Here is a 47,582-nt window from a genome sequence, read left to right on the forward strand (position 1 = left end):
CGGTCGGGTGGGCCGGTTTTGGTTTATATCTGCCTGGTTGAGGTGCTTTTTGCCCGCAAACCCCTCACGTCGCCGGCCCTGGACACCGCGCACAACTCGCCGGCGCCGGCCGGCGCGGGGGCCGGCCTTTTCTTATGCAAAGCGTGGCTGAAGACCAATGCCTATCGGCCGGTGCGGACGGTCGACAGGCAGACGGGCGGGAGCGCTTAACCGAGATTTCCGCGATCGCGGAATTGCGAGAACGCCCGTCGACAGACCCAGCATGGCGGCAAGCTGTTCGCGGCGAGCCCGCGCATCTCGCGGCTTTTGGGCGTTTGCTTGCTGAGCTTCTTTTCCATTTCACCGAAAGACACAACCCGTTGAAGCCAGGCCTGCGGAACATCGGCTTTTCAAAACCTCGTTCATCCGTTTCGACGGACCCTGATTGACGGCGGCTGTGGTGCTTTTTGGTTCTCGCCATGACCTTTTGCTACCCCTGGTGCAGCAATTCGCCGCTGTCGATCATGCGCAGGTTCATGTCGGCGGGGGTCTTGATGAGCAGTTGGGCATTGAGAACATGCAGGTCACGCGGCTCGGTGCAGGCCAGCCAGGCGCGAAGCTTGTAAAGACCGGGGTGAAGATCGGCGCCAAAGATGAAGGAGACGCTTTTTTGCTCTCTGGCCGGCATCGGAATTTCACCATGCTGGGAGCCGATCGAGCGATCTTCGAGCCACAGCGAGGCTATGCAGCCGGCATTGACAAAAACGTTGGATCCGGTGGTGGCGCGGTATTCGACGGCGAGTTGCGTGCGGCCGGGTTCTGCGACCTTCAGCCAGCCCTGGAGTTCGACTGAGGTGAGGCCGGTGTAGAGCACACCTTTGCGCGACAGTTCATTGAGGGGAATGGCGCCGCCGATATAGACAAAGCTGCCGACGCTGTCGGCAGGGATCTCTGGAAGATCGTCTTTTTTGGCCGGCGCAACCCGGGCGATGGCGAGCGCGCCCCGCTGGTAACCTTGGCTGGCACCGGCTTCGGAGGAAGCCTGCTTCTTCGCGCCATCGTTTCCGGTGGCGGGCAAGCTGCCGTTGCTCTTTGCCGACGCACCGTCCTGTCCGGGGATGCCGAGATGCTCGATAATTCGATCGAGTTTTTGCTCGATGCGGTCCAATTGCTGCTGGTTTGCCTGCTGGTCTTGCGCCAAGGCAAAGCCGGAGCCCTCAACGAAACTCAACGCTGCGATTGCAATGCCGAGCGCCAGCCTGCCCACGCTTTTTCTTTGCATCATGGGGATGATCCTTCCTACGGTACGGTTCCAAAATCGTCGTGCGGCGCGGGCGCCACCTTTATTCCTTGCAGCGGCCGGCCTGGAGCGACAGCAGGCGTATGGTCTTGAGCCGGCTCCGAGGTTGATCCAGGCGCGGGCGGTTGGGTCCGCGACCCTGCGGCTGTAGATGCATTGCCCTGTTCGAATTTTTCCGAAGTCGACGTCGGCGTGCCGGCGTTCTTTCCAGCGCCGGCAACGGGGCCGTCGCGATTGCCGGCGACATCCCGAACAATACTAATAGCCAGAAAGATCAAAGCCAGAACGGCGGCGATCGTGGCATAGCGGAACAGCGGATCGCGCCGGAACAGGGCGGGAACAAGTTGGAGCCAGCGCACAGCGTGGCTCGCACAGATGAGAGGAGGGTTTGAGCCGTCATGTAGTTGATCCCTGCCGCTCGTGTGATGCTATCGCCGCCGCAATGTCACCTGGCTCGATGGTCATGATGGCGTCGCGGCCAGCACTGCCGATGCCGTGGGTAGCAAGACGCATGGCTTGCGCCTCGCGCGTGCTTTCCCAAAGCGTGCGGATTGCGCGGGCATTGCCGAAATCGTCTCCACGCTCTGGTTGGATGCGGACGCAGGCAAGGTTAGCCGAGTTCTCGGCCGGGGCGTCGAGCACAAAGCCTTCACGGTTGGCGAGGTTGCGAAAAATCCCCGCCAGCTCTTCAGCCGAATAGTCCTCGAACATTATTGTCCTGGTGAAGCGGGAGCGCAGGCCGGGATTTGCTTCGAGGAAGCGGCGCATTTCACCGGTATAGCCGGCGGCGATGACACACAATCGATCCCGATGATCCTCCATCAGCTTCAGCAGCGTGTCGATCGCCTCGCGGCCAAAATCGTTATTTTGGCCCTCGGGGGCCAATGCATATGCTTCGTCAACGAACAGCACGCCGTCGAGCGACGCCTCGACCGCCTCCCGTGTCTTGATTGCGGTCTGTCCGATATAGCCGGCGACAAGCTGGCTGCGGTCGACCTCGACGACATGGCCGGATCTGAGCAGGCCGAGTGCGAAAAGAATCTCGCCCATAAGACGCGCCGCCGTTGTTTTTCCGGTCCCTGGATTGCCGAGGAAGATCAGGTGCAGGCTTGGGGGTGCGGCGTTGATGCCGTGGCGCCGACGTTCCTGCTCGGCCTGCAGCACCGCGACCAGCTTCTTGACCTCATCCTTGACGGAGCGCCACCCGGTCATGGCGTCGAGTTCGGCCAGCACGTCATCGAGCGGCCGATGTCTTGCTGCACGGATCGGCAGAGCCGGTTTCCGTTCAACGCCTGCTTGCGCGTCCCATTCACCCTTCGAGAATTTCGGCGATACCGGCACGCCATGCTTTGCAGCATGCGCCAGCCGCCAGCCCATGACGATAACCGCGACGATAAGAATGACGCCGGAATAGGTTTCCAGCAGGGCGAGCACGACGATCAGGACGGCAAGGCCAGGGATAATCGGGGCCAGAATGCGCTGCATCTCTTGCCGCCTCAACCCGACGCGGCTTGGGGCGCGAAACGGTTCCGCTCGACCTTGGCGACCATTTCCGGCCTGCGGAAATAAATCGCTCTGCCGCAGCGCAACGGCTTTCGGCCCTGGACGAAGACGAACTGCTCGTCGGCTCTGGCATCGGCAAGAATTTCGGAGACGGTCGCCAACCGTCTGCCACGCTCGGAGCGCTGTTCCGAGGCGCCGGTCGAGGCGGTGCCGATCTCGAGCGGCTTTGCGCTTTTTCCCCGGTTTTTTGTCTCGGAGTTCAGCACGACGCCATGTTCGCCCAGCGCTTCGGAGACAGCGCGGGCCTGTTCGAGCGAGCCGATCGCGGCGTAGGATCGCCAGGAAGCGCTTTCGAACCAGGCGCTCTTGCCGCCATCGCCCCATTGTTCGCGCAGCTGGCCTTCGGACTGATAGAGCATGACCAGCGTAATGCCGTATTTGCGGCCGGCATCGCGGGCGCGGGCCAGTGAGGTCATGTAACCGAGGCGGGCGACCTCATCGAGTAGGAAGACGATACGCCCGCCCGGCAAGACGCCGTCGGCCTCATAGACGGCATTGAGCAGGGATCCGACAACGACACGGGCGAGCGCCGGCGTCGATTCCAGCACCTTCATCGGGATGTTGATAAAGAGGTCGAGCTTGCCGGCGACCAGATCAGCAGTGCGAAAACTGTTACCCGACACCAGTTTTGCGTAGGCGGGATTGGCGAGCCATTCGGTTTGCTCGCTCATGTTGCCGTAGACGCCGGAGAACGTCTCGGCGACCAGCCCCATCAACTGGCCTGCGAGATGGCGGGCGCGATGCGAGGAGGAGTGTTCAAAAATGCGTGCTAGCTCGTTCCGCATTTTTGCCTCCGGCAAGGCGAGCCGTTGCGCCAGAGTGACGAGATTGCGTTTGTCGTCGGACAGATTTTTGTCGAAGACGATGTCGGAAAGCAGGGTCTCGACGATGGCCTTGCCACGGCCCTCGAAGAAGGCCTTGCCCGAGGCGCCGTGCGGCGCATCACGGGTGGCGGTGTGTTTCTCGCCGCAGATCCAGTCGACGACCGAGCGGATGTCGCCATCGATGAGCGGCGAACTTTTTGTCAGCCAGTCGAGCGCGTTGAAGGCTCCGCTGCCCGTCATCGGATCAATTGAGATGACACGCCGGCCCATCGCCGTGCGTGCGCCCGTCAGCATCGGCGCCAGCTCGGAGGAGGGATCGAGGGTGACAATTGAGGCGCGCCAGGTGAGCAGCGTCGGCACGCAGACGGAGACGGTTTTGTAGGCGCCCGAACCGGCGAAGACGAGGCCGTGGGTGCCGCCCCAGGAGAGATCAAAGGTGAGTAAAGGCGACTTGCCACCCTTGCCCCATGTTTTTGGATCGCGCGGATCAAACTTTTGTCCGCGCCGGGCCGGCGCATCCTGATCGACGCGGTAGGCTTCGCCGATGACGACGCCGCAGCGCGGATTGGCTGTCGACTTGGCCGAACCACCGAACAGGTTTTGTGACTCGCGAATGTCCATCCAGTCCGCGTGGCCAAAGATGTCAGAGGAGGCACGCTCAACCGGCTTGACGCTTTGGGCGTGCAGCGATTTTCCCATCAGCATCCTGACGCCGGCCGTGGTCGCGAGAAAGCCGACAACCCCGGCATAAAAGATGGCCATGTCGGCTGCGTTCAAAATGGCGGACCAGGCAAAGTCTGATCGGTAGCCGAGCAGTCGTGTCGCTTCCGGCCAGACGGTGAAAACCGTTGCCGCGGCCATGCCCAACACGCCGGCGATGGCAGTGAGGGGCAGCACCATGCCGGATCGACGCAGCAGCAGAGCCGCCGCCATTGTAATGGCCGGCCCGAGTAGCGCGATCGATGGCCATGCCGCGTAACCAAGTCTGTAAATCACCGATGCCGGCGACAGACCCGTGCGATGCCAGTCGAGCAAGGCGCCGCCCCACAGAGCATGCGCGTAGCGCCAGGCCGGGTACCAGATGACGAGCGGCAGGATGGCGAAGGTTGCCTTGAACAGTGTCTTGACGAGATCATAGGACAGCCGCCCGAACATTTTTTTGGCTCCTCGGCGTCGGCGCTATGAGCGTTCAGACTTCCTGCCGCGATCCGGCTCCCGATTGGACGGCGCGGTGGAATGAACGCGGTGTAGGGTGCCGTTCTGCTCCGCGGCCAATGCTGCGACGGCGTCGTGTTCCGCCAGTCCTTCCCAGTGCTGCATGACTTTGTTCCAGCGCAGGCCGGCGCCGCGCAGGCGGGTCGCGAATGGGGTCGGCAGCGGAGCGGGGAAGGTGAGGGTCAACGGTTCGTTTGTTGCGCCATTGCCGATTGTTTCTCCAGCGAGCGCGGTTTTGCCAGCCTTGATCCACTCGGTAATTTTTGCGCTGTTGCCCGCGTCATTGGCAAGCGACAACAAGCCACCATAAAGGGCCGCTTCCTCTAGGTCCAATAATCCGGCCCGTTCGACGAGGGTTCCGGCTTCAACGAGGCGGCGGGTGCGCTGCTTGCGTTCGTCCGCCTTGAGTTTTGCTTCCTGCTCGGCGAGTTTCGCCCGCTGCTGTTCCAAGCGGCTCATGCGTTCGGCAAGCGAGGTGCGGGCCATGACGAGAATCTCCGTCTTTTCTCCGTCCGCCAAGCCCGAGGGGACTTTGCCAGCCGTGGCGCGTCTCTTCAACCCCCTTTTGTATATGCCGGCGGATGCAACCAGGACCTTCGGCGTGTTCCGCCGCTATGGGGTCTGCCACATCGCCAATTGATTGTCGATTCACGGTCGGTGGATTATTGCAGACGCCAATTGATTGTCGATTCACGGTCGGTGGATTATTGCAGACGCAATATGCATTCTTCGAATGCTTGCTTGCGGCGGCGCGCTGGTGATGGCATTCTGCGGCAATGGCCATCGCTTTCGCACGTGCCCGATACATCTCACGCTCCGACGGCGGCAGCGCGGTGCGCTCGGCCGCCTATAACGGCCGCGAGGCAATCAAGGCGCAGCGCACCGGCGAGGTGTTTTACTTCAAGCACCGCGAGGCGCCTGAGCATCATGAGGTGCTGTTGCCGGAAGGCGCGCCGTCAGAGCTGGCGTCGAGCGATGCGCTATGGAACGCGGCCGAGGCCATGGAAAAGCGCAAGGACGCGCAACTGGCGCGGGAACTCGTCTTGGCGTTGCCGGCCAATCAAGAGCTTGATCACGACGACCGGGTGGAGCTGGCGCGGTCGTTTGCGCAGGAACATTTTGTCTCGAAGGGGCTGGCGGTGCAGCTTGACGTCCATGCGCCGCATGGGGCGGAGAGCGAGGGCGAGCGGGCCAATTATCATGCGCATTTGTTGATCACGACGCGGCGGCTGGGCGAGGGCGGGTTTGCGGCGAAGAAGGCGCGCGATCTCGATCCGGTGATCAAGCGGGGCGGGGGACGGGCGATCGTGGCGGAGGGCGAAGCGTGGGGCGCGCTGTGGCGCGATCATCAGAACCGCTATTTTGCCGAACAGGGGCTTTCGATCCGGGTGGATGCGACCAGCGCGGTGCCACAGGAACACATCGGACCGATCCGCATGCGCACGCCGGGCGCGGAGGTCAATGTGCGGGCCGAGCATATCAGGCGGGCGAACGAAGAAGCGGCGCGCGATCCTGAACATGTGCTCACAGTGCTCACGCGCAACCAGGCGAGTTTTTCCGAGTACGATCTCGACCGGCATCTGAAAAAGCACATTCGCGATGAGGGCGAACGGGCGGAGGTTAAGGGCAAAGTGCTCGGGCGTGACGATGTGCTCGCGCTGCATGACCGGGATACAGGCGAGAGTGCAGGACGCTGGACAACGCGGGCGGTGCGCGACCAGGAGGTTTTGGCGCTTGCCGATGCACGGCGCGTGGCCGGAGGGTCCCATCGCGATGTCGGGGCAAGGGCGCGCGAGCGGCTCGTGTCCGTGCAGGAATTGCGGCCGGATCAGTTGTCTGCGTTCGATCATGCGACGGGGTCCGGGGGGCTAAAAATAATTGAGGGGCGTGCCGGGACGGGAAAGAGTTTTGCGCTTGGTTCGATCCGCGATGCGCATGAAGCGGCCGGCTATCGCGTGGTCGGCCTCGCGCCGACCAACGCGGTGGCGCAGACGATGAAGGAGGACGGGTTTGCTCGATCATCGACCGTTCATGCCGAACTGTTCCGATTGAAGAACGGCCGCGCGCAGTGGGACCATCGTACGCTGGTTGTTGTCGACGAGGCAGCGATGATGGACGCCAAGGTGACCGGCGAGTTGTTGCGGGAAGCGCGGCTTTCGGGCGCCAAGGTTGTGCTGGCCGGCGACGACCGGCAGCTCGGCTCGATCGAGCGCGGCGGGCTGTTCACAGAGCTGAAGAAGGAGCACGGATCGTCCGAGATCACCCAGGTCACGCGTCAGAAGGTCGACTGGCAGAGAGAGGCGGCGCGCGATCTTTCGGACGGTCGCTTCGAAGACGCGCTGCGAGCCTTCGCGCGAAACAAGGCGGTGGTGTGGACGTCGAAGCAGGATGAATTGCGAGAAAAACTGGTCGAGCGGTGGGCCAGGGATGCTGCTTCGAATCCGTCGGCATCGCGGTTCGTGTTCGCCTACACCAACAAGGATGTCGATGCGCTGAACAAGGATCTGCGCGCGGTGCGTCGCGAGCGTGGTGAGTTCGGTGAGGATTCTGTGTTTACGACCAAGCACGGCGAGGCTGCATTCGCTGTCGGCGACCGGGTGCAGTTCACGGATACGCTGAAGGGCGCCGGCATCTACAACGGCAATGCCGGCGTGATCACCAGCATTGACCGGAACTTTGGCCGCATCAGTGTCTCGCTCGATGCAGCTGCGGGCCGGGAGGGCAGGAAGGTCGAATGGTATGCTTCGGAGTTCAATGGCTTCCGGCACGGTTATGCCGGCACGATCTACAAGGGCCAGGGCAAGACGCTTGACCACACCTATCTCATGCACACGCATCACTGGCGCGCCGCCTCGAGCTATGTCGCGCTGACTAGGCAGCGTGAGAGCGCGACGATCTTCGTAGCGACGCAGACCGCCCGGGATTTGCGGCAGCTCGCCCGGCAGATCGGTCGCAACGAGATCAAGTCGGCGTCAGTGGCTTATGCAACACGCGACGAGTTCAGCGCGGAACAACGGGCGAAGCTGGACGAGGAACGGGCGGCGGAGAACGCCCGGCCAGTGTCGCAAGTTGGGAAAGCTCACCAAAGCAGGGAACAAGAGGAGCAGCCGATGGCTTCAGTTGTTGAAGAAGCACGGGTGGACATGCGTCAGGCTGATCCGCGCACACCGGAGATGCAGTCCGGCGCCATTGCCAAGGACGCGGAGGGCCAGCGTCGGCCTGAGCATCGAGGCGGGACGCCTGAGCCCGTCGTGGCGCAGAAGTCAAAAGAGGCAGGAGGCAGCGATCGTCCCGGGTCAGCCGATGATCGGGTCGTAGCAAGCGGAACCGAAGATCGGCAGGCTGTTCCAAATGGCAGAAATGAAGAGCGGTCGCGCAGCACCGCAGCCGGCCGGCCAGCGGACGTCAGGGTACTGATAGCTGCGTTCCAGGATGTGGCTGCTGGTGGCGTGCGCCGCGACAGCCTTGGGCGATCGATCGACGAAAAAAGCATCGCCGCTGCTGTCAGTCGCGATGCGGATGTACAGCGCGAGCGCGAGGCTCGCTCAATCTATCTGGAGACCGCCTACCGTGATCCGAAATCGGCGGCGCAGCGTCTCGACGAGATCATTGCTCGAGACGGTCCGACAAGTGCTGCACAACGGATATCGGCGGACACCAGCTTGGTCGGCGAGCTGCGAGGCAGGGAAGGGTTCTTCGCCGGTGCCAGGGCGCGGGAAGAGCGGACCGCCGCTGAACAGGCTGCCGCCGCGATTGGCCCGAACATTGTCCGGACCGCCGAGTTCGAGAACCGAGCCGAACGATCCTATCGCACCCAGGTCGAAAAGCAGCTCAAGGCTGACGCGGTTGAGGTGAGAGATGTTTCTGATCGGGCGAAAGCTGCCCTGGAAAAAATTGCAATGGCCAAGGATGATCGCGAGCGGGCCGAAGCCTTCAAGGCGGTGTCAGCCGATCAGGAGGTCAGACGGGAGATCGCCACCTTCAAGAAATCGATTGAAGTCCGTTTCGGTGAAGACGGCGCACGCGAAATCGCTCGTGCGACAGCCTCGGGCAAATCGTTTGAACATCCATCCGTGCGGAAATCCGATCAGGTCAGGTTGGGTGAGGCCGCGGCTCTCTATTCCGCAGCCCGATCGGGTGAAGTCGCGTCCAGACAAGAGGCCGAAACTGAACGTCTTGCAGCGCGCGAATCTCAGTCGACACGGCTGAAGCAGTAGGGAAGCGCCGTGGGGCCGGCTGCGTTATCCCGTCGGCGTCGCAGGCCGCGGCGAATGACTACTCTTTAAGCAAGGTGGTCGTTCATTGTCACAAATGGGCCCGGTACAGTTCAGAGCTGCAGATCAGCATTCGGGGAGTTGCCAAAGATGCTCTTGTACTCTCGGCCGAACTGAGAGGGCTGAGGTCGCGCCATGCACCTTCAGGAGCCGGGCGACCTCGGCCGGCTTGAAATCGTCGTTGACGAGCTGTCGCGCATGCGCGACCTGGTTGGGGGAGGGACCGAACCACATCCCGCGCGCCCTGGCCGCGATCCGGCGCGGAGCCATCAAATAGCTCAAACTTCGCTAAAGTCGTAGCGAAACCCGCGAACCTCCCAAAGCTCTGACAGGGTCGGGGTTTCTTTCAAAAAACGAAGAACCTTCCGAGCCGCGATCAAATTGAAGGGGAACATTCCAATAGATGAGTGCCCACAATTCAGCCGCACGACCTCAGGTGGAAGATTGCACTTCGCCAGCAACTCAATGAGACGCTCAGAGCCTCCTGGGCGCGCAACCGTATCGTCCTTACCGAGCAAGAACATCAAATCCAGACGAGGACGTGTAAGGCCGAAAAGATGCTTCTCTAAATCGATGAGACCCCAAGCGGTTCTTAGCCCTTCCAGTGACATGGACGATTCAATACGACCACGTAAGGCCGTCATGGTCTCCGCAGTCCAGACGAGATCAGCAGGGCTTCCCGGCGATACCATGAGAACCGCCTTATCAACCTTCTGCTCTTGGGCAGCAACGAGACCCGCAACAGTGCCACCCAAACACATCCCTACAACCGAGATTTTCTGATACCCCTGACTATAAAGCCAACGAACAATCTTACGACCATCTAGGACAGCCTGTCTCATCGACTGGACGGTGCGCCCTAAATTCGCGTTGAAAAGTTTTTCCTCCGAATAGTCATTCGAAGCTCGCCCAAAATGATACGGAAGTGTAGCTTCAATAACCGTTATGCCCTTTCTAGCGAAGTATTTGGAAAATCGCGGATACCGGTTCCGAGCATACCAATGATGAAACACAACAAGCGCATGTTGTTTAAATCCACTGTCGGTAACAACGCATTCGAACGTATTGTTCGCCTGATCTTCAGTTGAAATATCAGATTGGAAGATAACACTATCCGATTCTTCCCTTAACGGAACAGCTGGAAATATCGTCGCGAAAAACATCTCGCCCTTGGAAATTTCATTGAAGACCAATGCGTCAGAGCCATCGCGAGAAAATGGAATCGCCTTATCATGAATACGCCTCTGGCGTTCTAATGATCTCAGAACGTGCTTACGATCATAACGGCGCGCTAGATAACGGAACATTTTCTCTCCTTTCTTGCAGGTCGGAAACCTATCATCATAAAACCAATGCTGAAGTCCCGCCGTACTTCATTCACTCGACAAAGGCGGCTGGCCATCCCTCCACACTATTTAGCGCCCGATAAAGGGTTGCTCGATGCACCTTCAGGAGCCGTGCAACCTCAGTCACTGGCTTGTCTTGGGCGATGAGCTGACGGGCGTGCGTGACCTGGTCGGCCGATAGGGCAGGGGAAGGACCGAACCGCACTCCACGTGCCCTGGCCGCGATCCTGCCCGCTGGTGCGCTCCACGATCAAGGATCGCTCGAAATCCGCAACGCCGGCGAACACGGTCAACACCATGCGGCCGGCCGGCGTCGTCGTGTCGGCCCATGGCTCGGCCAAAGATCGCAAGCCGGCCTCGGCCTCGCTGATCCGCTCGGCAATATCGAGAAGGTCGCGCGTCGATCGGGCGAGGCGGTCTAGCCTGGTGACCGTCACCACGTCGCCGGGGCGCAAATGGTCGAGGAGCTTCACAAGCTCGGGCCTGTCTCGCTTTCCCCCGGAAACCTTTTCCTCAAAGAGGCGAATGCAGCCGGCCGCGCCAAGCGCCGCGTGCTGCTGGTCGAGGTCCTGGCCCTGGGTGTAGACCCGGGCATAGCCAATCATCATCGTGGCGGGTTTCCTCGCAAGTTATGTCGCAAGGACAATTACCACTTGCGACAAAGACATGCGACACAAAAACCCCCTGATTTTCAGGGGACGGCCGATCTGTCGCAGGTTTTAGGAATTATGCGAGGTAGCAACGATCTGCCTAAGAAGTTGCGCGAAATGGTTGGAACCAAGACGTCCACCCCCCCCTTGTGCACATCTATAATTTGGGCAACGACCAAATTATAGATGGGCATCACTGCTAGCCCTTGTCCCCGATCCCAACGCGAATAAGCATCCGCCCCGAACGGACCACCAGACGGTGCAATCCACCATAGATAGCCATATCTTGATCCATGAGACTGGAACAACCTGCTTTTCGAGCCACTGGCCACCATTGAGGAACAACAAGCCGAAGCGCGCGAGATCGCAAGCAGACAGGCGAAATGTATGTGCCCGATGGTCTGACGATGAAACTTGGCGTGGATCCTCGGCCATTTTTTCGGCCTCGATGCTCGGCCGCTGCGCCTGGCGTCGGCCCGAGTTTGCTCGTGCGTCGACTCCCTGTCCGGACGTAGCTCGATCTCGCTCCGGACGCCCATTTGCTCCGCAATCCCGCGCCGCTCAGAAGCGTTCAGAGTCTTCCGTCCAGTTTTATCGGGCGGTGAGGTGATGGTTGGTAATATCGATCCGTCGTATCGAGACTTAGAGTAAGAGTGACCGCCAGAACACTTGATCTAGTTCCTCTAGGTGATTGCTCGAAGACTCGAAACGCGAGCTATTCATACTTTGAATAGTGGAGAAATATTAACTTACACTGGTGAAAGTCGCATAATCTATCTTATGGAACTCGATTTTATATCGACATATCAATAACTTGGCCCCTGGTTATAGCGTGTGACAAGCCCGTCTTTAGGGGTGCTTTACGGCGAGATTCGGCGAAATGGTCCATCTGGGTTCTCCTAGTTGCAGGGTTTCAGTCAAACCGTCCGGAGGCGAGTGGATCGCTTGCCGGAAAGGTCTCCAGGAGACCCTCGCCCAGGCGTTCATTCTCGCGCGGGCACGGCTCGTATAACCCGGCGCGCTTCTTGACGTCGCCGGGCAGCAGACCTTTGTAGCCCGCAACAGCGTCCTCAGTCGATTTTTGATCGACCATCTTGGCACGATTGTCTCTCCTCTTCCGGTTGACGGCGTTTGATCCGCATCTGAGCGCGGTCACGAGAAATCGGCCGCGCATGCCCTCTCCGTATTGCACGATCCGGCCACTCCGGCGAACGGCACTCAATTCATTAAGCGTTCGTCCCAGGCCCGAAATCTACAATAACCTCAGCGTCGGCAGGTGCTCAGATCTGCTTCCCCCGGTTGGTGGGCGGCCGTCCTGAAGGATGACCCGCATAGAATAGGAGGCAGACAGATGACGAACTCCAAAAATGCGATAGAGCGCGAGGTGATCGAGTCCAAAGTGGATTTTGACACCGTCGTGGAACGAATTTTTGAGAGAATTGGACGAACGGATCGGTTGTCGTTGGAAGAGATTCTCGCCGAAAAAGACTTTCTTCGGTTTTCAGAGCGGATCAAGTCGACGATCGGATCGTCTGGCTTAATGGAGTTCGCGACTTATGACCTGGGCGACGCGCTCGGCAAGGATGGGAACCCCGCAGCCTATAGAATAATCAGGATCGTCGCTGGCAACCCGCTTATCATGCGTCAGATGGTTGCTGCGGTTCCACATGCGGGCTCATATGCCCCCGTGACGATCTTGATTTACGAGGAGGGCGGCTTAGTGAAGCTGGCCTATGATCGAATGGAAAGCTGCCTGCAGAGTTATTCATCCGAGCCGGCCCTCGAAGTCGCGCGAGCGCTCGATCAGAAGGTTTTGAATATCCTCGTCGAGGCGGCTTCGTGACGTCTTGGGGAAAGCTGGCCGGGCGGAAAGTACCGATAGATACAATTTTTCCCCTCGGGTATTTGACATGGTTCGCCCAGTTTCGATCGCGAACTGGAGAACGCAATGGAGCAACCTACAACATATCTCGCATGCCAGGCCGTCTCGCCTGGAAAACTGGAGTTCGTGCGCAAGGAACTCCGCAATCCGCCGGCCGGCTTTGTCCGTGTCAAGGTTGAGGCCTGCGGCGTGTGTCACTCGGACGGCGCAACCGTCGAAGGTGCCTTCCCCATCCAGTGGCCGCGCGTGCCGGGCCACGAAGTTGTCGGAAAAATCGATGTGGTCGGCGACGGCGTCGAAGGCTGGCAGTCCGGACAGCGCGTTGGCGTGGGCTTCCTGGGTGGGAGCTGCGGCCACTGCTCACAGTGCCGTTCGGGCCATCTCGTTAATTGCGAGAACCAAGAGTTCACCGGCATTCAACTGGATGGCGGCTACGCGGAATATATGATTGCAAAGGAGACAGGCCTCGTCCTCATTCCCGACGACCTCTCCAATGTAGAGGCCGCACCGCTCCTTTGCGCGGGCCTCACCACATTCAGCGCTCTGCGCAATTCGAATGCACGGCCTGGTGATCGGGTCGCGATCTTTGGTATCGGTGGCCTCGGTCATCTTGCGGTCCAATATGCACGTCGCATGGGGTATGAGGTGGTTGCGATCGGAAGAAGTGAAGCCGTCGGCGCCTTGGCCATGAGGCTTGGCGCACACCACTACATCGACTCGTCGAAGCGCAATGTCGCAGAGGCGCTCCTTGAGCTCGGCGGGGCTGATCTTGTGCTCGCCACGGCATCAGGCGGCGCGGCTGCAAAGGATACAATCAAGGCAATTCGTCCCCGCGGTCAGATTATCGTGCTCGGGGCCACGCCGGAGCCGGTCGAGGTTCCCACCAACGTGCTTCTGTTCGGAAGCAGATCGATCCAAGGCGCCCTGACGGGCGATCCGGGCACGAGCGAAACGACGTTGAAGTTCAGCGCGCTCCAGGGCGTCAATGCAATCATCGAAGAGATGCCGCTCGCAAGCGCGATCGACGCCTACGCGAAGATGATGGCCGGTCAGGCGAAGTTCCGCATCGTCCTGACGATGTGATTCTTTGCATCTGCCGGCGGATATTCCCTCGGCAAACGTATGTAGGCGACGCCGCCGATTCATCCCGCCGGCGTCGCCTCTTTCTATCGTCCGATGCCCTCTCACGTGCGAGTGAGTACCGCTGTCGAGCCGCAGGTAGCGGATCGTACAATCGCGTCCCGATCACGCACCGTATTTTCGAAATCGAGCGCTCATGGTCGTGGGCAATTAGCCATCTTCAACAGTTGGGGCACTTTGATGAGTGAGAAGGATCCAGAGGGCATCGTTCGATATGACGCGCCGGCGGGCGGGTGGGGTGCCTTGAAGGCCCTTGCTCGCACGTTGAAAGAGCAGCAGGTGGTATTTAGCGGCGTTCACGCTCTCTTGCGGGCCAATCAGCCAGATGGCTTCGATTGCCCCGGCTGCGCTTGGCCCGATCCCAACCACACCTCGGCATTCGAGTTTTGCGAAAATGGGGCGAAGGCGATAACGTGGGAATCCACGAAAAAGCGAGCCGATCCCGGGTTTTTCGCAAGTCACACGGTTTCCGAGCTGTGGACCTGGACAGATCACAAGCTTGAAGATGCGGGCCGTCTCACGAGCCCGATGCTATACGATGCCACAACCGACCATTTTGTCCCGATCGCCTGGGACGATGCGTTGAGCCGTATCGGAGCGTCCCTGCGAGGCCTCTCCGATCCCAATCAGGCAGAATTCTACACCTCCGGACGTGCGTCAAACGAGGCGGCTTTCCTCTACCAGACCTTCGTGCGAGCCTATGGGACGAACAACTTTCCCGACTGTTCGAACATGTGCCATGAGGCGACGTCGGTTGGGCTCCCCAAGTCCATCGGCGTCGGTAAAGGGACGGTGGAACTGAGTGACTTCGACGAATGCGACCTGATCATCAGCATCGGTCACAATCCGGGTACCAATCACCCGAGGATAATGACAACGCTGCATGATTGCTCCCGCAGGGGGGTTCCCATCCTGGTGTTCAATCCGTTGAAGGAGCGCGCGCTTGAGCGGTTTGCCGCGCCCCAGAACCCCGTTGAGATGGTGACCCTAACGTCGACCCCGATTGCTTCGGCTTACCACCAAGTGAAGGCCGGCGGCGATCTAGCTTTGCTGAAGGGTATCATCAAGCTCGTTGTCGAGCGGGACGAGGCAGATCTCGCCGCCGGTGGAGACGGACATCTCGACCGAGATTTCATCTTGATCCATACCTCAGGCATCGATGAGCTTCGCAGCGACGCCGCGTCCACAGAATGGAATCAGATTTGCCGCAAGTCTGGCATCGCCAAGGAAGCGTTTGAATCGATCGCCGATGCTTATATACAAAGCAAACGGGTTATTATTTGTTATGGCATGGGCATTACCCAGCATGCAACCGGGACCGAAGTTGTCCAGCAGCTGGCAAATCTCCTTATGCTGCGCGGCAATATCGGCAAACCAGGCGCTGGGATATGTCCGCTACGAGGTCACTCGAACGTGCAGGGTGATCGGACGGTGGGCATCACCGAGATCCCGAACAAAGACCTCATCGACGGGATGGAGCGCGCCTTCGGATTCCGGCCGCCGTCCGCCAGGGGCCATAATGCGGTTGAGAGCATCGAAGCAATCATAGCCGGCGCCTCGAAGGCGCTCGTCTGTCTAGGCGGAAACCTTGCCGTCGCCATGTCCGATCCCGAAAGGACGTTCGCGGCCATGCGCAAGCTTGATCTCGCTGTCCACTTGGCAACAAAGCCGAACAGGTCACATCTCCTCACCGCTAAAACCACAATCATCCTCCCTGTGCTTGGGCGGACCGATCAGGATATGCAAATTTCCGGACCGCAGTCGGTCACCGTTGAAGACTCCATGTCGATGGTTCATGCCTCCCGAGGCTTCTTGAAACCGCCGACGGACACGCTGATGTCGGAGCCGGCGATCATTGCGGCAATAGCAAAAGCGACATTGGGAGACAGGTACGGAATTCCGTGGGACGAGCTGGTCGGAAATTACGACCGGATTCGGGACAAGATCGAAATCGTCTTTCCGGACTTTCGGGACTTCAACCGTCGCGTCAGGAAGCCTGGCGGCTTTCGGCTCAGCATTCCGGCAGCCAAGAGAGTTTGGAAGACGTCGAACGGGAAAGCAAACTTCCTCGTCGCAAAAGGACTGGAAGAGGATCGCCGTATGACCGGTCCCGATAGTCTCGTGATGACGACGATCCGCAGCCACGGACAGTACAACACCACGGTCTACAATCTGGACGATCGCTATCGCGGTGTCTTCGGGCGCAGAGATGTCGTATTCATGAGCCGGGACGACATGACGGCCCGTGGACTTGCACAGGGTGACCAGGTCGACGTAATTGGCATAGACCACGATCCGGCTGCACCGAGAAGGGTTGTGAGCGGCTTCATTGCCATCGAGTACGACATCCCGACCGGATCAGTTGCCGGCTATTATCCCGAAATGAACCGGATCATCGCTCTTTCGGACTTTGACGCCCAGTCTGGTACGCCTGCCTATAAGGGCGCTCCGGTGACGGTCGAAAAAGCTGCTCTTTTTGTCGACGTCGCCTGTCGGGGTTAAAGCCGTGACTTTATCAAACGCAGCCGGGGCACATTCCTGATTTCCCTTTCACGGAGCAGACGAACATGTACGACGATACAGTCATTAGCTTTGCGCAGGCTGGCGCCCATAAGGTTGACTTGGTCAGAAGTAGGCTCCTAGCGTTCCTCGTGGGCTCGATGATGGCCGGGGTTTACATCGGATTCGGCGATCTTCTCATGTTCACGGCCGGCGCACATGTCGATCCGGCTTGGGCGCATCTCGTCATGGGGATCGTGTTTTCGTCTGGCCTGACCATCGTCGTTTTCGCCGGTTCGGAACTTTTCACAGGGACTGCGATGTACATGCCGCTGGCGGTGTTGACCGGCAAAGCAAGGATATCCGATGTGTTGCTTGTCTGGGTGGCATCGTGGTGCGGCAACCTGGTCGGTGCTATTTTGCTCGCCTCGCTCCTCTACGCGGCAGGCGGTGGTGTGATACTGGGTGATGGACGATCTCTGTTCTTTTCGGTCGTCGAGGGCAAGCTCTCGGCAGGTTCTGCAGAACTGGTTGCGAAGGGCGTCTTGTGCAACTGGTTGGTCTGCCTGGCGATATGGATGGCAGGTCGCACCGAGAACGCTGCCGCCAAGATTATGCTGATCTTCTGGCCCATCACGATCTTCGTCGCTGCTGGCTTCGAGCACTCCGTTGCGAACATGTTTGCGTTCTCGATGGCGCTTCTTGGCCCTCGCCCTGATTCCCTGTCGCTGATGGCGGCTGCGCATAACTTGCTCTGCGTAACCGTGGGCAATCTGCTCGGGGGCTCGATCTTCATGGCTTTCGGCTACTGGATCCAGTTCAACGGCAGCCGACACGTCTCGTTCGAGCCGGCACCCGCAACGCTTATACCGCGCGAAGAAGGCAGTCCGCGATGATCGGATCGAGATAACCTCCACTCCCGCGTTGCTAACCGCGCGTATGGCGGCCAAGGATGCGCCCCGCCCCCGTCGGCGATCATGCCGCAAGTGGCTCTCCGAGCAGCCGACAATCCATCCCCCATGCAAGCGCCTCGTCGCCAAGGTTGCCTTTGGCAGCAAGTCCCTATTCGGCATAGCGCGTTGTCGCCGACGATTCGCCATTGCTAAATATGTATGCGAACGCCGCATCGCGGAATGCGGAAGTGGGACAGAACCTGTTCTCCACGGCCGACGAACGCTCGGCGCATCCCTCCCGGAGCGAGTCCAAAGGCCCATCGACGCTCCGGCGTCACCGTTTCTTAGACCGGCTGTGGCTGCTCTCAAGTTCAGGCGGGCTCCATCCTCGTGCCACCGCTTCCTCGAAGGCATCTCTGTCGCCCAACATTGCGTTGGAGATGATCTTTCCGATATCGTTGAAGCCGGCGATAAAGTCCGGATTGTCGGCGACCGGCGTCACGCCATCGAAAAGCGGCGCCATCTTACCCAAGCCGGCAAGATCTTCCCTGACGAACAGCTGTTTTCTTTTCTCGACTTCGTAGGGGTGCATGCCCAAAAACTGGAGCGCATTCCCGGCTGTGTCGACCGAGCTCGCGAAGACCTCCCTCACGATCTGATCGGCGCCCGCGTGCTCCAGCCGGTAATGATGAAGACGATCATAGGCACGAACAATGATCTTGAGCCGCGTGTTTGCCCGGCGTGCATGTTCGACTATCTCTACCGCGCGATCGGTGTCGTCGATGGCGACAACCAGCAACTTCGCGTTTCCGACACCGGCAGATTCCAGCAGATCCGGTCGACCGGCATCTCCGAAAAAAGACTGAATTCCGAACTTGCGCAGGTTGTCCACGACGTCTGCTCGAAAATCGAGAACCACTGGCTTGTAGCCGTTAGCAAGCAGCATTCTGGTAATGATCTGCCCAAAGCGTCCCAGGCCCGCGACAATGATGGTCCCCTCGTCGGGATGATCTGTGGGTCGCTTGGCGATGTCCCTTCGATCCAGCAAAACCACCAGGCGATCGAAGACGATGAACAGACCTGGCGTGAGGATCATGCCAAGTGCGATGATGAGGACCGCGACCGATGAAAGCGATGACGTGAGCAGACCAGCCTGCTCGCCGATAGACAGGAGCACAAAGCCGAACTCGCCGGCCTGGGCCAGGCCGAGGGCAAGCAACCATCCGGCCGAAGACCTTAATCGAAACAACCAGGCCAGGGGCAAAAGCACTGCGATCTTAACGACAATCAACAGGCCCGCAGCCCCTAGGATGAATGGCCAGCTTTCGAACAGCACCCGGAGCTCGATCTTGGCACCGATCGTCATGAAAAACAGGCCGAGCAGGAGACCTTTGAACGGTTCAATGTCGTTTTCCAACTCGTGCTTGAACTCGCTGTTTGCGAGCACGACGCCGGCCAAGAAAGCCCCGAGAGCCGGGGAAAGTCCGACTGACATCATCAATACGGCAATCCCAACAACCAGCAAGAGGGCTGCGGCGGTGAAGACCTCCCTCAGGCCCAGCATTGCGATCATTCTGAACACCGGGCGCGATAGAAAATGACCGCCCGCAACAACGAAAGCGACAGTGGCCAGGGTCAGGATCGCGGAGGCCCAGGCTGGCAAGTTCGAGAGGAGACCCTGGGTGACATGTTGTGGACCGACCGCCGATCCCACGGACAGCAGAGGGATAAGCGCAAGCATCGGGATGACTGCGAGATCCTGAAAGAGCAGGACCGCGAAACTGGAGCGCCCGCCGTCTGACTCCAACAGCCCGCGTTCCTTCAGCGTCTGCAGAACGATCGCCGTCGAAGATAGCGCAGCGACGAAGCCGAAAAGAACGCCCTGTTGCCAGGTAAAGCCAAATGCAGCCGATACAGCGCAAACGGCGATGACCGTCGCAAGCACCTGCAGTCCTCCAAGCCCGACCAGTTTGGTGCGCAAGCGCCAGACCATCTGCGGGTCGATCTCGAGGCCGATCAGGAACAGCATCATGACGATGCCGAACTCGGAAAAGTGCTCCAGGTATCCTGACGCCGAATCGGAAAAATGCAGCACCGGTCCGACGATGACGCCTGCTGCGATATATCCGACAACAGAACCGAGCCCGATGCGATGAGAAATGATCACGGCCACGACGGCCGCGGCCAGGTAACCAAAGGCATATACTGCAAGGCTTTCCACAGAAGTTAGGCTCCCATGTCGCCGGAACGTGTCACCTGGGCAAGCATTTCACGCGCGGTTCCCGACTTCAGGTCAAAGCGATCTTGAACCAGGTCCCCAAGGAGGGTGCGATAGGCCGCGATGTGAGCCTGCGCCGAGGGGCTGTCGATGTGGTTGGCCGAGTGGAGCACGAAGGGGGGAAGATAGTTCATGCCGCATAGCGACGCGGTCTGTTCAAGCGGCAGAAGAAATTGGCCGAACGGATGCCGGTTTCCCCCTGACCGCGAATAGTCCCCATCGCTTCCCCCGGTGGTCGTAGCGATAAGCAAGAACTTCCCCTCGAGCTTTCGGCCTGTCGGTCCATAGGCGAAGCCGTACTCGAGAACCAGATCCTGCCACTCCTTCAAAATGGCAGGGGTCGAATACCAAAATGTTGGAAACTGAAGCACAATCAGATCGTGTTCGAGCAAGCGAACTTGCTCTCGATCGGGATTGATGTCGAAGCGTGGATACTCTGCATAGAGGTCCACGAAGGAGATGCCTTCGACACCTCTGGCTTCCCGGGCCATCGACAAATTAATGCTGGATTTCCGCTGGGCGGGATGCGCAAACAGAACTAGGACACGCATCTGGCTTCCTTGTGTCGGTCAAAGTAAAGAATTAGCGCATCGAAATCACAGCTTGTGCTCGCGCGACACCGTACAGTCGACAAACACGCTTTCTTGGACGATCCGGTCGAAAAACAGCGGCCTTCCTCTGCATGTGCGCGTCTCAATGCGACCGTTTCAGACAAGAACTATTCCTGGGTTGCATTCTAAACCGGAGCGAACGACGGAGACCGATGAATCCCATGACCTTGAACGAGGTACTTTCCGATCCGCTTGTCGCAATGCTCAACGCAGCAGATGGCATCGATGAAGACGAATTTGCTTTTATGCTGATGGAGGCAGCAGAGCGATGGGATTTGGCGGAAAGCGATCGGCCAGCTATTCGGTCGAGCGGGAGGACGCGTATGGAAGCTTTCAGCCGGGAGACCTGCCGGTGACGGCGGGCGCATATCCGAGAGCAATTCACTTTTGCGCTGGCGGCAATAGGGGGAGACATGTGGAGACGCGTTCGACGCTGGCGACCGTAAGCCATTCAACGCGAGCTTGAGTTCCGCGACCGTGCGCGGTTCGATAACTGCCTTATCGTGTGCGGCGGGCTCGCGGACAGTGAAACGATAGCCCGCGCCGTGAAACCCCGGCTGGTGCAAGGCCGAGCTCATGCATTTGGACGCGGGACTGCGGCTCGCAAGCAACCCTGAGGCGTCCCGTCAGATGATGCTGGATGCGTATGAGTTCGCTCGCGGCAAAGGCGCCAGATTCTGTGAACCCAGAGCTGCGGCAAGTCTTCTCGTTCACCCAAAGGCCGTTGTCAAAAGCAAGGCCAAGCACCGCCTTCGAGACACGCTTTCCGCTTTTGAGGGCGAGCTTGAAGTGGCAGACCTCACCGCGGCGCGTGCGTTAATCTGTTCGCCGCACCTCGTTCCCCGACTTGTGGCGCTGTGTAGTTATGGGCCCTTAAATAGCTGAGCATTGTCGCTGCGTCCGATACCGTCACGCTCAATCCGTCGGAATTGTCAGTAAGGCCTGGCTCTGTGAAAATGGAGCGGATCTCTCCGTCGACGACATGCATCGAATATCGCCAGCTCCGCAATCCCATGCCGTTGCTGGTTTGTTGAACCAGCATTCCCATTTGCCGCGTAAAATCCCCATTACCGTCCGGGAGCATTCGAACCTTCTGAACGCCTCGTGCTTTCGCCCATTGGTACATGACAAAGGCATCGTTCACCGCAACGCAAACGACTTCATCGACACCGACTTCACGAAAGTCATCATAATTTTGCTCAAAACCGGGCAAATGGCTTTCGGAGCAGGCGGGCGTGAAGGCACCTGGGAGCCCAAACAGGACGATGTTGCGTCCCGAAAAAATCTCATCCGACGTAATCGTCTTCCACTCAAAAGGATTAGGACCTTCAAGGGCGTCATTTCTCACGCGCGTGTGAAAACTGATATTCGGGACGATTGCTGGGGGCATTGGTCTTCTCTCTAGTAGGAATCATGGCGCTGCAAGGGCGAGCTCAGGCACTAGCCCTTCAGGGAAAGTCAATGACGAGCGATGAACGACGCGACGGCATCGGCGACGAATTCAGGTTCCTGATGATGCGGCGCGTGGCCCGCTTGGGGGATCGTGAGGAGGTGCATTGTCTTCCAGGCACGGGATAGACCGTACCAATTATCGACCGGGCACGCGATATCGTGGTCACCGCCGATCACCAGCATCGGCTTTTCACAATCCGACAGGTAGGACATGTATCTTCCATCTGCATCCGGGAAAATCGTCGTCCTGTCCGTCGCTTCGCTCAGCAGCTTCAAAAACGTCCCTTCCGCGATGGCGGGCGATCGGTCCGTTTGACGCTCTGCGATGCGTGCGTGCGACCTGGTGGCTGCCGCTCTGCTCGATTCCGATTCCGGTTCGAAGAACAGGACGTGTTCATCCTCAAGATCGTTGACGGGCTTCATCGCGGTCCTCATGAACACTGCCTCCCCCGGGACCTGCGGCTTTCCGGGCGGGGCAGTTCCAATCAGGACGACGTGAGAAACCCTTTCTGGATAGATCGCCGTAACGACTTGAGCGACGACGCCCCCTAAAGACCATCCTCCCATGATCACCCTGTCAAACCCCAGATGATCCATCAGGTCCTTCGCATCCTTCGCCAAAGACTCACGAATATAGGTCGGCTCGCCCGTCGACGCCCCAAGACCCGTGTAGTCGAATGTCACGACTGTGAAATGCTTTGCAAGTTCATCGAGGAAAAGCGGGTCCCATACATCGAGGGTCCCTCGAAACCGCACCGCAAGGAAGAGCGGCGTGCCCTTACCGATTTTTCGGTAGGCAAGTGTCCTGCCCTCAACTTCAGCAAATTCGGTAGGCGCGCTGACCGAGCTGGAAGTTATCATTATTCGACCCCTTTCGTGTTAGTTTTCCGGTTCACCGACTGCAGCGAAGAGCATGTTCAATGCCTCCGAGACAGTCGGGTGCGCGAAAATGCCGTCCCGCAAAGCGGTAAAGGGCAGTTCGCCAAGCATTGCCATCTGGACCACCGTCATCACTTCGCCGGCGCTGACGCCCAGCATGCTGAGGCCCAGTACTGCCGCGACAACATTATGCGAGTTCCGCAGTCGAGCAGCTCAGCCTTCGCCACCTGTGAGCGTCGGCAGGGGCTGGTCTAGCGCCCGACTCTGCGCGCCGCCATCGCAAAGGAGTCATTCCGACGAAGCGCTTGAATATCTTTGAAAGATGGGCTTGATCGCTTAGCCCGCACGCCTGTGCGATCTGGCTGAGCGGCTCTTCGGTCGTCGCGATCAGGTATTTTGCGGCTTCCACGCGGCGAAGGAGGACATAGTCGTAGGGCGAGCGGCCGAACGATTCCTTGAAGCCTTTTGAGAACCGACTGGCGCTCAGTCGAACCTGCTGACCGAGGCTTTCGACGCGGATAGTTCCGTCAATATTGTCGTCAACATACCGGACGATCTTGTTTTTCTGCCAATCGGAAAGGCCAGCGAGTTTCCGGCGCGGCCCCGCCGCTTCTTGGGCAGCTTTCGCGTCGCGTGGAGCCACGACAGCCCCGGCGAACTCCGGCAACGTGATATTCGGATCGTACCGAAAGCTGATCTGGATCAGGTTTGAAGAAAATGAAACCGGTTCACCCATCGCTGCATACCTCGCTTCTGTAACGAGGGAACGCTAACGTGGCGCCGCTACGCTAAGCGAGTTAAGCGATGTTAAGAGTGGTTATGGGTGCTCCTTCGCGCCGCAACGTCGTCCAAAATCAGCGCCTTAGGCCTTGGAACCACCGTCCGCAGACGTTGACGCGTTAAGACTTGATTTTACAAGAATTAGGACGAAATGCGGTTTAGCGGTCAACGAACATTATAAAGCCGAGGCGCTAACAACTGACGGAATTTAAACGGAGATAATTTTGAACGAGCGAACAGGGATCCATCCCCGTCCCTTCGCCGGGCGAGTGGCACTTTTGACCAATGCGGACCAGGGCGTGGGCATTGCGACTGCCTGCGCGTTGGCTCAGAGCGGCGCCGACTTGGTGCTAACACTGAACACGCAGGAGGCGGGCGAGCGGATACTCCAGGCCATTCAACCTTTCGGCGTCCGTGTTGCCATATATCCTTCGTCCGCCAGCCCCTCGCCGGCTGATTTCCTCCGAATTACCCGAACAGCCATAGCGGACTTCGGCCGGATTGATATCGTGATCGCCAACTGCGAAAACCGTGTCCACGGACAGATTGACGATGAAGACCTGGACGAAGATGCAGTCGAGCACCAGCTTGCAATCCATATACGCTCGACCACGGCGCTGATCCGCGCCGCGGTGAGGGTGATGAGCTCGGGTGGCCGGATTGTCGCGCTCGGAGCGAGTTTGGCAGATCGCGTCGGAACGCCCGGCCTTGCGGACTTTGCTGCGACCCAAGCTGCACTATCGGCATTTTGTCGGGGAGCCGCTCACGATATTGGCCCTCGCGGCATAACAGTTAATGTTGTGCAGATCGGTGCGATCGAAACGACGCAAGGCTTTGCGCTCCCCGAAATAATGGAAGCTGAGCGAGAATCGAATGCATTAAAGCGCCTTGGTCGACCTGAAGAAGTGGCAAATGCGATCCTTTTCCTCGCGAGCCCAGGGGCGTCCTTCATCACCGGCGCAGTGCTCAACGTTGACGGTGGCTACAACGCCTAAAGCATTGGATCAGAAAACAACATTAGTTGAAGGCGTTGCCCAAGACCATTCAGAACCCTATAGGTATTTGGGGGGCCTGGGAATGGCTGCGGGGTGGCGTGCTCTGCAGGGCGCGCCCGTTTGAGCTGCCCCGCCTATCGCCCAGGCCCGTCAAACATCTGATTGAACGAATGGGCCAACTGAGGTTTGGTAGCTTCGAACTCGACATACCGGGGCGGCGTCTGTCTGCGGCCGGGAACGCCTTACATCTCGGCGGCAAGGCTTTCGACATTCTGGCTGTTCTGGCTTCGCGCGCCGGAGAGATCATCCGCAAGCAAGAGCTGATTTCCCTGGTGTGGCCGGATACGACCGTGGAAGACGGGGCGCTTCGCGTCCATATTGTCAGCCTGAGAAAGCTCTTGAGCGACATTGATGGTGGGCGATATATCGAGAACGTTCCAGGCCGGGGCTACGTTTTTGTCGTTGCCGTCACGGAGGCGAAAGCATTTGACAGCGATGGACCAGCATCGGCCTCCACCAATCAGACCGGTGTGTTGTCGATCGCATCAAACCTCCCTCGGCTTGCAAGCCGACTGATCGGGCGGGAGGAGTTCATCGACGCCACAGCCGAAGCACTGAGAGTGAACAGGCTCGTGACGATCTCAGGCACGGGCGGGATTGGGAAAACCTCCGTTGCGTTGGCAGTTGGCGACAGCCGAGACAAGCGAACGCTGTTTGTTGATCTGGCGGCGTTGAATGACGGCCAACAGATTATGCCGACGCTGGCGTCCCTATTAGGCATCACCGCATTTGCCAATGATATCGAGGCGGGCGTTCTCAATGTCTTGGCTGAGGAGGATCTTTTGCTCATCTTCGACAATTGTGAGCATTTGATTGACGCAGTTGCCACAGCTGTCGAACGCATCCTCGGATCAGCGACAAGTATTTCGATCCTTGCAACCAGCCGGGAGCCGCTCAGGGTAGCAGGCGAGCGCATCCGGCAGCTACCTTCGCTGCAGGTTCCGCCCGAAGGCTTGTCGGCGAGTGAAGCCCTTTCGTACTCAGCCGTGCAACTTTTTATTGAACGCGTTGCACAGTCGTCGGATCTTGAGGACCTGGATCAGCCCGACAGCGTCTTGATGGTCGCCTCTGTCGTCCGGCAGCTCGACGGGATCCCCTTGGCGATCGAGCTTGCTGCTTCTCGCGCCGCGAGCTTGGGTTTGGCGCACCTCGCTGCCTCGCTGGATAATCCTTTCGCGATCCTTCGAAAGGGACGAAGGACCGCTCCGCCACGGCAGCAGACATTAAGAGCTACGCTCGACTGGAGTTATGACAGCCTCACGACGGAAGAGCGGACGCTTCTCCAGGACGTCGCAGTTTTCGCAGGCCCATTCACAGCCTCGGCTGCCCAAGCCTTGAGCTCATCTCATATTGGCCAGGAAAAGTTTCACGAGACTTTCGACGGACTGTTTCTAAAGTCCTTTCTCTCGGTCGTTGGAGGCGATGGAACATACCGTCTGCTTGAGACGACGCGCCGTTACGCATTGGAAAAACTGACGGAGGCAGGCAGAGCCATCTCGCAGCGCACCGCACATGCACTTTATTGCGAGCAGAAACTCGCTGCCGCCGAAATCGATTGGAAGAGTTTGACGACGAAGGACTGGGTGCAACGATACCTGTCTCTCGTCAACGACGTGCGTTTGGCCGTGCGATGGTCAATGCCGGAGACCGGCTATGAGCAGTATGCCGTTGCGCTCATCGCCAAATCCCATGTACTTTGGGTTCAACTGGGATTGATGAGCGAACAGGCGAAACTCGTCGAATGGGCACTCGGATTTCTACCCAGATCCGGCCACGCAGGCACCGAAGTTGAAATTCAACTTCGCATCGCCCGTGGCGGGCTTTTGTATCATACTCGCGCGTTCATCGATGACGAGGCCGCCGCCGAAGAGTTCGTCAAGGCCGGGGAAATTGCGCGTGCGGCTGGCGACATCCCCAAATACATCCAGGCGATGACCGGCGCGAACTCGATCTGGACTTCAAACGGACACTACACTCGATCGATTGAGAAAGCGCTCGCCATCCGATCGGAGCTTTCGCAGATACCCGCGAATGTCTTCAGCCGGATGCTGGACAGTCCCCACTTCTTCCGTGGAGATCTTTCGGATGCGATCCGGGAAGCCGAAGGATCTATCGAGAATGCGAAGGGTCTACTGCGGTCAACGCAGAATACCGGTGTCGGATACGAGCAACGGATGATCGCCTCGACGATTGTCGCATTTTCCGGTTTCTTGCGGGGCGAAACCTCGAAGGCCCTCAAGCATCTTCAGGCATTGGAGAAAGAAGCAAAGGAGCTGGATTACGCAATCTCGACCCTGCTTCTCCTCATGACCGCTGCATGTCCCGTGGCCTATCTTGTCGGCGACAGGACGACGGCGATCCGGCAGTTGGACCACGTCGCGGGCCTGGTCCAAGCTCATAACCTCCAGCGCTGGGCGTTATGGCTTCGAGGTTATCGAAGGATCATTGTCGATTGCGCGCCGGTTGAAGGCCTCGCCGATGAGTTCGCCGATGCGCGTGGCGCCCTGCTTGATTATCTTGTGACCCTGGCTGGAGATCGAGCCCCCCTCGACGCACTGGACCGTGCACTCTCTGGTGAAGTCGGATGGAGCAGACCCGAACTGCTGCGGCTCAAGTCTGAGCGACTGCTGGCGGTTGATGAAGCGCAATCTCGAGCGCTGGTTCTTCAGTCGCTACAGCTTTCCCAGGAAATGGGAGCCTCGTTCTGGGAACTGCGATGCGCATTGTCTGCGTTTCAGTTCGATGCTGGAACCTTCCGCCCTGCCCTAGTCGGTGCGCTATCAAAAGTGGACGATAACCTTACGACAACGGATATGCTAAAGGCGCGCGCTCTTCTGGAGTCCGGAACGGGTCTCGTCTGAAGCCGAGAATTGCGACGGGCGATACCCGCAATGGCGTCGCTTTGAGCGGCATTCGCTAGGACTCGGTAGCCGAGGCATTGTCTGAAAACGACATCCCGTTCCATGGAGCGGGATCGCACAAGACTCGCCCAGCACGCATCGTCTAGCCAGTCGAGATGCGCGAAATCGCCCTTGACCCCCTTGCGGAAGCAACGGCCCTGATACTTTTCCGTCTTCTGGTTCGAGTCGTTCTCGGGCGGAGGCCCGCGGCTGTTCGACTTGTCGTGAACTTTTGCTTTTTCTTGCTGCTGACCACGATTCTGCTTGTCGCTGGACATGTCCCTTTTGCTGCCGAAGCGAGGGACCCCGACATCACTCAGACCGTTCTCCTTGATCTGATGAAGGCGATCTGGTGGGCCGCGGGCGCGAGTGTTGTCGTAAGCGCCGTGCGTCTCTTCCTGATTTTCGAGGGGAATTCGAAGGAAGGACGCCTGCTCCAGGACCTGGTGGTGGCAATTGTCTATATTGGATCATTCCTGTCGATCAGCGCTATGTCTTCGGGATACCCGTTGGCACGCTCATTGCGACCTCGGGCGCATTTGCAATCATTCTTGGACTTGCGCTTCAAAGTACGCTGAATGACCTGTTCTCCGGAATTGCCCTGAAACTCGGTCATCCCTACACCGTGGGAGACTGGATCTTTCTGGACGCCGGTACACAGGGCAAGCTGATCGAGACCAATTGGCGTTCGACGCACTTGGTCAATTCGGCCAACGATCTCGTCGTTATTCCAAACAGCGCCCTCGCCAAAGCGATATTCATAAACCTCAGCAGCCCTTCCCACAGTCACGGCAAAAAGCTCAAGGTTCGCGTCACGCTTGACAAGTCGCCGGTAACGATCGAGGCGGTGCTCCGCACCGCATTGGCCAGCAGCAATCTCATTGCCAGAGAGCCGCCCACATCGACACGCGTAACGGGTCTGAGCCGGGAGGTCGTCGAAGTCGAACTGAGTTTCAGTGTGAGTTCGTTGAGCCTCTCCGATGCGGCGCAATCTGAGATATTCGACCTCATCTACCGCCATCTGAAGGCGGCCGGCCTCTCGCTTGCACCGGAGCCTGGCGAAGGCTCTACGGGGAAAGGAAGCAGGACTACGCCAGAACACCACCCGAGTTCGGCGTGGCGACTTCTGAATGCCATCAACCTTTTCGCCGCGCTCACCGAAGATGAAAAGGGAGCGCTTGCGGCCTCGATGACCCGTCTAACTTTCCAGCAGGGCTCCACCATTGTGGAGCGCGGCACGAAGATGGCCTCGCTTTATATCATCAGAAGCGGCGTTGCGATTGTTGAGGGGAAGGACGGCTCGAAGCACGAAGACGCGCGAAAGCTATCCCCGGGCGACTTCATTGGAGAAGTTGGTGTGTTGATGGCAGCAGCCGAGAGAGCCTCCATCCGGGCTGCAACCTTCGTCGTCGTCTATGAGATTTCCAAGGAGCGTATCGCGGCGCTCTTAAGTGACAGACCCGCCATTGCTGATGAGCTCGGGACGATCGTCGCCAAACACACGGACCTTGCAGCGAACCCCACCGCGGGTCTTCGCAACGCGGAGCACACTGCAACGCTCTCTCAGAAGATCAGAAATCTCCTGCATGCTGAACCTCCGCACGGTTCGTGAGCAGTATGTGCCAATACCGACGCCGCCTGCCCACGTAACAAGACTTAACAGCACTTAACTCGCCTAACGGATTGCCAATTTGCATTTTCCCGTCGGGCAGCCGCCGGAAATTCACTCGCTCAAACCAAAAAGGAAACGCAGATGCGAAAGACACTCGAAACCTCCAAAACAGAAACTGTTGAAGCGAACGGCATCCATTTCGCCTATCGTCGGCTCGGTCCGGAAACCGGCGTTCCGCTCGTCCTCCTTCAGCATTTCACGGGCACGATGGATGCCTGGGATCCCAAGGTCGTCAACGCGCTTGCGACCGAACGTCCGGTAATCGTCTTTAATAACACCGGCGTCGGGACATCCACGGGCGAAGTCCCTGATAATGTGGAGCAGATGGCGTATGACGCCGAGGCCTTCATTGTCGCCGTCGGCCTGAAGGAAGTGGATCTACTCGGCTTCTCGCTCGGTGGGTTCCTTGCTCAAATCATGGCACCGCGGTCGACCATCAACGTTCGCAAGCTGATCGTTGCCGGATCAGCGCCCAAGGGCGGCGAGGAGCATCTGTTACAGGTCGTCGAAGAGGCTTTCTCGAAAAATGCACGCGATGTCCGCCTTCCGCTGTTCTTCACGCCCACAAAGGCAAGCCAGGCCGCAGGCGCTGCCTTCGTCGATCGTGCGGCCGCCCGCAAGGAGGATCGTGATCCGGACAGTGGCGAGAATGTCAGCAATCCGCAGGCGAAGGCGATCATCGGCTGGTGTGCAGAGAAGGATGAAGCTCACGCCTCGCTGAGGGCGATCAAGCAGCCCACGCTTATTGTTCACGGCAGCGACGACACGATGTTTCCATCGATCAACGCCTACCAGATGTTCAAAAACATGAGCGATGGCACGCTGATTATTTATCCCGACTCGGGTCACGGGGCACTGTTCCAGTACTCCGAAACGTTCGTCGCCCACGTAAGCACTTTCCTCGACGCCTGATCAGTCAATTTCAAAGGACATTTCAATGAATTCGCTCGCACAGAAGATTGTCGACGCCCATGGCGGGCTCGAAACCTGGAACAGGTTTACTAGCCTGACCGCGCATCTGACACAGGGAGGCGCCCTGTGGGTGCTCAAGGGTCATGCCGGCAAGCTTGACGAAACGAATGTGACCGTCGGCTTGCGCGATGAGTGGGCCTCCCATCATCCGTTCGGTCCCGACGGCAAGGTCTCGCAATTCCGGCCGGGCAAGGTCGAGATCCAGGACAGCTCGGGCAACGTCGTTGAAGAGCTCAGCGATCCGCGCGCATCGTTCGCAGGACACACCCTCGAGACGCCATGGTCCGAGCCGCAGCTTGCTTATTTCGCGGGCATTGCGATGTGGACATACCTGAACATGCCGTTTGTGCTCGCCCAGCCTGGCGTCGTCAGCGAACAGTTCGAAGACTGGACGGAAAAGGGTGAGACCTGGAACCGGCTGAAAGTCACCTTCCCGAAGGAAATCGCCACGCACAGCACCGTGCAGACACTTTACGTCGATGCTGACGGCCTTCTGAAGCGGCATGACTATGATGTCGAGATTGCCGGAAACACGCCGGGCGCCCATTACATTTCGGGCTACACGACAGTTTCAGGCCTGAAGTTCCCGACTGAGCGTCGCATTTTCCCGCGTCAGACCGACGGAAATTCTCTGTCGGAACCTCTCGTAGTGTCGATCGACCTTTCGGATATCGAGCTGCGCTGAACAGCTTGGGCGACGTATCGCGCCGCCCTCAAATCAATGATTGAGGAAACAGAGATGTTCGTCCCACAAATTGGCTTGGGAGCGGCGAAGCTGGCTCTCGCTGCTGCCGAGGAAAAAGCCGCTGCGATCGGGGTACGATCCACAATCGTTGTTCTCGATCACGGCGGAGAACTTGTCGGAATGGCGCGCATGGACGGCGCCTGGCCTGGCGCCTTCGACGTCGCGGTCGGAAAGGCTCAGACCTCACGCTCGTTCCACGCGCCTTCTGCGGCGTTCGTTCCCATGATCCAGCCCGGGGCTGCGTTGTTTTCGATCGGTAATGCGGCAGGAGGCAAATACGTGATTCTAGGTGGTGGTCTACCCATCGAGATCGACGGACATGTGGCCGGCGCGATCGGTGTGAGCGGAGGCACGGTCGAGCAGGACACGGCTGTTGCCGAAGCGGCGCTCGCAACCATCAAATCATCAAAAGAAAGGAAGTAACAGTGACCAATCTAGTCGAAACCGCAATCGAGGCGCATGGCGGAATGGAGCGATTTTCTCGTTTCTCGTTCCTGACGGCAAAGCTTCATCAGGGTGGCGTTCTCTGGGGTCTCAAGGGCAAAGCGACCGTTCTCGAAGATTGCCATCTCAAAGTCGATCTGAAGCGGGAATGGGTTTCGCATTGGCCGTTCTCCCCGACCAATAACAAGTCGGCATTTACCCCTGACCGCGTTACCATCGAAACGCCGGCGGGCGAAGTCGTTGAGGAGCTTCTCAACCCGCGCGCGTCGTTCGACGGCTATGAAATGGAAACCCACTGGAGCAATCCGCAGGTCGCCTATTTTTCCGGTTACACAATGTGGACCTATCTCACCTCACCGTTCATTCTGAAACAGCCAGGGGTCGTTTCGGAGGAGGTCGAGAGCTGGAACGAAAACGGCGAGACCTGGCGCCGGCTCCGCGTGACTTTCCCCGCCTCCATCGCAACCCACAGCACGGTGCAGAGCTTCTACTTCAATGCCGATGGAATTCTCGTTCGCCACGACTACGAGGTAGATATCCAGGGCAAAAACGCCGCGGCCCGCTATTTGACGGACCCGGTGAAGGTCGAAGGCATAACGTTGCCGTCAAAGATGAGAATTTTCCCGCGTCAGCCCGACAACACGCCTTTGTCTGAGCCGCTAATCGTGTCGGTCGATTTGTCCGGTTTCCACTTTGAATGACGTCTACGGAGGGGCTTTGGAAACAAAGCCCCTGTGGCGCGCACAGGCCATTTGCGGCCTCGGGCCGCTACCCGAACGCCGGACAGGCATATCCCGAATGCTCCAATAACCTGTGCTTCCCGGGCCTTCCACTTCGGATTGCAGATAATTCCATTCACTTCCAGGGAGGCCCCGGTGACATCGATCGGCTACTTCAAAAATCTTCCCGCAGACGATCCCGAAGCGATCGTGGTCATCGAGATCGAAAAGCCTTCGAGCTATCACTTTCAGGTACCTGACAGCAGCAGCAATTCTGAAATATGACAGTCTCGGTTCAAATGAGGAGCGTGTTTTGAAAATTGGGCGATCGGAAGTATACCGCGTTCAGGAATATGAGGGCCTCGGCTTTCCCCCCAAGTATCACCTGCCCGCTTGGACAGCAGAGGCCGTCGCCAAACACGCGGACTGGATGATACCCCGTTATTACGCGCCGGAACACGAGCGCCTCATCGGATCCGTCCACAGTTGGATTGTCCGGACATCCGGGATCACCGTGCTCGTCGACACCTGCTCGGGGAACGGAAAGGAACGGCCGCACACGCCGTTCTTCTCGATGCTGGAGACGTCCTATCTCGAACACTTCGCAGCTACGGGAATCGCACCGGAAGACGTGGACTATGTTCTCTGCACGCATCTGCATGTCGATCATGTCGGATGGAACACCTACGAGCATCTGGGGCGCTGGATTCCGACATTCCCGAATGCGAAATACCTGGTTTCCCGCATTGAGTTTGAATTTCTCGCCGAGCATGAGGCCGAGCTCGAAGACAACGCCCGGATTTTTGCAGACTCTATCAAGCCTTTAATTGAAACCGGACAGCTTCTCCTTCTTGACCCTCCTTTCGAGCTTGCGGAAGGCGTATTCATCGAACCGGCTCCCGGCCATACGCCCGGTCACGTTTTGCTTCGAGTACAGGAGTCAGACGGCGATTTGATCTTCGTCGGGGACATACTTCATCACCCTATCCAGGTTTGGTATCCGGACTGGAACAGTCACGCTTGCCGAGATGGTGAACAAGCTACTCAGACCAGACGTAGCCTCTTGGAACACTGCAGCGGAACGTCGACGACACTGCTCCCTGGCCATTTTGCGGCACCCTATTGCTGCCAAGTCGGTGGAAAATCAGGCCTCGGCTACGAATGTATCTTCGTGGCAGACGACGAATAAACCGGCTTGAGGCTGCCTCGAAGTTGGCAAAAGGAAGTGCCACTTGCACCGGTTGACAGTGACCGGTGTAACAAGGCGCTGTGCCTCGGTCGGCTTCGGGCCGGCGGCGGTTGTTCCTGTTGCAGCGTATGCCCTGACCGAATTTTTAGGTCCGCTGGTCTGGCGTGGATTCTTACGCTTCGCACAACCAAGCGGATGTGACCCTGTACACGAGTGTAGCTTTCCTGAAAGGGGTAATACTGATAGCCGTGAGGCTTCACCCGGTCCTGTTTCCTCGTTCGTTTGAGCAGAGCAGGCATCATCTCGAAACGCACCACGCGATGGCGCCGAAGACATACGAAGGTAGCAGTGGAGTTGATAATTCTTCGATTTGCTGAATTCGAGCTCGACATTCAACAACGCCGACTTCTCAAAGACGGAGCGTTGATCCGGCTAGGATCTCGGGCCTTTGACCTGCTCACGGCGCTTGTCTTGCGAGCAAACCAGGTGATTGCGAAAGAAGATCTCATTCGAGAAGTCTGGCCAAACACTACCGTATCCGAAGGCGCGTTGCGGGTGCATATGGCTTCGCTTCGCAAGGCACTAGGCCTCGGCTCACCATGTCCCTTCCTCAGGCACGTTGCCAATCAGGGCTATATCTTCGAGGTTAACGTCGAAGAGCGCGGGGTCGACCCGAAAAACCCCCGGCGCGCAGACTTGGCCGGCTTGCCAGCGTTCGCCATGAACGTGATTGGCCGACGCGGGTTCGTCGAGAGTTGTCTGGCCGTCCTCGACAAAGGTGTGCTAACAATCGTTGGCCCAGGTGGCATCGGCAAGACGACCGTCGCTTCCTTGATTGTCCAAGAGGCGGCGGGCGACTTTGAGAAGATAGTATTTGTCGATCTGGGCGCTCTCGCCGGAGAGGGTCGCATCGCGCTATCTCTGGCCTCGCAGTTCGGGCTCACGTCCTACGGCGACAGCCCTCTTCCGGGCATCATCAAGGCGATCGGCGGACAAAGGGTCCTACTTTTCTTTGACAATTGCGAACACCTTGTCGATGAGGCAGCAAACGTCATCGAAGAGCTAACCCGCAGGGTGCCGAAGGCCCAAATCATTGCAACAAGCCGCGAGCCGCTTCGCATACAATCAGAGACCGTCAGGCGGCTTGGGCCGCTAGAAATGCCAAGTGAGATCGAAGCGGAAGCGTTTCTCACCAAGTTCCCGGCCGTCGAGCTGTTTCTTGAACGCGCGTCTCTGTCCATGGGCGACTCGTGGACAAACAGTCCAGGAGATCTTTCGAACATCGCAACGATCGTTCGCAAACTGGACGGGATCCCCCTAGCCATCGAACTGGCCGCAGCGAGAATCGTCGACCTCGGAATCTCCGCTTTGTTGCAGTCACTAGACAGTCCACTGACGGTTTTGCGTCGGGGACGCCGCACAGCTCCTCCGCGACAGCAGACGCTAAGAGCAACTCTTGATTGGAGTTACAGCTACCTGTCCGAGGACGAAAAGCAGCTTTTGATGCTGCTTTCGAGTTTTGCCCGCGCTTTCAGCTACAACGCCGCCACCGCAATCTCCAGAGACTTTCTTGGGCCGGAGGCTTTCGACGACGCGCTGACCGGTTTGCTTGCTAAGTCGCTGATATCGCAGCGTGAGGCTGGCGGTCAGCTCAAGCTGCTTGAGACGACCAAAGAGTATGCTGGTGTCAAACTGAACGAGACGACCTATGCCGAAGACGTCCGGGGGACACATGCACGGTTTGTCCTTGGTCAATTGCCTGCAACCGAGCAGGATTGGGACAAACAGACGACACATGAGTGGCTGGCAACGCACGGAAGTCTCATTGACGACCTGCGAGCGGGTTTGAAGTGGGCTGATTCAGCAGCCGAGCATCAACTCTTCGTCGATCTGGCGTCCAACTCTGACCTCCTCTGGACCCAGCTCGGGCTTATGGGTGAGCAGTTCCTGGTGGTCCAGCAGGCAATCGAGAAACTTGCGAAAATTGGACAGGATCCGGTTGCCGAAGCGAAGTTGCGCACCGCGTACGGGGCAATCTCCTATAATCTTCACAGCGTCCAAGGCGACGATGACTCCATCCAACAGTTTGAGCTCGCGGCAAAAGCGGCAGAACTCGTCGGCGAGCCCGCTCAAGCTGTGCGGGCCTATAGTGGCATCTGTGCCATTCTGATCGTACAGGGTCGGTATGAGGCCGCCGATAAGCTCACATGGAAAGTCGACAAGGAGTTGGGACTGCCGGCTCGCTCGACGATCGTTCGCATCGCAGCTCATAACTCCCATTATATGGGCCGGAATGACGACGCTGTGCGGTTTGCCCTCGAGGCCATAGACGCAAACGGTGCTCTCAGGAAAGGTACCCGCACAAGCGGCGTACACTTTAGCCAAAGGCATCTTGCGCTTATGGTCATGGCGAAGACGGCATGGATTATGGGTTCCACTGATAGAGCCCTCGCGATTCTCGACGAGCTCCTCGGAGAGGCTGCCGAAATAAATCATGGCGTTTCATCGTGCCTAGTGCTCTCGGTAGGAGCCGTGCCGATGTACCATTGCATGGGCCACACGAACCTTTCTCGTAAATATCTCGATCGCCTGCAGCACGTGTCTGAGACCAACTCGCTATTTCGGTGGAAGGAGTGGGCTGAAAGTTATGAACTCTTAGGCTTTGGAAGGTCCCCCACAAAGGACGCTGATGACGTAATCCGTGATCTCCTGAAGGGTGCTCATGGACCGCGACTGGAGAACACCGTCGTCGTCGCCGGCGGTCGCGCCCCGCAACAGCTTCTCGACCTTGCCATTTCTGGCGAGGCAGGATGGTGCAAGGCGGAACTCTTTCGGCTAAAGGGCGAGCTTTCGGCGCGCAGCGGAGGCGACGGCCGAAACTGGATCAAACGGGGTCTCGAACTCGCCTACCAACAGAAGGCACTACTGTGGCAGCTGCGTTGTGCTACATCACTCGTCGAACTCGAGACGGGACCAGAGCGCGGCGAAGCGCGACGGACACTCGAACAGATCCTCGCCGCCTTTCCGCAGGCCCCGCCTGCTTTGGAGTACACCGCGGCCGCGCAGGTTCTTGCCGCATAGCCAACCCGTTGTTGCCCCATCGCGGCGACCGCAGTACCACGGAGCCCGGCATGCAAACATGCCGAGCCCATTCTCTATCCGGCTGCTGACGCTTAGCTCTTCACGAACGCAAGGAGATCCGGATTGATGACATCTGCTTGCGTCGTTAACATGCCGTGCGGGTAGCCAGAATAAACCTTCAGCGTTCCGTTCTTGACCAATTTGACGGACAGGCGTCCCGCGTCGTCGATTGGAACGACCTGGTCGTCGTCACCGTGCAGAACGAGTGTCGGAATGGTAATCTTCTTTAGGTCTTCCGTTTGATCGGTCTCGGAGAACGCCTTGACACCGTCGTAATGTGCCTTGGCGCTTCCGATCATCCCCTGGCGCCACCAATTCTGCACAACGCCCGGATAAACCTTAGCGTCCGGCCGGTTGAAGCCATAGAACGGTCCAGACGCAACATCGAGGAAGAACTGTGCTCGATTGGCGGCGAGCGCCGAACGGAAGCCGTCAAAGACCTCAATCGGAGTGCCGCCGGGATTGGAGGCAGTCTTAACCATCAGCGGCGGGACCGCACTCACGAGGACAGCCTTGGCGACGCGTCCATTCGGCTGACCGTACTTTGCAACGTAACGCGCGACTTCGCCGCCGCCGGTCGAGTGCCCGATATGAACGGCATTTCGCAAATTGAGATGTTCGACGACAGCCCAGGCGTCTGCAGCGTAGTGGTCCATATCGTGACCATCGCTGACCTGCTGAGATCTGCCGTGGCCGCGACGGTCATGTGCGACGACGCGGTAGCCATTCTTGACGAAGAACAGCATCTGTGCGTCCCAATCGTCGGATGAAAGCGGCCAGCCATGATGGAAGACGATTGGCTGAGCGTCCTTCGGACCCCAATCCTTGTAGAAGATATCGACGCCGTCCTTGGTCTTAACGAATGAATCGGTCATTGGGAATGATCCTTGCTTGTGGTCTGAGGAGGAGGTTTTGGTCGCGGCAAAGACCGGGCTGGCCATTGCAAGCGACAGGGTTGCTCCCGCAAGCAGGGTCTGCCTGCGCGAAAGTTCGAAAGAATGGTTGCGGTTCATCTCCGACTCCTTTGTCGTCGCTCGGTTGGCGGAAACCCGCGACCGTCACGATGGGAGGCAGACTAAAAGGCTGACGTCCGCGCTTATTGTATCTTTCGGCGCAAGTTGATGGGCCCCTCCCCTCGACAGGCCAAGGCACGGCGAAGGCAGCCGGAGGGTATGCTTGGTATTTGGCAGGCGATAGTGGAAGATAACGTCATGTGATGCGAGACATCATCCTATGGTTTAATTCTGGGCGAACCTGAGTTCAATCGTCAAATCGGCAGGCATTCGGCACCTTCGGCGCATTCACGACAAGCCAAAGAGGTTCCAAAATGAATGCCCAAGCAAACATCGCGTCACGCCGAATTCTAGACAACGCTACTTCGGTCGGCACTCCCGACAGCCTCGAAATCGCGGCAATCGTGCCCGCGCAGCAGGATGCACCGGCCTATTTCCCCAACACGGTGGGGAATGTCGTCAATCGGGGCGGCCTGGCTCCTTGGCAACGCAAGAAGGTCGTTGCCTTTATCGAGGAGAACCTGTCTTTGACCATCCGCATTGAGCAGCTGGCCGAGCTTGTCCGATTGAGCATCAGTCACTTTTCCCGCGCCTTCAGACTGACATTCGGTCAGCCACCATATGGATATATCTTGTTGCGCCGGATGAGCTATGCCAAGGAACTGATGATCGGCACCAGTACGTCACTCAGCCAGATCGCTCTCGATTGTGGAATGACCGACCAGGCCCACTTCTGCAAAGTTTTCAAGAAAACCTTCGGTACCTCGCCAAACCGCTGGCGCGGGCCCAATCGCGAGACGGCAATCGCACCGTCGGTCCGCACGGTTCACTGAGTCAGCCCGGGCTCGCCCCACCTCAAGGCCCATCGCCGACCGAACGGCGATGGGCCGTGCTTCGTTCATGACCGAGCCGACGCCGCTGCACATGCCCGTCCAAGTAAGACAAAAGAATCCAAGGACAGCCAGCCGCCCTACGCGAAACGCCCGGCGGCTCCTGCAATCAGACTATCAAGTTTCTGGGCCGCCGTAGGCGTCTTCAAGGCAGCGGATCAATGCATCCGCAAGGACCGGTTTGTGCAGGAGTTCTCGCGCTCCACCCGCCATAGCTTTGCGCCGAATGTTCTCGTCCTGCAAAGCCGTCATCATGACAATCGTAATCGCAGGGCGAAGCGTGCGCACAATCTTCTGGAGCTCGAGACCTGTGATCCCCGGCATATTGACGTCGGTAAGAAGGACAGAAACCTCTTCGACCAGCCCTGAGTCAAGGAACTCGCGGCCGGAGCTGAATGGTATGGCGCGATAACCCATGGATTCAAGGAAACCCGACGTCGCCTCGAGCAACCCTTCATCGTCATCGACGATCGCTACTGATCTCTTGCCGCCAGACACCGTTACGTCCTTCCTCGTCCGGCGGGCTTGGTAAGAATAGCCGCCAGGACGCATCCTCTCAAATACGCGGGCCGGCTTCTTCACGTAATTAAACCAGAGGATGCTTCCATGACGTTTCGATCCAATCCGAGTAGGCGATCAGACCGACGTTCGCTTGTTGAAGCGCTGACGGAAGGGAGAGCCGACCGACCGCGTTACTCGATGGTCAGACCGCAGCCTTGAGGTGCTCTGCCTTGCGCACCAGATCTGCCACGGAGATGGACTTCATTTTCCGCATGACCCTGCTGCGGTGAATTTTCACGGTGATTTCGGTGATACCCAGCTGGTGCGCGATCTGCTTGTTGAACAGTCCGGCAACGACCGCGTCCATCACCTCATGCTCCCGGGGGGTGAGTCCGGCCGCCAGTTCCGCGATTTCAGCTGATGCGGAGGATTCCGCCCGCCTGGTGCGGTCCTGATCTATTGCCAGCGAGACCGCATCGAGGATTTCCTGATCGCGAAATGGTTTCATGAGGAAATCGAGGGCGCCTGCCTTCATCGCCCTCACCGTCATCGGCACATCGCCGTAGCCGGTCATGAAGATGATGGGCATCCTGTTACCCATAGCAGCGAGCTTTGCCTGCAGCTCCAGCCCGCTAGACCCCGGTAACCGAACGTCTAGAACCATGCAGCCCGGGCGATCTGGCAACGACGAGGCCAAAAGATCTGCGGTCGACCCGAAGCCTATGGTTTCAGTGCCTACCGAGCGCAGGATCTCCGCCACGCTTTCGCGCATCCCATCGTCGTCATCGACGATGACCACCAGTGGCGTATCTTTTGCGGCAGCTGCCATGCGTTCCGCCATTACCTTCTGCATCAAATCCCCACGCGGTAGTGCACCGGCGAGCTCGATCAGCGCGAGCGCTAACCCTTTCCTACATTGATGCCAATAATGCCCCGGCACGCCAGTGCCGGATCGTACAAATTCCCAAATGAAAACGGGGCTATCAACACCCGGGCCAAGCTGGCGGCCCTCCTCGGCTACAGGAAAGTCCGCGGAAAATTCCCGCAAAGCAGTAAAGATAACGATCCGTCGCAATGCCTTCAGACATCATCAGAGCAAAGAGTGACACCCGCCCCGGCGCTTTGAACGGGCCCATGACGTTCCGCGTCCTTCTATCCAGTCTGATCGGCACATCGGTCGAGTTCTATGACTTCTACATCTATGCGACGGCAGCGAGCCTTGTATTCGGCCCGCTGTTCTTCCCCGCCACCGTTCCTGCGGCCGAACTCCTAGGTGCATATGCAAGTTTCGGGATAGCCTTCCTAGCCCGGCCAATGGGAGGGGCGGTTTTTGGTCACTTCGGCGATCGAATTGGACGCAAGGCAACGTTGGTTGCGGCCTTGTCGCTGATGGGCGCGTCGACAGCAGCGATCGGCCTTTTGCCAACCTATGCGGTAGCTGGCTGGCTGGCCCCCGCGCTTCTGTGCGTCCTCCGCTTCGGGCAGGGATTGGCACTGGGTGGGGAATGGACAGGAGCGGTTCTGCTGGCTTTGGAGAACGCCCCTCCTGGCTGGAAAGCGCGTTTTGCCATGTTTGCTCCGCTGGGCGCCCCGATCGGCTTCGTCCTTGCAAATGGGTTATTCCTCGCTCTAACGCTGCTGCTCACGCCCGAGCAGTTTCTCGACTGGGGTTGGCGTGTACCCTTTCTCGCAAGCGCGCCATTGGTCGGGATCGGGCTTTGGGTTCGTTTCAATCTCGTCGAAACGCCCGAATTCGCAGCCGCGATCGCCGAAGCGAAGCCCGCCCGCGTTCCAATCATTGAAGTGCTCAAGGACCATTTCACGCAGGTTGTCATCGGCTCGCTCGGCGTCGTGGCCTGCTTCTCCCTGTATTACGTGATCACTGCGTTCGCACTGGGTTATGGGACAGCAAATCTCGGGATCGACCGCTCTGACCTTCTGATCATTGAACTGGGGGCAATCTTTTTCATGGCCGCGTCCATTGTCGGGGCGTGCTGGCTATCGGATCGTTTTGATCCGGAACGAATCCTTATCGTTGGCTGCATCGGCACCATTACATCGAGCATGCTTCTCGCTCCCATGCTCGGTGGTGGTTCATTGTGGGTTATTTTTTTCTATCTCGCGTTTTCGCTCACCGTAATGGGCTTCGTCAACGGACCACTGGGGGCCTGGCTGCCGAGCTTATTTCCCGCGCGCATCCGATATTCAGGGACGTCCCTCGCATTCAACATCGGGGGCATTATTGGTGGAGCGTTCTCTCCGATCGTGGCGCAAGCACTTGCCGATAGCAGCGGCCTCGTCTCTGTCGGCTTTTATCTTGCAATCACGGGGGGACTTAGCCTTATCGGCTTCGACGCGAGCGCCCGCAGGCGAGCAGTCAGCGCGCTGGAACGCAGCGAACGCCGCTATCGGTCGATCTTCGAACAGACCCATGTATCGCTGTGCGAACTGGATTTTGCCGACCTGCGAGCGTACCTTGAAAGCATCAGAAACAAAGGCGTCATGGATCTCCCGGCTTTTGCAGAAAGGTATTCGGGATTTTTCACCGATTGCGCGAAATTGATCCGATTCACCGACGTCAATGATGCGACTGTGGAGCTGCTCGGATGTGGATCGCGCCAAGCCATACTCGAGCCTATCAGCCGCTTCCTTCCACCGGGAAGTGATCTGTTGCCCCACCTGATATTCGCCGCCGATGCGGGCGCGGAAAGATTAGAACGGGAGGTCCGCCTCATCAGAGCCGACGGACGAGAGGTCATCGTACTCTTCATCCTTGCCTTCCCGGATGACCAGCAGGCGTTCGACCGCGTGGCATGCGCCATGATCGATGTAACCTTGCGGGAGCAAGCCAAGGAGGCCTTGAACGCCGCGCAAGGAGAGCTCGCCAGAGCCGGGCGGGCCGCAGCAGTTGGGGCGATATCTGCCTCGATCGCTCATGAGGTTAACCAGCCGATCGGAGCGGTCGTCATGTTTGCCCAGGCATGCATTCGCTGGCTTCAGGCGACGCCGCCAGACATCGCCGCAGCTTCGACGGCGGCCGAGCGGGTGGTACAACATTCCTTGCGCGCCAGCCAGATTATCCAGCGGACCCGGGAGCAGCTGAAAGGCCAGAAGCGACAGCCGGAGATTTGCGACATCAAGGAAGTCCTAGGTGATGTCGCTGGCCTGCTGGAACGGGAACTTGGTTCCATGTCCGCAAGGCTTTCGGTTGATTTAGCTTCGGACGACATGTTCATAACGGCGGATCGTGTCGAGATCCAGCAGCTGCTCGCCAACCTGATTACCAACGGGCTGCATGCGATGCACGCAACAGATCCGATCCGGCGAGAAATCAAAATTTCAGTTGCGACCGCAGCAGGTGACACCATCAAGATCTCGGTCCAAGACAATGGAACCGGTATTAGCGAGGACAACCTTTCAAAGCTCTTCAACCCATTCTTCACCACCAAAGCCGAAGGAATGGGTATGGGCCTTGCGATCTGCAAGACCATTGCCGAAGCGCATGGAGGTTCCCTGACTGTTCGTAATCATGAAGGCGGCGGGGCATTATTCGAGGTCGATTTTCCAACGGCCGCTTCGCTGAAAGGTTTCGATCTGGGCACGGTTTGAAAAAGGGGCGACCCTCGTCGAGGCTGGGAGGAGAGACGAGGGTCGCGCTTGAAGGCCGACGTGACGCGGCCTTGGACCGAAGGCGGGGCGGAGACGCCTTCGTCTGGTCGGGGGTTCAGTAAGGGGGACCTGAAGCGGCCCGACGGTTATATCCTGAAGAGGCCTCACGCTTTCGGATTGTACGATTGAGCTTCTTCCAGGCGTGGCTCAATCATTCACCACTTGCGCACCCGTGCCGCCGCTTGAGAGCTCGTCGCGCACTTTCCGTCTGCCGATTGGTAGGAGATCCGGGTGTCACGACAACCCAACTGCCGGCGCCTGGCCGCGTCGGGTGCAGCGAGAGAGCGGCATCATCGTCGGGAGAAAGGCTCGGACCGCATGCCCCCCAGGCGATAGGCATAGCCGCCATCGTGTGCTCCGACATGATAGATAATGTGCGTGTACTGACCTCGAAGATAGATTCAAGTGCAATCGCGTTTTCAGATCGCGCGAGACCTGATCAAAACCGATCGAGGAGCTACTTGTTTTGTCGAAAGAGCTCATGATCCTGAAAGTCGTTATCCGAACATCTGGATCTTACAATATCGACCTTGTCATTTGGCTACCAGTTCACATCGAACAATGGAGGCTGTGATGATCGCCCTTTCTTCTGAAAATATCGAACCGACGAATTCGACGAAATCGCACCTAGGGCCCGCAATTCCCGCTTCGATGTTTGGGATCGTGCTGGGAACCGCCGGTCTTGCCAACGCTTGGCGAGCAGCCAGCGAACTCTGGCATTTCCAATCGACGATCGGAGACGTCATTGGCCTCGTCGCGACGGCCATCTGGGTAGCGCTTATCGCGCTTTTTGCTACCAAATGGGTTCTGTTTCCCGCCGAGGCCAAACAGGAGCTTGGGCATCCCGTGCAATGTTGCTTCGTCGGTCTGATCGGTGTTTCGACCATGCTGGTGGGGTTGGTGCTCGCCCGCTATTCCGACATAACTGCAAATGTTCTCTATTGGGCCGGCGCAATCTGGACGGCAGGATTTTCAGTTTGGAGGACTGGCGCCCTGTGGCACGGCGGCCGCGACGCGACGACGACAACCGCCGTCCTATATCTGCCCTCCGTCGCGGGTTTCTACGTGGTCGCGATAGTGGGCGCACCTTTGGGATACCTCGATCTCGCAAAGCTCGCGTTCGGCGCCGCATTCTTCTCATGGCTTGCAATCGAATCGGTCCTGTTGAACCGTCTGTTGACAACGACGGAGTTGGCCGAGCCGCTTCGACCGACGATAGGGGTCCAACTCGCTCCTCCCGCTGTCGGTGCGGCCGCTTATCTCGGTGTGACGGACGGGACACCCGACATGCTGGCTCACGCAATGGTGGGTTACGCGCTCCTGCAGCTCATTTTGATGATCAGGATTTTCCCCTGGGTCCTTAAGCAACCGCTCAATGCTTCTTACTGGGCGTTCTCGTTCGGGCTCACGGCCCTTGCGACGGACATCATCCGGATGGTCTGTCGGGGCGATCGTGGCTTGTTGGAGTATTTGGCCATGCCGGCGCTCGCGGCGGTTACGTTCGCATTGCTTGCATTGGCGCTCTTCTCTCTTCGGCTCCTGTTCACCGGGAAACTTTTGCCCCTTCGGCCGATCGGGCGATAGGTCCAGACCGCCGCGTCGCGGCGTCAACGGGAGCCATCGTGTGCGGCTCCAGCGCGCGGGGGGATCCTGCAAGCAGGATACCTCCCGATCCCTGGCCTCATGTAATAGCGAAGGAGAAGGCAGTGAAACTTACGGACAACACGATCTTGATTACTGCTGGCGCGTCGGGCATCGGACGCGGTTTGGCGGAAGCATTCCACGAACTTGGCAACGAAGTCGTTATCGCCGGGCGTCGACGGGCGCTGCTCGAAGAGGTCGCCGCGGCAAACCCAGGAATCCAGACGATGCAGCTTGATGTGGGAAACTCGCACGGCATCCGGGCTGTCACGGAACAGCTGATCCTTCAGTTTCCCTCACAGAATGTATTGATCAACAACGCTGAAATCATGCCATTCGACGACGCCGGCAGCGAGATCGACGAGAAGATGACTGAGAAGGTCATCATGACGAACCTGCTCGGTCCGATCCGCTTGACCTCTGCCCTCATCGAACACCTGAAGAAGCAGGCGCGAGCGACGATCATCAACAACACGTCCATCCTTGGCTTCGTTCCGCTCGCAAACGCCGCCGACCCTGCATTCCTATACGCTTTCACAACGCTTCATGCCGCGGAACACGTCGGTCGCCGTGCAGGAAATCGCTCCCCCTTTGGCTTTTTCAAAACGACAGGGCCGCCGTCGATGTTGATGCGAAAAAGCTTGTAGGGTTTTTCCCGCAGGTCATTGCCGTCGTGGAAGCTAGGCTGCCGGTTTATCTGTCCGCACGCACCGTATTTCAACCATCTAAACACGCCTTATCTCTCGCGCCTCACGAAATTCGGCGTTGCCCCCGATGAGGTTGACTACGTCCTCCACGCGCATCTGCACGTGGATCACGTCGGGTGGAACACGAGGCTCGTCGATTGCCGCTGGCAGCCGACCTTTCCCAATGCGCGGCACCTATTTTAGAGGAATCGGCTGGCAAGAGAAGTTGGTTCACCTCTCAAGGAAGCAACTCAGATACCGCCGAAGGACCGAGGTCTCGCCCCGGCCCTTTAATTTTGTGTCGGTCAGGATCAGTGACCCCAGATGCCTTGGCCATATTCGTCGTTGGAAACAGGCTTGCGTACGGTTTTCGGCATGCCGGTATCGTTGTTCATTCTTTTGGTCGAGGAGGTATACGTGTTGTCAGACGCAGTTGCAGGCTGCTGGGCCTCGTTGGACCCATAGTGGTCGCTTCCGGCAATTGCGCTTCCTGCTGTAACAACAAGAGCGGCGGCAGCAAGAGCTGTCATTTTCATTTTAGTAACTCCATCGTTATCTTGGTGGTCTTCACCCATCCAGCTATAAAGCCTCGCTCCCCCGAGACGATTGGACGATCCGGCTGTGTGACCCATACGTTGGCATTGGGCGATGCAAGCCGAAGGGCAGGGACAATGTTGTTGACGGGAGGCAGCCTTGCCGCTGCGCTGAACATTCGTCGGGCGAATTGGTATTTGGAAGCAGCCGCTTGCGTGGATCTTTATTGGCCGCGGCCCCGGCACCATTCCAGCGCTTCCGGCCATCCGCCGCAGCATGCCACCGGTCACCCGATCTCAGCGATGACCTACCCTGGACCTTGGCATCGTCTGACTGACCATTCCGCATAATAGGTCGACGCGCCGGGTCGGCGCATTCTTCTGCGCATCGGTCATGAAAGGCCGCAAAAGGAGAAAGCAAATGCCGAACATTACTAGGATGCTGGCGCTCGCAGCGGCACTTGCCGTATCGAGCACCGCGATGGCGCAGCCGGTCGGCCCAGAGGCCAAGCCGACGGTCGTGCTGGTGCACGGCGCCTTCGCCGAGTCGTCGAGCTGGGATGAAGTCATCATCAAACTCAACAGGGACGGCTATGTAGCCAAGGCCGCAGCCAAGCCGCTCCGCGGCGTCGCCAGCGATGCCTCGGCGGTCGCGGCCATTCTCCGGTCGATCCCCGGGCCGGTCGTTCTGGTGGGCATTCCTGTGGCGGGCCTGTCATCACCGAGGCCGCCAACGGCAATGCCAACGTAAAGGCGCTGGTCTATGTGATCTGCATCGCGTCAGGCCGACCACCTTGATCGTAATGGCCAATATGGCGGAAACCCTGGATGAGTTCCGGCTTCTTCAAGAATCTAGACGTCACTGCTTCACCCGACCGAATAAGAGGCCACCGCGTATTCCGCTACGAGATGATCCTCGTTCGGGGATGCACCGCCTGCGCCAACAGCTCCAATCACCACCCGTTTGGGATCGCGGATCGGTACGCCGCCAGCCACAAAAGCGAGCTTTCTCGGAATGGAGGTTTCGATCGTCGCCAAGGGGTGCCCGCTCGAGACTGCGAGGCAAAGGTCTTTCGTGGATACGCCAAAAAATACTGCCGTCAGCGCCTTGGACGCTGAGGTATCGATAGATGCCAGCGCAGCGCCGTCCATCCGGGTTGCGAGCACGAGGTTGCCGGCGCCATCCAACACGGTGATTGTGTAGGGGACCCCGACGTCAGCAATCTTTTCGATCGCACGCTCGGTGATGGAGCGAGCGACGTCGAGCGAGAGGATGACGGGGGAGATCTGTTTAAATTTCGGCATAGGAAGATCCTGTTGTAACGGTCGCCCATTCGCGACCAAAAGTTGGAAAGGCTGGAATCACTCGAATTGCGAGGTGGCTAGACCGTGAGCCGGAGAGTTTGGTCCCCAAAACTGGAGCAGGCTCCGATCGGTCAGGAGCCCGGCCCTGATTGACCGGGTCCTTTCAACAAATGCTTAGAAATGTTCGAGAACGATCTTTCCCTTTGCCTTGCCGCTTTCGATCGTAGCGTGTGCCTTCTTGAGATTGGCCGCGTTGATGGGGGCAAGCGTCTCCGTAATCGTCGTTCGAATCTTGCCTGCGTCGATCAGTGCGGCAACCTCGTTCAACAGCTTCCCCTGCTCGTCCATGTCTGCCGTCTGGTAGATCGAGCGCGTAAACATCAACTCCCAATGCGTCGAGACAGCTTTCCGCTTGAAAGGAACGATGTCCAGACTGTTGGGATCGTCGATCAGTCCGAACCGGCCTTGCGGGGCGATGAGCTCGATGATCTCCTTCAGGTGATAATCCGTCTCAGTGGTCGAGAAGACGAAGGCAGGTGACCCAATACCCAGCTCGGCAACCTGAGCGGCGATTGGTTTGCTGTGATCCACGACATGATGGGCGCCCAGTTCCTTGACCCATGCTTGCGTCTCAGGACGCGAGGCGGTTGCGATCACGGTCACATTGGTGAGCGCCCTCGCCAACTGGATGGCGATCGAACCGACGCCGCCGGCGCCGCCAATGATCACGATCGCGTTCGCAGCGCCCGGTACGGGCTTGCGGATATCAAGACGATCAAACAGCATTTCCCAGGCTGTGATCGCCGTAAGCGGAAGCGCGGCCGCTTCGGCATTCGAGGCCGATGCAGGTTTTCCCCCTACGATCCGTTCATCGACGAGATGGTACTGGCTATTTGCGCCAGGACGAATGAGCGAGCCCGCATAGAAGACCTCGTCGCCAAT

42 protein-coding genes and 1 pseudogene are annotated in these 47,582 nt (G+C 58.5%); 23 read left to right on the top strand and 20 right to left on the bottom strand.

Annotation, left to right across the window (positions count from 1 at the left end; translation table 11 throughout):
• Positions 1-210 (top strand): hypothetical protein (locus NKH03_RS25610; RefSeq protein WP_352971391.1); only part of this gene is annotated, 210 nt, incomplete at its 5' end.
• 259 nt (positions 211-469) lie between these two features.
• Here NKH03_RS25610 and NKH03_RS25615 read toward each other — a convergent pair.
• From NKH03_RS25615 to NKH03_RS25630, 4 genes are all read right to left on the bottom strand, one after another.
• Complete coding sequence (locus tag NKH03_RS25615; RefSeq protein WP_352731729.1) at positions 470-1,246, bottom strand: hypothetical protein; 777 nt, start codon at positions 1,244-1,246, stop codon at positions 470-472.
• Between the two features lie 429 nt (positions 1,247-1,675).
• Positions 1,676-2,764, bottom strand: a complete 1,089-nt coding sequence (locus tag NKH03_RS25620; RefSeq protein WP_352869868.1) for an AAA family ATPase — start codon at positions 2,762-2,764, stop codon at positions 1,676-1,678.
• 11 nt (positions 2,765-2,775) lie between these two features.
• Positions 2,776-4,821: a type IV secretory system conjugative DNA transfer family protein gene (locus NKH03_RS25625; RefSeq protein WP_352876572.1), complete on the bottom strand. Its 2,046-nt coding sequence runs from the start codon at positions 4,819-4,821 to the stop codon at positions 2,776-2,778.
• 24 nt (positions 4,822-4,845) lie between these two features.
• Positions 4,846-5,367 carry a conjugal transfer protein TraD gene (locus tag NKH03_RS25630; protein ID WP_352876574.1) on the bottom strand — a complete coding sequence of 174 codons (522 nt, stop codon included), beginning with the start codon at positions 5,365-5,367 and terminating at the stop codon, positions 4,846-4,848.
• A 290-nt stretch (positions 5,368-5,657) separates the two neighbouring features.
• Between NKH03_RS25630 and NKH03_RS25635 the strand changes: the two genes are divergently transcribed.
• Positions 5,658-9,098: an AAA family ATPase gene (locus NKH03_RS25635; RefSeq protein WP_352971393.1), complete on the top strand. Its 3,441-nt coding sequence runs from the start codon at positions 5,658-5,660 to the stop codon at positions 9,096-9,098.
• Between the two features lie 335 nt (positions 9,099-9,433).
• On the opposite strand, the gene NKH03_RS25640 is transcribed toward NKH03_RS25635, so the two are convergent.
• The 4 genes from NKH03_RS25640 to NKH03_RS25650 all read right to left on the bottom strand — a co-directional run bounded on the left by NKH03_RS25640 (position 9,434) and on the right by NKH03_RS25650 (position 12,325).
• Complete coding sequence (locus NKH03_RS25640) at positions 9,434-10,462, bottom strand: alpha/beta hydrolase family protein (protein ID WP_352869864.1); 1,029 nt, start codon at positions 10,460-10,462, stop codon at positions 9,434-9,436.
• Positions 10,463-10,532: 70 nt separating this feature from the next.
• The gene (locus tag NKH03_RS35070) at positions 10,533-10,628 is read right to left on the bottom strand and encodes a hypothetical protein (protein ID WP_502911002.1); all 96 of its coding nucleotides are present in this window, start codon (positions 10,626-10,628) and stop codon (positions 10,533-10,535) included.
• A complete protein-coding gene (locus NKH03_RS25645; RefSeq protein ID WP_502911003.1) occupies positions 10,621-11,109 on the bottom strand; it encodes a recombinase family protein in 489 nt (162 codons plus the stop codon). The genes NKH03_RS35070 and NKH03_RS25645 overlap by 8 nt, the downstream gene beginning before the upstream one ends.
• A gap of 955 nt (positions 11,110-12,064) precedes the next feature.
• Positions 12,065-12,325, bottom strand: coding sequence for a hypothetical protein (locus NKH03_RS25650; RefSeq protein ID WP_352869862.1), 261 nt, complete (start codon positions 12,323-12,325; stop codon positions 12,065-12,067).
• Positions 12,326-12,502: 177 nt separating this feature from the next.
• Here NKH03_RS25650 and NKH03_RS25655 point away from each other — a divergent pair, with 177 nt between their 5' ends.
• The 4 genes from NKH03_RS25655 (at position 12,503) to NKH03_RS25670 (ending at position 17,568) form a co-directional block, all read left to right on the top strand.
• The gene (locus tag NKH03_RS25655) at positions 12,503-12,994 is read left to right on the top strand and encodes a DUF302 domain-containing protein (protein ID WP_352876580.1); all 492 of its coding nucleotides are present in this window, start codon (positions 12,503-12,505) and stop codon (positions 12,992-12,994) included.
• Positions 12,995-13,099: 105 nt separating this feature from the next.
• A complete protein-coding gene (locus NKH03_RS25660) occupies positions 13,100-14,116 on the top strand; it encodes an alcohol dehydrogenase (protein WP_352869858.1) in 1,017 nt (338 codons plus the stop codon).
• A gap of 237 nt (positions 14,117-14,353) precedes the next feature.
• Positions 14,354-16,675, top strand: a complete 2,322-nt coding sequence (locus NKH03_RS25665) for an FdhF/YdeP family oxidoreductase (RefSeq protein ID WP_352971395.1) — start codon at positions 14,354-14,356, stop codon at positions 16,673-16,675.
• Positions 16,676-16,740: 65 nt separating this feature from the next.
• The gene (locus tag NKH03_RS25670; protein WP_352869855.1) at positions 16,741-17,568 is read left to right on the top strand and encodes a formate/nitrite transporter family protein; all 828 of its coding nucleotides are present in this window, start codon (positions 16,741-16,743) and stop codon (positions 17,566-17,568) included.
• A 331-nt stretch (positions 17,569-17,899) separates the two neighbouring features.
• On the opposite strand, the gene NKH03_RS25675 is transcribed toward NKH03_RS25670, so the two are convergent.
• Both NKH03_RS25675 and NKH03_RS25680 read right to left on the bottom strand, forming a co-directional pair.
• A complete protein-coding gene (locus tag NKH03_RS25675; RefSeq protein ID WP_352869854.1) occupies positions 17,900-19,786 on the bottom strand; it encodes a monovalent cation:proton antiporter-2 (CPA2) family protein in 1,887 nt (628 codons plus the stop codon).
• Between the two features lie 5 nt (positions 19,787-19,791).
• Entirely contained in the window at positions 19,792-20,394 is a 603-nt protein-coding gene (locus tag NKH03_RS25680; RefSeq protein WP_352869853.1) for an NAD(P)H-dependent oxidoreductase, read from the bottom strand.
• Between the two features lie 221 nt (positions 20,395-20,615).
• On the opposite strand from NKH03_RS25680, the gene NKH03_RS25685 reads away from it, so the two are divergent.
• Positions 20,616-20,810 (top strand): hypothetical protein, encoded by a 195-nt coding sequence (locus tag NKH03_RS25685; RefSeq protein WP_352869852.1) that lies wholly within the window; start codon positions 20,616-20,618, stop codon positions 20,808-20,810.
• Between the two features lie 443 nt (positions 20,811-21,253).
• Here NKH03_RS25685 and NKH03_RS25690 read toward each other — a convergent pair whose 3' ends face one another.
• The 4 genes from NKH03_RS25690 to NKH03_RS25705 all read right to left on the bottom strand — a co-directional run bounded on the left by NKH03_RS25690 (position 21,254) and on the right by NKH03_RS25705 (position 23,521).
• Positions 21,254-21,844, bottom strand: coding sequence for a peroxiredoxin (locus NKH03_RS25690; protein ID WP_352869851.1), 591 nt, complete (start codon positions 21,842-21,844; stop codon positions 21,254-21,256).
• A gap of 68 nt (positions 21,845-21,912) precedes the next feature.
• A complete protein-coding gene (locus tag NKH03_RS25695) occupies positions 21,913-22,767 on the bottom strand; it encodes an alpha/beta fold hydrolase (RefSeq protein ID WP_352869850.1) in 855 nt (284 codons plus the stop codon).
• A gap of 18 nt (positions 22,768-22,785) precedes the next feature.
• Positions 22,786-22,989 (bottom strand): oxidoreductase dimerization domain-containing protein, encoded by a 204-nt coding sequence (locus NKH03_RS25700; RefSeq protein ID WP_352876626.1) that lies wholly within the window; start codon positions 22,987-22,989, stop codon positions 22,786-22,788.
• Positions 22,973-23,521, bottom strand: a complete 549-nt coding sequence (locus NKH03_RS25705) for a helix-turn-helix domain-containing protein (RefSeq protein WP_352869849.1) — start codon at positions 23,519-23,521, stop codon at positions 22,973-22,975. The genes NKH03_RS25700 and NKH03_RS25705 overlap by 17 nt, the downstream gene beginning before the upstream one ends.
• 268 nt (positions 23,522-23,789) lie before the next feature.
• Between NKH03_RS25705 and NKH03_RS25710 the strand changes: the two genes are divergently transcribed.
• The 10 genes from NKH03_RS25710 to NKH03_RS25755 all read left to right on the top strand — a co-directional run bounded on the left by NKH03_RS25710 (position 23,790) and on the right by NKH03_RS25755 (position 36,342).
• Entirely contained in the window at positions 23,790-24,560 is a 771-nt protein-coding gene (locus tag NKH03_RS25710) for an SDR family NAD(P)-dependent oxidoreductase (RefSeq protein WP_352869847.1), read from the top strand.
• 170 nt (positions 24,561-24,730) lie between these two features.
• Positions 24,731-27,481, top strand: a complete 2,751-nt coding sequence (locus NKH03_RS25715) for an ATP-binding protein (protein ID WP_352971398.1) — start codon at positions 24,731-24,733, stop codon at positions 27,479-27,481.
• Between the two features lie 391 nt (positions 27,482-27,872).
• Positions 27,873-29,132, top strand: a complete 1,260-nt coding sequence (locus tag NKH03_RS25720) for a mechanosensitive ion channel family protein (RefSeq protein ID WP_352869845.1) — start codon at positions 27,873-27,875, stop codon at positions 29,130-29,132.
• A 141-nt stretch (positions 29,133-29,273) separates the two neighbouring features.
• Positions 29,274-30,104 carry an alpha/beta fold hydrolase gene (locus NKH03_RS25725; protein WP_352869844.1) on the top strand — a complete coding sequence of 277 codons (831 nt, stop codon included), beginning with the start codon at positions 29,274-29,276 and terminating at the stop codon, positions 30,102-30,104.
• Positions 30,105-30,129: 25 nt separating this feature from the next.
• A complete protein-coding gene (locus tag NKH03_RS25730) occupies positions 30,130-30,849 on the top strand; it encodes a hypothetical protein (RefSeq protein WP_352869842.1) in 720 nt (239 codons plus the stop codon).
• Between the two features lie 54 nt (positions 30,850-30,903).
• On the top strand, positions 30,904-31,332 hold the full coding sequence (locus NKH03_RS25735) for a GlcG/HbpS family heme-binding protein (protein ID WP_352869840.1): 429 nt from the start codon (positions 30,904-30,906) through the stop codon (positions 31,330-31,332).
• A gap of 2 nt (positions 31,333-31,334) precedes the next feature.
• Positions 31,335-32,054, top strand: coding sequence for a hypothetical protein (locus NKH03_RS25740; RefSeq protein WP_352971400.1), 720 nt, complete (start codon positions 31,335-31,337; stop codon positions 32,052-32,054).
• Positions 32,055-32,228: 174 nt separating this feature from the next.
• Positions 32,229-32,357, top strand: a complete 129-nt coding sequence (locus tag NKH03_RS25745; RefSeq protein ID WP_352869837.1) for a hypothetical protein — start codon at positions 32,229-32,231, stop codon at positions 32,355-32,357.
• Positions 32,358-32,385: 28 nt separating this feature from the next.
• Positions 32,386-33,261 carry an MBL fold metallo-hydrolase gene (locus NKH03_RS25750; protein WP_352869835.1) on the top strand — a complete coding sequence of 292 codons (876 nt, stop codon included), beginning with the start codon at positions 32,386-32,388 and terminating at the stop codon, positions 33,259-33,261.
• A 354-nt stretch (positions 33,262-33,615) separates the two neighbouring features.
• Positions 33,616-36,342, top strand: a complete 2,727-nt coding sequence (locus NKH03_RS25755; protein ID WP_352971403.1) for an ATP-binding protein — start codon at positions 33,616-33,618, stop codon at positions 36,340-36,342.
• Positions 36,343-36,434: 92 nt separating this feature from the next.
• On the opposite strand, the gene NKH03_RS25760 is transcribed toward NKH03_RS25755, so the two are convergent.
• Positions 36,435-37,415, bottom strand: coding sequence for an alpha/beta fold hydrolase (locus tag NKH03_RS25760; protein ID WP_352971405.1), 981 nt, complete (start codon positions 37,413-37,415; stop codon positions 36,435-36,437).
• Between the two features lie 314 nt (positions 37,416-37,729).
• On the opposite strand from NKH03_RS25760, the gene NKH03_RS25765 reads away from it, so the two are divergent.
• Positions 37,730-38,248, top strand: a complete 519-nt coding sequence (locus NKH03_RS25765) for a helix-turn-helix domain-containing protein (protein ID WP_352869830.1) — start codon at positions 37,730-37,732, stop codon at positions 38,246-38,248.
• Between the two features lie 174 nt (positions 38,249-38,422).
• On the opposite strand, the gene NKH03_RS25770 is transcribed toward NKH03_RS25765, so the two are convergent.
• Together NKH03_RS25770 and NKH03_RS25775 are read right to left on the bottom strand one after the other, a co-directional pair.
• Positions 38,423-38,803 (bottom strand): response regulator transcription factor, encoded by a 381-nt coding sequence (locus NKH03_RS25770; RefSeq protein ID WP_352869828.1) that lies wholly within the window; start codon positions 38,801-38,803, stop codon positions 38,423-38,425.
• Positions 38,804-39,008: 205 nt separating this feature from the next.
• A complete protein-coding gene (locus NKH03_RS25775; protein ID WP_352876592.1) occupies positions 39,009-39,659 on the bottom strand; it encodes a response regulator transcription factor in 651 nt (216 codons plus the stop codon).
• 281 nt (positions 39,660-39,940) lie between these two features.
• Between NKH03_RS25775 and NKH03_RS25780 the strand changes: the two genes are divergently transcribed.
• From NKH03_RS25780 to NKH03_RS25795, 4 genes are all read left to right on the top strand, one after another.
• Positions 39,941-42,415 (top strand): MFS transporter, encoded by a 2,475-nt coding sequence (locus NKH03_RS25780; protein ID WP_352869826.1) that lies wholly within the window; start codon positions 39,941-39,943, stop codon positions 42,413-42,415.
• 633 nt (positions 42,416-43,048) lie between these two features.
• Complete coding sequence (tehA, locus tag NKH03_RS25785) at positions 43,049-44,059, top strand: dicarboxylate transporter/tellurite-resistance protein TehA (RefSeq protein WP_352869824.1); 1,011 nt, start codon at positions 43,049-43,051, stop codon at positions 44,057-44,059.
• 122 nt (positions 44,060-44,181) lie between these two features.
• Positions 44,182-44,763, top strand: coding sequence for an SDR family NAD(P)-dependent oxidoreductase (locus NKH03_RS25790; RefSeq protein WP_352869823.1), 582 nt, complete (start codon positions 44,182-44,184; stop codon positions 44,761-44,763).
• Between the two features lie 18 nt (positions 44,764-44,781).
• Entirely contained in the window at positions 44,782-45,006 is a 225-nt protein-coding gene (locus NKH03_RS25795) for an MBL fold metallo-hydrolase (protein WP_352971407.1), read from the top strand.
• A 107-nt stretch (positions 45,007-45,113) separates the two neighbouring features.
• Here NKH03_RS25795 and NKH03_RS25800 read toward each other — a convergent pair whose 3' ends face one another.
• Positions 45,114-45,338: a DUF680 domain-containing protein gene (locus NKH03_RS25800; RefSeq protein ID WP_352869821.1), complete on the bottom strand. Its 225-nt coding sequence runs from the start codon at positions 45,336-45,338 to the stop codon at positions 45,114-45,116.
• A gap of 418 nt (positions 45,339-45,756) precedes the next feature.
• On the opposite strand from NKH03_RS25800, the pseudogene NKH03_RS25805 reads away from it, so the two are divergent.
• Positions 45,757-46,115: pseudogene (locus tag NKH03_RS25805) on the top strand (alpha/beta fold hydrolase); the annotation flags it as partial.
• An 87-nt stretch (positions 46,116-46,202) separates the two neighbouring features.
• Here the strand turns inward: NKH03_RS25805 and NKH03_RS25810 are convergent.
• Positions 46,203-46,640, bottom strand: a complete 438-nt coding sequence (locus tag NKH03_RS25810; RefSeq protein ID WP_352869820.1) for a GlcG/HbpS family heme-binding protein — start codon at positions 46,638-46,640, stop codon at positions 46,203-46,205.
• Positions 46,641-46,814: 174 nt separating this feature from the next.
• On the bottom strand, positions 46,815-47,582 hold a 768-nt coding region (locus tag NKH03_RS25815; protein ID WP_352971409.1), incomplete at its 5' end, for a zinc-binding alcohol dehydrogenase family protein.

The sequence above is a fragment of the Mesorhizobium sp. M1406 genome, from assembly GCF_040317555.1.
Classification (GTDB): Bacteria; Pseudomonadota; Alphaproteobacteria; order Rhizobiales; family Rhizobiaceae; genus Mesorhizobium.

What these genes read in the sequence shown, in the direction of transcription:
- NKH03_RS25620 (WP_352869868.1), bottom strand. Translation starts at nt 2,764, where the DNA reads ATGCAGCGCATTCTGGCCCCGATTATCCCTGGCCTTGCCGTCCTGATC.
- NKH03_RS25625 (WP_352876572.1), bottom strand. Translation starts at nt 4,821, where the DNA reads ATGTTCGGGCGGCTGTCCTATGATCTCGTCAAGACACTGTTCAAGGCA.
- NKH03_RS25630 (WP_352876574.1), bottom strand. Translation starts at nt 5,367, where the DNA reads ATGGCCCGCACCTCGCTTGCCGAACGCATGAGCCGCTTGGAACAGCAG.
- NKH03_RS25635 (WP_352971393.1), top strand. Translation starts at nt 5,658, where the DNA reads ATGGCCATCGCTTTCGCACGTGCCCGATACATCTCACGCTCCGACGGC.
- NKH03_RS25640 (WP_352869864.1), bottom strand. Translation starts at nt 10,462, where the DNA reads ATGTTCCGTTATCTAGCGCGCCGTTATGATCGTAAGCACGTTCTGAGA.
- NKH03_RS25645 (WP_502911003.1), bottom strand. Translation starts at nt 11,109, where the DNA reads ATGATGATTGGCTATGCCCGGGTCTACACCCAGGGCCAGGACCTCGAC.
- NKH03_RS25650 (WP_352869862.1), bottom strand. Translation starts at nt 12,325, where the DNA reads ATGCGCGGCCGATTTCTCGTGACCGCGCTCAGATGCGGATCAAACGCC.
- NKH03_RS25655 (WP_352876580.1), top strand. Translation starts at nt 12,503, where the DNA reads ATGACGAACTCCAAAAATGCGATAGAGCGCGAGGTGATCGAGTCCAAA.
- NKH03_RS25660 (WP_352869858.1), top strand. Translation starts at nt 13,100, where the DNA reads ATGGAGCAACCTACAACATATCTCGCATGCCAGGCCGTCTCGCCTGGA.
- NKH03_RS25665 (WP_352971395.1), top strand. Translation starts at nt 14,354, where the DNA reads ATGAGTGAGAAGGATCCAGAGGGCATCGTTCGATATGACGCGCCGGCG.
- NKH03_RS25670 (WP_352869855.1), top strand. Translation starts at nt 16,741, where the DNA reads ATGTACGACGATACAGTCATTAGCTTTGCGCAGGCTGGCGCCCATAAG.
- NKH03_RS25680 (WP_352869853.1), bottom strand. Translation starts at nt 20,394, where the DNA reads ATGCGTGTCCTAGTTCTGTTTGCGCATCCCGCCCAGCGGAAATCCAGC.
- NKH03_RS25685 (WP_352869852.1), top strand. Translation starts at nt 20,616, where the DNA reads ATGACCTTGAACGAGGTACTTTCCGATCCGCTTGTCGCAATGCTCAAC.
- NKH03_RS25690 (WP_352869851.1), bottom strand. Translation starts at nt 21,844, where the DNA reads ATGCCCCCAGCAATCGTCCCGAATATCAGTTTTCACACGCGCGTGAGA.
- NKH03_RS25695 (WP_352869850.1), bottom strand. Translation starts at nt 22,767, where the DNA reads ATGATAACTTCCAGCTCGGTCAGCGCGCCTACCGAATTTGCTGAAGTT.
- NKH03_RS25705 (WP_352869849.1), bottom strand. Translation starts at nt 23,521, where the DNA reads ATGGGTGAACCGGTTTCATTTTCTTCAAACCTGATCCAGATCAGCTTT.
- NKH03_RS25715 (WP_352971398.1), top strand. Translation starts at nt 24,731, where the DNA reads ATGGGCCAACTGAGGTTTGGTAGCTTCGAACTCGACATACCGGGGCGG.
- NKH03_RS25725 (WP_352869844.1), top strand. Translation starts at nt 29,274, where the DNA reads ATGCGAAAGACACTCGAAACCTCCAAAACAGAAACTGTTGAAGCGAAC.
- NKH03_RS25730 (WP_352869842.1), top strand. Translation starts at nt 30,130, where the DNA reads ATGAATTCGCTCGCACAGAAGATTGTCGACGCCCATGGCGGGCTCGAA.
- NKH03_RS25735 (WP_352869840.1), top strand. Translation starts at nt 30,904, where the DNA reads ATGTTCGTCCCACAAATTGGCTTGGGAGCGGCGAAGCTGGCTCTCGCT.
- NKH03_RS25760 (WP_352971405.1), bottom strand. Translation starts at nt 37,415, where the DNA reads ATGAACCGCAACCATTCTTTCGAACTTTCGCGCAGGCAGACCCTGCTT.
- NKH03_RS25765 (WP_352869830.1), top strand. Translation starts at nt 37,730, where the DNA reads ATGAATGCCCAAGCAAACATCGCGTCACGCCGAATTCTAGACAACGCT.
- NKH03_RS25775 (WP_352876592.1), bottom strand. Translation starts at nt 39,659, where the DNA reads ATGCAGAAGGTAATGGCGGAACGCATGGCAGCTGCCGCAAAAGATACG.
- NKH03_RS25780 (WP_352869826.1), top strand. Translation starts at nt 39,941, where the DNA reads ATGACGTTCCGCGTCCTTCTATCCAGTCTGATCGGCACATCGGTCGAG.
- tehA (WP_352869824.1), top strand. Translation starts at nt 43,049, where the DNA reads ATGATCGCCCTTTCTTCTGAAAATATCGAACCGACGAATTCGACGAAA.
- NKH03_RS25800 (WP_352869821.1), bottom strand. Translation starts at nt 45,338, where the DNA reads ATGAAAATGACAGCTCTTGCTGCCGCCGCTCTTGTTGTTACAGCAGGA.
- NKH03_RS25810 (WP_352869820.1), bottom strand. Translation starts at nt 46,640, where the DNA reads ATGCCGAAATTTAAACAGATCTCCCCCGTCATCCTCTCGCTCGACGTC.